The organism is Rhizobium sp. SG570 (assembly GCF_012275345.1).
Classification (GTDB): domain Bacteria; phylum Pseudomonadota; class Alphaproteobacteria; order Rhizobiales; family Rhizobiaceae; genus Rhizobium; species Rhizobium lusitanum.
On the sequence record NZ_JAAZQI010000006.1, the window covers coordinates 166,558 to 222,684 of the forward strand.

Annotated in this window: 56 protein-coding genes (2 of these 56 cut by a window edge); 30 read left to right on the forward strand and 26 right to left on the reverse strand. The window is 61.8% G+C overall.

Annotated features, from left to right (window positions below):
- The 4 genes from FHT28_RS14610 to FHT28_RS14625 all read left to right on the forward strand — a co-directional run.
- Positions 1-349 carry the 3' portion of a PaaI family thioesterase gene (locus tag FHT28_RS14610; RefSeq protein ID WP_037197294.1) on the forward strand. The gene continues 101 nt to the left of window position 1, outside the view, so only the last 349 of its 450 coding nucleotides appear in the window; its start codon lies off the left edge, out of view; its stop codon occupies positions 347-349.
- Positions 346-987, forward strand: coding sequence for a 5'-methylthioadenosine/S-adenosylhomocysteine nucleosidase (locus FHT28_RS14615; protein ID WP_037197293.1), 642 nt, complete (start codon positions 346-348; stop codon positions 985-987). Before FHT28_RS14610 ends, FHT28_RS14615 begins: the two co-directional genes overlap by 4 nt.
- Positions 988-1,089: 102 nt before the next feature.
- Positions 1,090-2,652: a glutamine-hydrolyzing GMP synthase gene (guaA, locus tag FHT28_RS14620; protein WP_037197292.1), complete on the forward strand. Its 1,563-nt coding sequence runs from the start codon at positions 1,090-1,092 to the stop codon at positions 2,650-2,652.
- A 174-nt stretch (positions 2,653-2,826) separates the two neighbouring features.
- Positions 2,827-3,957, forward strand: a complete 1,131-nt coding sequence (locus FHT28_RS14625) for a nitroreductase family protein (RefSeq protein WP_168596586.1) — start codon at positions 2,827-2,829, stop codon at positions 3,955-3,957.
- Positions 3,958-4,292: 335 nt separating this feature from the next.
- Here FHT28_RS14625 and FHT28_RS14630 read toward each other — a convergent pair whose 3' ends face one another.
- The 3 genes from FHT28_RS14630 to FHT28_RS14640 form a co-directional block, all read right to left on the reverse strand.
- On the reverse strand, positions 4,293-4,733 hold the full coding sequence (locus FHT28_RS14630) for a hypothetical protein (RefSeq protein ID WP_047556314.1): 441 nt from the start codon (positions 4,731-4,733) through the stop codon (positions 4,293-4,295).
- A gap of 376 nt (positions 4,734-5,109) precedes the next feature.
- Positions 5,110-5,673, reverse strand: a complete 564-nt coding sequence (locus FHT28_RS14635) for a methylated-DNA--[protein]-cysteine S-methyltransferase (protein ID WP_047556315.1) — start codon at positions 5,671-5,673, stop codon at positions 5,110-5,112.
- 161 nt (positions 5,674-5,834) lie between these two features.
- A complete protein-coding gene (locus FHT28_RS14640) occupies positions 5,835-5,972 on the reverse strand; it encodes a hypothetical protein (RefSeq protein ID WP_156143646.1) in 138 nt (45 codons plus the stop codon).
- Between the two features lie 243 nt (positions 5,973-6,215).
- Here FHT28_RS14640 and FHT28_RS14645 point away from each other — a divergent pair, with 243 nt between their 5' ends.
- The gene (locus tag FHT28_RS14645) at positions 6,216-6,833 is read left to right on the forward strand and encodes a 2'-5' RNA ligase family protein (protein WP_092574479.1); all 618 of its coding nucleotides are present in this window, start codon (positions 6,216-6,218) and stop codon (positions 6,831-6,833) included.
- 9 nt (positions 6,834-6,842) lie between these two features.
- On the opposite strand, the gene FHT28_RS14650 is transcribed toward FHT28_RS14645, so the two are convergent.
- Both FHT28_RS14650 and FHT28_RS14655 read right to left on the reverse strand, forming a co-directional pair.
- Positions 6,843-8,483, reverse strand: a complete 1,641-nt coding sequence (locus tag FHT28_RS14650; protein ID WP_168596587.1) for a SulP family inorganic anion transporter — start codon at positions 8,481-8,483, stop codon at positions 6,843-6,845.
- Between the two features lie 90 nt (positions 8,484-8,573).
- The gene (locus tag FHT28_RS14655) at positions 8,574-9,488 is read right to left on the reverse strand and encodes a LysR family transcriptional regulator (protein ID WP_246704863.1); all 915 of its coding nucleotides are present in this window, start codon (positions 9,486-9,488) and stop codon (positions 8,574-8,576) included.
- A gap of 58 nt (positions 9,489-9,546) precedes the next feature.
- On the opposite strand from FHT28_RS14655, the gene FHT28_RS14660 reads away from it, so the two are divergent.
- The 3 genes from FHT28_RS14660 (at position 9,547) to FHT28_RS14670 (ending at position 13,137) form a co-directional block, all read left to right on the forward strand.
- Positions 9,547-10,521: a quinone oxidoreductase gene (locus tag FHT28_RS14660; RefSeq protein ID WP_047556319.1), complete on the forward strand. Its 975-nt coding sequence runs from the start codon at positions 9,547-9,549 to the stop codon at positions 10,519-10,521.
- 264 nt (positions 10,522-10,785) lie between these two features.
- Positions 10,786-11,967: an MFS transporter gene (locus FHT28_RS14665; RefSeq protein ID WP_168596588.1), complete on the forward strand. Its 1,182-nt coding sequence runs from the start codon at positions 10,786-10,788 to the stop codon at positions 11,965-11,967.
- Between the two features lie 108 nt (positions 11,968-12,075).
- Positions 12,076-13,137, forward strand: a complete 1,062-nt coding sequence (locus FHT28_RS14670) for a succinylglutamate desuccinylase/aspartoacylase family protein (protein WP_168596589.1) — start codon at positions 12,076-12,078, stop codon at positions 13,135-13,137.
- Here the strand turns inward: FHT28_RS14670 and FHT28_RS14675 are convergent.
- Positions 13,134-13,289 (reverse strand): hypothetical protein, encoded by a 156-nt coding sequence (locus tag FHT28_RS14675; RefSeq protein ID WP_162693711.1) that lies wholly within the window; start codon positions 13,287-13,289, stop codon positions 13,134-13,136. The two genes, FHT28_RS14670 and FHT28_RS14675, sit on opposite strands and share 4 nt — an antisense overlap.
- Before the next feature lie 132 nt (positions 13,290-13,421).
- Positions 13,422-13,943, reverse strand: a complete 522-nt coding sequence (locus FHT28_RS14680; protein WP_168596590.1) for a MarR family transcriptional regulator — start codon at positions 13,941-13,943, stop codon at positions 13,422-13,424.
- Between the two features lie 155 nt (positions 13,944-14,098).
- On the opposite strand from FHT28_RS14680, the gene FHT28_RS14685 reads away from it, so the two are divergent.
- From FHT28_RS14685 to FHT28_RS14695, 3 genes are all read left to right on the forward strand, one after another.
- Positions 14,099-14,455 carry an ArsC family reductase gene (locus tag FHT28_RS14685; RefSeq protein ID WP_168596591.1) on the forward strand — a complete coding sequence of 119 codons (357 nt, stop codon included), beginning with the start codon at positions 14,099-14,101 and terminating at the stop codon, positions 14,453-14,455.
- Between the two features lie 10 nt (positions 14,456-14,465).
- The gene (gene ybaK, locus FHT28_RS14690; protein ID WP_168596592.1) at positions 14,466-14,939 is read left to right on the forward strand and encodes a Cys-tRNA(Pro) deacylase; all 474 of its coding nucleotides are present in this window, start codon (positions 14,466-14,468) and stop codon (positions 14,937-14,939) included.
- A 93-nt stretch (positions 14,940-15,032) separates the two neighbouring features.
- Positions 15,033-16,286 carry an aminopeptidase gene (locus FHT28_RS14695; RefSeq protein WP_037197211.1) on the forward strand — a complete coding sequence of 418 codons (1,254 nt, stop codon included), beginning with the start codon at positions 15,033-15,035 and terminating at the stop codon, positions 16,284-16,286.
- Positions 16,287-16,298: 12 nt separating this feature from the next.
- Here FHT28_RS14695 and FHT28_RS14700 read toward each other — a convergent pair whose 3' ends face one another.
- Positions 16,299-16,889: an NAD(P)H-dependent oxidoreductase gene (locus FHT28_RS14700; RefSeq protein ID WP_168596593.1), complete on the reverse strand. Its 591-nt coding sequence runs from the start codon at positions 16,887-16,889 to the stop codon at positions 16,299-16,301.
- On the reverse strand, positions 16,889-18,505 hold the full coding sequence (xseA, locus tag FHT28_RS14705) for an exodeoxyribonuclease VII large subunit (RefSeq protein WP_168596594.1): 1,617 nt from the start codon (positions 18,503-18,505) through the stop codon (positions 16,889-16,891). Before xseA ends, FHT28_RS14700 begins: the two co-directional genes overlap by 1 nt.
- 239 nt (positions 18,506-18,744) lie before the next feature.
- Here xseA and FHT28_RS14710 point away from each other — a divergent pair, with 239 nt between their 5' ends.
- Positions 18,745-18,975 (forward strand): homogentisate export protein, encoded by a 231-nt coding sequence (locus FHT28_RS14710; RefSeq protein ID WP_168596595.1) that lies wholly within the window; start codon positions 18,745-18,747, stop codon positions 18,973-18,975.
- A gap of 2 nt (positions 18,976-18,977) precedes the next feature.
- Here the strand turns inward: FHT28_RS14710 and FHT28_RS14715 are convergent, their stop codons facing one another.
- Positions 18,978-20,816 (reverse strand): hypothetical protein, encoded by a 1,839-nt coding sequence (locus FHT28_RS14715; RefSeq protein WP_168596596.1) that lies wholly within the window; start codon positions 20,814-20,816, stop codon positions 18,978-18,980.
- A gap of 240 nt (positions 20,817-21,056) precedes the next feature.
- Here FHT28_RS14715 and FHT28_RS14720 point away from each other — a divergent pair, with 240 nt between their 5' ends.
- Together FHT28_RS14720 and FHT28_RS14725 are read left to right on the forward strand one after the other, a co-directional pair.
- Complete coding sequence (locus tag FHT28_RS14720; RefSeq protein ID WP_168596597.1) at positions 21,057-22,070, forward strand: glycosyltransferase; 1,014 nt, start codon at positions 21,057-21,059, stop codon at positions 22,068-22,070.
- On the forward strand, positions 22,067-22,453 hold the full coding sequence (locus tag FHT28_RS14725) for a GtrA family protein (RefSeq protein WP_037197204.1): 387 nt from the start codon (positions 22,067-22,069) through the stop codon (positions 22,451-22,453). Before FHT28_RS14720 ends, FHT28_RS14725 begins: the two co-directional genes overlap by 4 nt.
- Before the next feature lie 9 nt (positions 22,454-22,462).
- On the opposite strand, the gene FHT28_RS14730 is transcribed toward FHT28_RS14725, so the two are convergent.
- Positions 22,463-23,449 (reverse strand): Gfo/Idh/MocA family oxidoreductase, encoded by a 987-nt coding sequence (locus tag FHT28_RS14730; protein ID WP_168596598.1) that lies wholly within the window; start codon positions 23,447-23,449, stop codon positions 22,463-22,465.
- 317 nt (positions 23,450-23,766) lie between these two features.
- On the opposite strand from FHT28_RS14730, the gene FHT28_RS14735 reads away from it, so the two are divergent.
- The 4 genes from FHT28_RS14735 (at position 23,767) to FHT28_RS14750 (ending at position 26,843) form a co-directional block, all read left to right on the forward strand.
- A complete protein-coding gene (locus tag FHT28_RS14735) occupies positions 23,767-24,333 on the forward strand; it encodes an isochorismatase family protein (protein ID WP_037197201.1) in 567 nt (188 codons plus the stop codon).
- On the forward strand, positions 24,330-25,328 hold the full coding sequence (locus FHT28_RS14740; RefSeq protein ID WP_037197200.1) for a helix-turn-helix domain-containing protein: 999 nt from the start codon (positions 24,330-24,332) through the stop codon (positions 25,326-25,328). The genes FHT28_RS14735 and FHT28_RS14740 overlap by 4 nt, the downstream gene beginning before the upstream one ends.
- A gap of 106 nt (positions 25,329-25,434) precedes the next feature.
- Positions 25,435-26,385: an aldo/keto reductase gene (locus tag FHT28_RS14745; protein WP_168596599.1), complete on the forward strand. Its 951-nt coding sequence runs from the start codon at positions 25,435-25,437 to the stop codon at positions 26,383-26,385.
- A gap of 14 nt (positions 26,386-26,399) precedes the next feature.
- Positions 26,400-26,843 carry a GNAT family N-acetyltransferase gene (locus tag FHT28_RS14750; protein ID WP_037197197.1) on the forward strand — a complete coding sequence of 148 codons (444 nt, stop codon included), beginning with the start codon at positions 26,400-26,402 and terminating at the stop codon, positions 26,841-26,843.
- Here FHT28_RS14750 and FHT28_RS14755 read toward each other — a convergent pair.
- Complete coding sequence (locus FHT28_RS14755) at positions 26,833-27,450, reverse strand: hypothetical protein (RefSeq protein WP_168596600.1); 618 nt, start codon at positions 27,448-27,450, stop codon at positions 26,833-26,835. The two genes, FHT28_RS14750 and FHT28_RS14755, sit on opposite strands and share 11 nt — an antisense overlap.
- A 150-nt stretch (positions 27,451-27,600) precedes the next feature.
- Here FHT28_RS14755 and FHT28_RS14760 point away from each other — a divergent pair, with 150 nt between their 5' ends.
- On the forward strand, positions 27,601-28,095 hold the full coding sequence (locus tag FHT28_RS14760) for a ferritin-like domain-containing protein (protein WP_037197192.1): 495 nt from the start codon (positions 27,601-27,603) through the stop codon (positions 28,093-28,095).
- A gap of 49 nt (positions 28,096-28,144) precedes the next feature.
- On the opposite strand, the gene FHT28_RS14765 is transcribed toward FHT28_RS14760, so the two are convergent.
- Complete coding sequence (locus FHT28_RS14765) at positions 28,145-29,035, reverse strand: LysR family transcriptional regulator (RefSeq protein ID WP_168596601.1); 891 nt, start codon at positions 29,033-29,035, stop codon at positions 28,145-28,147.
- 131 nt (positions 29,036-29,166) lie between these two features.
- Here FHT28_RS14765 and FHT28_RS14770 point away from each other — a divergent pair, with 131 nt between their 5' ends.
- The 4 genes from FHT28_RS14770 to FHT28_RS14785 all read left to right on the forward strand — a co-directional run bounded on the left by FHT28_RS14770 (position 29,167) and on the right by FHT28_RS14785 (position 38,476).
- Positions 29,167-30,162 (forward strand): aldo/keto reductase, encoded by a 996-nt coding sequence (locus FHT28_RS14770; protein ID WP_047641232.1) that lies wholly within the window; start codon positions 29,167-29,169, stop codon positions 30,160-30,162.
- Between the two features lie 252 nt (positions 30,163-30,414).
- On the forward strand, positions 30,415-35,928 hold the full coding sequence (locus FHT28_RS14775; protein WP_168596602.1) for an alpha-2-macroglobulin family protein: 5,514 nt from the start codon (positions 30,415-30,417) through the stop codon (positions 35,926-35,928).
- A gap of 7 nt (positions 35,929-35,935) precedes the next feature.
- Positions 35,936-38,023: a penicillin-binding protein 1C gene (gene pbpC / locus FHT28_RS14780; protein ID WP_168596603.1), complete on the forward strand. Its 2,088-nt coding sequence runs from the start codon at positions 35,936-35,938 to the stop codon at positions 38,021-38,023.
- A 93-nt stretch (positions 38,024-38,116) separates the two neighbouring features.
- Entirely contained in the window at positions 38,117-38,476 is a 360-nt protein-coding gene (locus tag FHT28_RS14785) for a nuclear transport factor 2 family protein (RefSeq protein WP_034514153.1), read from the forward strand.
- 250 nt (positions 38,477-38,726) lie between these two features.
- On the opposite strand, the gene pheT is transcribed toward FHT28_RS14785, so the two are convergent.
- From pheT to infC, 5 genes are all read right to left on the reverse strand, one after another.
- Positions 38,727-41,150 carry a phenylalanine--tRNA ligase subunit beta gene (gene pheT / locus FHT28_RS14790; protein WP_168596604.1) on the reverse strand — a complete coding sequence of 808 codons (2,424 nt, stop codon included), beginning with the start codon at positions 41,148-41,150 and terminating at the stop codon, positions 38,727-38,729.
- 15 nt (positions 41,151-41,165) lie between these two features.
- Positions 41,166-42,248, reverse strand: a complete 1,083-nt coding sequence (gene pheS, locus FHT28_RS14795; RefSeq protein WP_037197183.1) for a phenylalanine--tRNA ligase subunit alpha — start codon at positions 42,246-42,248, stop codon at positions 41,166-41,168.
- Between the two features lie 329 nt (positions 42,249-42,577).
- Positions 42,578-42,982 (reverse strand): 50S ribosomal protein L20, encoded by a 405-nt coding sequence (gene rplT, locus FHT28_RS14800; RefSeq protein ID WP_037197182.1) that lies wholly within the window; start codon positions 42,980-42,982, stop codon positions 42,578-42,580.
- Between the two features lie 37 nt (positions 42,983-43,019).
- Positions 43,020-43,223 carry a 50S ribosomal protein L35 gene (rpmI, locus tag FHT28_RS14805; protein ID WP_003544621.1) on the reverse strand — a complete coding sequence of 68 codons (204 nt, stop codon included), beginning with the start codon at positions 43,221-43,223 and terminating at the stop codon, positions 43,020-43,022.
- Between the two features lie 321 nt (positions 43,224-43,544).
- The gene (gene infC, locus FHT28_RS14810) at positions 43,545-44,081 is read right to left on the reverse strand and encodes a translation initiation factor IF-3 (protein ID WP_173411338.1); all 537 of its coding nucleotides are present in this window, start codon (positions 44,079-44,081) and stop codon (positions 43,545-43,547) included.
- A 279-nt stretch (positions 44,082-44,360) separates the two neighbouring features.
- Here infC and FHT28_RS14815 point away from each other — a divergent pair, with 279 nt between their 5' ends.
- Together FHT28_RS14815 and FHT28_RS14820 are read left to right on the forward strand one after the other, a co-directional pair.
- Positions 44,361-45,173 carry an alpha/beta hydrolase gene (locus FHT28_RS14815; RefSeq protein ID WP_168596605.1) on the forward strand — a complete coding sequence of 271 codons (813 nt, stop codon included), beginning with the start codon at positions 44,361-44,363 and terminating at the stop codon, positions 45,171-45,173.
- Positions 45,174-45,410: 237 nt separating this feature from the next.
- Complete coding sequence (locus FHT28_RS14820) at positions 45,411-46,010, forward strand: transglutaminase-like cysteine peptidase (protein WP_037197180.1); 600 nt, start codon at positions 45,411-45,413, stop codon at positions 46,008-46,010.
- Between the two features lie 90 nt (positions 46,011-46,100).
- Here FHT28_RS14820 and mbfA read toward each other — a convergent pair whose 3' ends face one another.
- A complete protein-coding gene (mbfA, locus tag FHT28_RS14825; RefSeq protein ID WP_037197179.1) occupies positions 46,101-47,084 on the reverse strand; it encodes an iron exporter MbfA in 984 nt (327 codons plus the stop codon).
- Between the two features lie 265 nt (positions 47,085-47,349).
- Between mbfA and FHT28_RS14830 the strand changes: the two genes are divergently transcribed.
- Entirely contained in the window at positions 47,350-47,817 is a 468-nt protein-coding gene (locus FHT28_RS14830) for a truncated hemoglobin (protein WP_092574502.1), read from the forward strand.
- Positions 47,818-47,879: 62 nt separating this feature from the next.
- Here FHT28_RS14830 and FHT28_RS14835 read toward each other — a convergent pair whose 3' ends face one another.
- Entirely contained in the window at positions 47,880-48,791 is a 912-nt protein-coding gene (locus FHT28_RS14835; protein WP_208865014.1) for an EamA family transporter, read from the reverse strand.
- Positions 48,792-48,888: 97 nt separating this feature from the next.
- Positions 48,889-49,914, reverse strand: coding sequence for a histone deacetylase family protein (locus tag FHT28_RS14840; RefSeq protein ID WP_168596606.1), 1,026 nt, complete (start codon positions 49,912-49,914; stop codon positions 48,889-48,891).
- Between the two features lie 149 nt (positions 49,915-50,063).
- Between FHT28_RS14840 and FHT28_RS14845 the strand changes: the two genes are divergently transcribed.
- Entirely contained in the window at positions 50,064-50,669 is a 606-nt protein-coding gene (locus FHT28_RS14845) for an HAD-IA family hydrolase (RefSeq protein WP_168596607.1), read from the forward strand.
- Between the two features lie 10 nt (positions 50,670-50,679).
- On the opposite strand, the gene FHT28_RS14850 is transcribed toward FHT28_RS14845, so the two are convergent.
- Together FHT28_RS14850 and FHT28_RS14855 are read right to left on the reverse strand one after the other, a co-directional pair.
- Complete coding sequence (locus FHT28_RS14850; RefSeq protein WP_168596608.1) at positions 50,680-51,201, reverse strand: GNAT family N-acetyltransferase; 522 nt, start codon at positions 51,199-51,201, stop codon at positions 50,680-50,682.
- Between the two features lie 20 nt (positions 51,202-51,221).
- On the reverse strand, positions 51,222-51,794 hold the full coding sequence (locus FHT28_RS14855) for a helix-turn-helix domain-containing protein (RefSeq protein WP_037197169.1): 573 nt from the start codon (positions 51,792-51,794) through the stop codon (positions 51,222-51,224).
- Between the two features lie 172 nt (positions 51,795-51,966).
- On the opposite strand from FHT28_RS14855, the gene lepA reads away from it, so the two are divergent.
- Both lepA and FHT28_RS14865 read left to right on the forward strand, forming a co-directional pair.
- Positions 51,967-53,799 (forward strand): translation elongation factor 4, encoded by a 1,833-nt coding sequence (lepA, locus tag FHT28_RS14860; RefSeq protein WP_037197167.1) that lies wholly within the window; start codon positions 51,967-51,969, stop codon positions 53,797-53,799.
- Positions 53,796-53,966 carry a type II toxin-antitoxin system CcdA family antitoxin gene (locus tag FHT28_RS14865; protein ID WP_081938731.1) on the forward strand — a complete coding sequence of 57 codons (171 nt, stop codon included), beginning with the start codon at positions 53,796-53,798 and terminating at the stop codon, positions 53,964-53,966. The genes lepA and FHT28_RS14865 overlap by 4 nt, the downstream gene beginning before the upstream one ends.
- 21 nt (positions 53,967-53,987) lie before the next feature.
- On the opposite strand, the gene FHT28_RS14870 is transcribed toward FHT28_RS14865, so the two are convergent.
- Complete coding sequence (locus FHT28_RS14870) at positions 53,988-54,443, reverse strand: GFA family protein (protein ID WP_047556425.1); 456 nt, start codon at positions 54,441-54,443, stop codon at positions 53,988-53,990.
- A gap of 102 nt (positions 54,444-54,545) precedes the next feature.
- Complete coding sequence (locus tag FHT28_RS14875) at positions 54,546-55,280, reverse strand: type 1 glutamine amidotransferase (protein ID WP_168596609.1); 735 nt, start codon at positions 55,278-55,280, stop codon at positions 54,546-54,548.
- Between the two features lie 227 nt (positions 55,281-55,507).
- Here FHT28_RS14875 and FHT28_RS14880 point away from each other — a divergent pair, with 227 nt between their 5' ends.
- Complete coding sequence (locus FHT28_RS14880; protein WP_004108029.1) at positions 55,508-55,801, forward strand: SelT/SelW/SelH family protein; 294 nt, start codon at positions 55,508-55,510, stop codon at positions 55,799-55,801.
- Between the two features lie 24 nt (positions 55,802-55,825).
- On the opposite strand, the gene FHT28_RS14885 is transcribed toward FHT28_RS14880, so the two are convergent.
- Positions 55,826-56,127: the 3' portion of a BA14K family protein gene (locus FHT28_RS14885; protein ID WP_037197164.1), read on the reverse strand. 127 nt of this gene lie beyond the right edge of the window; 302 of the gene's 429 nt are visible here — the last part of the coding sequence; its start codon lies off the right edge, out of view; its stop codon occupies positions 55,826-55,828.

Consider the following 56,127-nt stretch of genomic DNA (forward strand, 5'->3'; position numbering starts at 1 on the left):
ACATGGCGCGGTCGAGATCGAGCTGCCGTTCGACGTCAAGCTGACGCAACAGCACGGCATCCTCCATGCAGGCATCATCGCCGCCGCGCTGGATTCCGCCTGCGGATTTGCGGCCTATAGCGTCATCGATCCCTCTGCATCTATTTTGACAATCGAATTCAAGATCAACCTGATGTCGCCGGGACGCGGCGAGCGTTTCCTGTTTCGCGGCGATGTCACCAAGCCGGGCACGACGATCATCGTGGCCGATGGACGCGGCTATGCGATTGGCGACGGGCCGGCCAAGCTGATTGCCTCGATGACCGGAACGATGATGGTCATCCGTGGCAGAGAGGGAATTAGCGGATGAAATTCGAATTGAAGCGCGTTTCGGGCAAATCGATCCTGTTCGTCATGGCGGCCGAGGCGGAATATGGGCCCTTTCTGCGCTCGCGCATCGATCCGCTGATGACCGGCGTCGGCCCCGTCGAGGCAGGGATCGCGCTCACCCGCGCATTTGCCCAGCTCGAAGCCCAGGACGACCTGCCCGATCTCGTGGTTTCGCTCGGCTCGGCCGGCTCCGCCAGGCTGGAGCAGACCGAAGTCTATCAGGTCAGCTCCGTCTCCTACCGCGACATGGATGCCTCGCCGCTCGGCTTCGAGAAGGGTCGCACGCCGTTCCTCGACCTGCCTGCCACGCTCGAACTGCCGTTGCGCATTCCCGCTATTGCCGAAGCGAGCCTTTCCACCGGCGGCAACATCGTGTCCGGCACGGATGCCTACGAGCGCATCGGCACCGACATGGTGGACATGGAAACCTTCGCTGTGCTGCGCGCCTGCCAGATCTACGGCCGTCCGCTGATCGGGCTGCGCGGCATTTCCGATGGGCAAATCGAATTGCAGCGCATTTCCGACTGGACGGAATATCTGCACGTCATCGACCGCAAACTGTCCTATGCCGTCGACGGCCTGTTTACCGCATTGGAAGACGGCGTATTCTGGTTTTAACGGATCAAAACCGCCCTATGTGAGGACAATCGGGACAATAAAATCGGCTCCGGCATGATTTGCCCGATTGCCAGCGAAAGCGCTTTTCATTAAAGGCTCGCCATGACCCAGACAGCACATCCAGACACCGTTCTCATCGTCGATTTTGGCAGCCAGGTGACGCAACTCATCGCACGGCGCGTGCGCGAAGCGGGCGTCTACTGCGAAATCGTCCCCTTCCAATCCGCCGAAGCCGGGTTCAAGCGGCTGCAGCCGAAGGCCGTGATCCTGTCCGGCAGCCCGGCCTCGACCGTGGACGAGGGCTCACCGAGGGCGCCGCAGATCATCTTCGACAGCGGCATTCCGGTCTTCGGCATCTGCTACGGCCAGCAGACCATGTGCATGCAGCTCGGCGGCAAGGTCGAGAGCGGCCATCACCGCGAATTCGGCCGCGCCTTCCTCGACGTCAACGAGGATTGCGCGCTGTTCGAGGGCCTCTGGTCCTCCGGCTCGCGTCATCAGGTCTGGATGAGCCATGGCGACCGCGTCACCGCGTTGCCAGAAGGCTTCGAAGTGGTCGCCACCTCCTCGAACGCACCCTATGCCTTCATCGCCGACGAGAAGCGCAAATATTATGGCGTGCAGTTCCATCCGGAAGTCGTTCATACGCCCGACGGCGCCAAGCTGATCGGCAATTTCATTCACAACATCGCCGGCCTCAAGGGCGACTGGTCGATGTCGGCCTATCGCGCCAAGGCCGTGCAGGCAATCCGCGATCAGGTCGGCGACAAGCGCGTCATCTGCGCCCTGTCAGGCGGCGTCGATTCTTCCGTCGCAGCACTGCTGATTCATGAAGCAGTCGGCGACCAGCTCACCTGTATCCTTGTCGACCACGGCCTGATGCGCAAGGACGAGGCCGCCGGCGTCGTCGCCATGTTCCGCGAGCACTACAATCTGCATCTGCTCCATGTCGATGCCTCCGACCGCTTCATCGGCGAACTGGAGGGCGTCAGCGACCCCGAGACCAAGCGCAAGATCATCGGCCGGCTCTTCATCGAGACCTTCGAAGAAGAGGCCAAGAAGCTCGGCGGCGCCGATTTCCTCGGCCAGGGCACGCTCTATCCGGACGTGATCGAAAGCGTTTCCTTCACCGGCGGCCCCTCGGTCACCATCAAGTCGCACCACAATGTCGGCGGCCTGCCGGAGCGCATGAAGATGCAGCTCGTCGAGCCGCTGCGCGAACTCTTCAAGGACGAGGTGCGTGCGCTCGGTAAGGAACTCGGCCTGCCCGATAGCTTCATCGGCCGTCACCCCTTCCCCGGCCCGGGCCTTGCCATCCGCTGCCCCGGCGGCATCACCCGCGAGAAGCTGGAGATCCTGCGCGAAGCCGACGCCATCTATCTCGACGAAATCCGCAAGGCCGGCCTCTATGACGCCATCTGGCAGGCTTTCGCCGTGCTGCTGCCGGTCCAGACCGTCGGCGTCATGGGCGACGGCCGCACCTACGAGTTCGTCTGCGCGCTGCGCGCCGTCACCTCCGTCGACGGCATGACCGCGGATTTCTATCACTACGACATGGAATTCCTCGGCCGCGCCGCGACCCGCATCATCAACGAAGTCCGCGGCATCAACCGCGTCGTTTATGACGTAACATCGAAGCCGCCGGGCACGATCGAGTGGGAATGAGGGGAGTGCTGCGGCGTAAACCGGGATAAAGCAGTGCGCTAATGGCTATGTTGTCGCTGCAATAGCAGTCGGTAGTCCTCGCGCAGCTCTGGCCCTCCGGCAGCGAATGGCGTCAATGCTAAAGACCTGATTCAGATCAAAGTCTGCCGAGCCCCTCCGTGATACCCAACTATCATGTCTGAGATTTATCAAGGCCGTCGGGCCTTCTTGACCGCGCTTGCCGCCGGAGGGGGACTTATCGCAATTGGTGGGGCAACGGCGTTTGTGATGAATGCCCGTGACCTTTCCGGCTATCAGGAAGCTGTCAACGCCACGTGGCGGCACAGCGACAGTACCGATCTGCCGCCGTCATCGGCCCAACGAGAGCTTGTCCGTTATGCCACCTTGGCGGCAAACAGCCATAACACGCAGCCTTGGCAATTTCGGCTCTCGGATCGCTCGATCCTCGTGCTGCCCGATTCCCGGCGTCGCTTGCCCGCTGTCGATCCCGACGATCATCATGTGTTCGCCAGCCTCGGCTGCGCCGTCGAGAACATGGTCCAAGCTGCCCGCGCCTTCGGACTTCGGGCAGTTCCGCGCTACGATCCCGAAGGGCGCGGAATTCGGGTCGACTTGGAGGCTGCGCCGCCCGAACGGACAGACCTGTTCGACGCTATTCCGCATCGTCAATCGACGCGCACTGTCTATGATCGGCGCTCGGTCCCGCCCGAACATCTCCGGCTCTTGGAAGCCGCAGGAAACGGTCAAGGCGTGCGGATGCTGCTTTTCACGGAGCGGAAGCAGCGTGAGGAGATCCTCTCCTATCTGGTCGCGGGCAACAGTGCGCAGATGGACGATGTCGCGTTCGTAGAAGAATTGAAATCGTGGATTCGATTCAGCTATGGCTCAGCCCTTTCGACGCGAGACGGCTTGTTTTCGAAATCCTCCGGCAATCCAGTCCTGCCGGATTGGATCGGCCGCTTGATCCTCAATCTGGTGTTCACGAAGGAGGCTGAAAACCGGAAGTATGAGAGCCAGCTCAGAAGCTCGGCCGGTGTTGCCGTGTTCGTCTCTGACAAGAACGAACCCGCCTACTGGGCAGAATCCGGACGATGCAGTCAGCGTTTCGCCCTTCAGGCGACGGCTCTCCAACTCCGGCATGCCTTCATCAATCAACCGGTCGAGGTTCCCGCCGTGCGGGGGCAATTTGCCACCTATCTCGGCATCGGCGATCGTCGGCCGGATCTCGTGATGAGATTCGGGTACGGTCCGGAATTGCCCAGATCGCTCCGCCGTCCGGTCGAGCACGTCATTCTCCGGGCGTAGGGTCTTGATGTCCCTTGAGGCTGACGAGACCGCGCTTGCCGGAGATTTCGAAAAATCGACCGATCGATATCGATAGTCGCTGAAACCAAGCAGTTTCTGAATCGACTAAACTCTCTTTTGAATTCGAGAGCAGAAATTTCTGACGGATCGGAGAGACGGTTCTTCGTCGTATGCAGAAAACTTTGCGCTTGTAATTCAATGCGTAACGATCAGTAAGAACAATCGAGTGAGAATAGACGGCGAAGGGCACTCTCTGGCCACCTTTCCCGGAAGTGCCCAATCGCCAAATTCAGCAAATCGGGCCCATCCGAGGAATGATGAACGGAGTGGCGCCCTTACTTCACCGTGATGCTCAGACCGCTGATATCGGCATTGACCTGCAGGCCAACCTGCCTGCCTGTGAGTTCGAGTTGGGCGCCCTTGTCATTGGTCATGACGATCATCTGGGCGCCTTTGCCGACTGCGCCGCCGCCGCCCGCTGCACCGTAGATCCCCGACACATCCTGGGCGCGACGAATATGGGTAACGGTGCCTTGGAAATAGGTCTTGGAGGCCCCGAAGGCGAGGCCGCCCGAGATACCGCCAATCGAGACGGGATAGCGGCGACCATGGAAGGTCAGCGTGCCCTCGCCTCCGGAACCACCGACGAAGAAGGCAGCCTTATAGACGGCAAAACGGATCGTACCGCTGTCGGCATGCGCGGCGCTGGCAAAGCTAATTCCCGCGGCGGCAATGGTGGCAACTGCGACTGAACGAAATGCGGACGAAATCTTCATCATGGGCTATTCCTCAAGAGCGCCGCTTACCCAGCCGGCCGGGACGACGTCAGCGTCGCGTCAAAGTTATATATGAACAGTTTCGCGCGTCATTGGTTCCAAAGCACGATAATAACAAAGCGTTAGAGCACATATTCGATCGCGCGCTGCTCGAAGAAATTAGCGCGCGACCAGTTCTCGGCATCGGTCACATGGTCGCAACCAGGTGATTGAAACCTTTCGCGAACCTTCGGCAGGGCCTTTGCGACCTCGCGAGGCGGGATATAGCGATCCGACGCCTGTGCGCTTCAACGACAAGGAGACGCTGCTGTTTTCCCGCGCCCGCCAGGTATCGAAAGCCTGGTGAGGAAGCCTCCCCTCCTCCCAGTGCCGCTGCCTAGAACCCCAGTGATTGCTGCACAGGTTTCGGCGGCGCGAGCTGGACGCCTTCCAGCTCCAGCATCCGGGCCTTGGCGTTGGAACCGCCGGGCGCCGAAAAGCCGCCGATCTTGCCGCCTGCCGCCAGAACGCGATGGCAGGGGATGATCAGCGCGACCGGATTCTTTGCCATCGCCTGGCCGACGTCGCGGGCGGCTTCCGGCCCGACGCCAAGCTGTTTCGCAAGCGTCCCATAGGTGGTGGTATGGCCCCAGGTGACCTGCCGGGCGGCATCGTAGATCTGCTTGAAAAAGGCATCCTGTTCGCCGAGATCGAGGGCGACGCCGGAAAAATCGATCTCTTCGCCCGCAAAATACCGTTTCACCTTGGCGACGACCTCCGCGACTTCAGGCGTCGGCGTGCCGGGATGCGCATTCGGCAGGCGACGCCGAAGCAGGCGTTCGGTCGCCCCGGCATCCTTCGTCGGCAATTGGAAGCGTATGACGCCGATATCGCTCCAGGCGATACCGCAGAAACCGCCGGCGGTTTCGAAGATCAGATAGTCTTGCCTTGTCTCGTTCATGACGGACGCTCCGTGTTTCCACTTGTCATGAAAATCGTGCCACGAGCCGTGAAATTCAACCCGATTCTTGTGCAGGGCCGATATTGCCGACATTTTGCCCGTTGAGGAAAACGGCGCCGCCGCGATGACGGCGCCCCAATCCTACCTCGCATCCTGGCGTATCAGTATCCGCCGCCGGCCGGAGGAGGATTCATCGTCATGTTGCCACCGGAGCCATGCTGGTCCGAGGTGGAACAAGAGGAAACACCGAGACCGACGAGAGCGAGCAAGGCGATCGAGAAGATGGCTTTCGTCAACATGTGAGATCGTTCCTTTTGAAGACGGCACAAATACCCCTGGCGGAGAGTGAACAAATCAGGCGGGCATTTTATTCGATGGCATTTCTAAAATTGAGATTCGGCGGATCGCCTTCAGCCAGTTTACTCGCCCCGATTCATCAAGTATGTTCTCTTTTTGTTCTTGATATAGCTGCCATGCGTCCCTATGATGTGCGGATCACCAGAATAGGAGGAGGCAAAGCCGCGTGGCTTTGACGCAATCCCATGAAGAACAAAGACCAGCTCTCGCTCTATCTCAGCGGCGGTTCGTCCAGCCGGACACTACCGCCAATCGATCAAAGGCCAATCAGCGAACTCTATTTTGCAATCCTTCCCGATCCGGAGATCGCCGCAAAGAGTCACAAGCTTGCAGGCAATTTCCATCGACGGTACCGGTTTTTCGCGAAGCCGCGAAAAGCCAATCTCCTCCATGTGACGCTCTATACTATCGGCTCGTTTCGCTACTTGCCCGAAGAGACGGTGTTTGCGGCGATGGAAGCCGCCTCCAGAGTTAGAAAGCCGTCCTGTTCGGTAGTCTTCGACCGGGCCGTCAGTTTCGGCAATGGCGATAATCGCCCGCTTGTTCTATGGAACGAGAATGGAAACACCGAACTCAAGGCGATCTATCAGGAACTGGTCGATGCCATGCGGCTTACCGGCATTGCGCCCATCAAGGAAAAGCCCATCGAGCCGCATATGACGCTGCTCTATCAGGGACATCCAGTTCCCGACACCGTGCTCGAAGAACCTGTGAGCTGGACAGCTAAAGACTTCGTCCTCATCAACAGCCTACAGGGTGAATCAATCCACGAGCATCTTTGCTATTGGACTTTGCGCGACTGAACAGCCCGTTCAAACCTTCGGCTGATTGTCATCCGCCATCACCGCCGCCACCGCATCCTCGACGCTGAAGCTGCAGCGGCTCTCAAGATCGGCTATGCCGGCTGCCGCCATGAGATCGCGCACCCGATCATGCGCACGAGCGAATTGCACGCGGATGCCGGCGCGGCGCATGGCGCCATCGAACTCCATCAAGGCATCCATCCCCGTGCTGTCCAGATCGAAGCTCTCTTCAAGGCTGAGAACGACGGCCCGCAATCCCGCCTCGCTGCGGCTGCGCGACAGGATCTCGCCGAAGATCGTGTCGGCATTGCCGAAAAACAGCGTCTCGCCTGGTCGCCAGATGACAATGCCCGGCATCTCGGACGCATCGCCGTGCCGGCTGATATCGACGAAGTTGTGACTGCTGCCGAGGCGCCCCAGTCGGGCGACATAGGGCGAGGCCAGTCGATGCATCATCGCGGCAAGCGAGAGTGCGATTGCCAGCAGCATGCCGTTGAGGACACCAAAAATCAGCACACCCGCAGCAGCGCCGATCGCGACGTAGAAATCGCGATGCAGCCGCCGCAGATGCAGGATCGGGCTGGGATCGAGCGCATGCGTGAGGGCTGCAATCACCACTGCCGCCAGCACCGGCTCGGGCAGAAGCGCCACCAGCGGCCCGGCGCAGGCAATCAGAATGGCAAGGCCGATGGCGGCGAAAACAGTGGTTGCGCGTGTCTTCGCGCCGGCCGCCTCGCTGGCGAAACCGGCGGAAAAACCGGCGCCGACGGGCATGCCCTGGACGAGGGCGCTGGCGATATTGGCGGCGCCGAGCGCGCCGAGTTCGCGATTGACCTCCAGCGTCTCGCCATAGCGCAGCGCCAGCGCCCGCATGGTGCCCCAGGATTCGGCAAAGAGGATGAGCACGAGGGGCACTGTAAACTGCACCAGCCGCGAATAGGCCATCCAGCCGGCATCCGGCAGCGACGGCCATTGCGGCAGGATCTCGATTGCACCGACCAGCTTGACGCCACGCGCCTCCAGACCGAACAGGTATGAAGCGAGAATGCCGGCGCCGAGCACAAGGAAGGCGCCGGGAACACCCGGCAATCGCTTGAGCAGCAGCAATGCCGCAAGCGCCACGACGCCGACGGCGACGCTGATCGGATTCCACTGCAGAACAGCGCCGAACAGGGCTGCCGCGTAGATAAAGATGTTCGAGCCCTGCACGGGCACGCCCACGAGGATGGGCAGCTGGTGCAGGATGATGGTGATCGCGAGACCCAGCGCGAAGCCGCGCAGCACCGGTCGGGAAATGAAGCCGGTGATGCCGCCGAGGCGCAAGACCGAAGCGACGACAAACAGAGCGCCGGCGAGCGCGACGGCGACCGTGGCCAAACCGGCCTTGACCGTGGCGTCACCGGGCATGACCGCCAGCGTCGCGGCAAGAATGGCGGCGGAGGAGGATGTCGGAGAGACGATGGCGAAGCGGCTCCGGCCGAACACGGCATAGACGAGACATCCGGCGATGCCGGCAAGAATGGCCCGATGCGGCGGCAGGCCGGCGATGCCGGCGTAGGCAACGGCTTCCGGCAACATCAGGCCGGCAACCGATATGCCCGCAACCAGATCCGCCCTGTCCACCACGAACCAGCTGCTCAGCTTCGTCATCGATCACCGACCATAGGGATGGCTCATCTGTTTATGGATAGAGATTCGCCGCCAAGCTGCAACAGGAAAATAAGCTGGCAAACCTTCGGCTTACACCGCCGCTTCGGCGCCATCGCGCAAGGGACAGCTTCTGCCGATCACTTCGGTGACAAAATCCATGACGGCGCGAATGGCCAGCGAGCGACGCAGATCCGGATAGGTCACGAGCCAGAGATCCCGCGTCGGTGAAGGAGTGGCCACAGGCAAGCGCATCAGCCCCGCTTCGGCATCCCCCAGAAATGCAGGGAGCGCCACGACACCTAGACCGGCACGGGCAGCCTCGAGCTGACCGAAAACATCTGTGGCACGAAACACGATCGGGCGGCCGGCCAGCAGGCTGCGCAGCCAGGTCTGCTGCGTCAGGTGCTCCATCGCCGCGTCGTAGCCGATGAAAGACCAATCCTCCTCAGGCATTTGCGCCACAGCCGGGATGGCATAGAGGCCGAAGCGCATCACGCCGATACGCCGGACAGGCAGATCGCTCTCCTCCGGCCGCGTCATGCGCACGGCGATATCGGCCTCGCCGTAATTGAGGGCGGCGCGGCGTGTAACGCCGGCAATGGTCAATGTAATATCCGGATGCTCGGCGCGAAAGACGGCTGCTTTCGGGGCCAGAAGATGAGCGGCGATCGATGGCGGCGCGCTGATCTTGACCGCTGCGGAAAGCCCGGCGACAGCGCTTTTCGAATAGCGCCTGATCGCCTCGACATTGTCCTCCATGCCGGCCACCAGTTCGGCGATAGCGCGGCCATCGGCCGTCAGCGGCGACGTGCGCGGCCGCCGGTCGATCAGGCGCAGATCCAGCGAGCGCTCCAGTGCGGCAATGCGCCGGCCGACAGTTGCGTGATCCACGCCCAACTCGCGCGCCGCCGCCGAGAGCGAGCCCGTTCGCGCCAGGGCGGCGAAATGAAGAAGGTCCTGCCAGTCGATCATCGGTGCATTATTGCACAGATATGGTGAACTCATACCGAATTCATTCAGGCTGATGTTTGTGGTCAAAGATTTCCTGAAAGGAGACTTCCCAATGCCCCTAGCGATTGTCATCACCGGCCCCGGCGGCCCCGAGACCATGAAAGCCGTTGATCTTCCCATTACAGAGCCAGGCTCCGGCCAGGCCCGGATCCGTCAAAGCATCTCAGGCGTCAATTTCGTCGACATCTACATCCGTTCCGGGCTCTATCCGCTGCCGCCCGGCCAGAGCGCCCTCGGCTTCGAGGGCGCGGGCGTCGTCGACGCGATCGGCCCCGGTGTCGAAGAGCTGAAAGTTGGGGATCGCGTCGCCTATATCGGCCATCCGCTCGGGAGCTATGCCGAGATGCGCACGCTATCGGCATCGCGGCTGGTGAAACTGCCGGATGGCGTCAGCGAGCGGGTTGCCGGCAGCACGATGCTGCGCGGGCTCACCGCCCACATGTTGCTGCAGAAGGTCTATCCGCTGAAAGCGGGCGAATGGGTTCTCGTGCATGCGGGGGCCGGTGGCGTCGGCCAGCTGGTTACGCGTCTCGCCAAGCGGCTTGGCGCCAACGTCATCGCGACGGTCGGTTCCGAAGCCAAGGCCGGTTTTGCCTATGAGGCCGGCGCGGACACCGTTCTCCTGCACACCGCCGAAGACTGGGTGGAGGAGACCCGCCGCATCGCCGATCGTCGTGGCGTGCATCTTGCTATCGACGGTATAGGCGGTGCCATGCTGTCGCAGACGCTTGCCGCCGTGCGCCCCTTCGGGATGGTTGCGAGCCTCGGCCAGGCTGCCGGACCCATCCCGCCGATCGAGATAGAGGAATTGACCGCGCCGCGCGCCATCGGCCTGTCGCGTCCGAGTGTGCTGACCTATGCCAACGATCCCGAGCTCTACCGACAGGGCACCAAGGCCCTGATGGAATACCTGCAGGCCGGGCTGATCAATCCGATCGGCGCCGAGTACGAACTGAAGGACGCAGCCCGGGCGCATGCGGACCTTGAGGCCGGACGGACGACGGCGAGCGTCGTATTGACGATGTGAGCCCTTTCGAGCGGGGCTGACCACCGGCCCCGCTTCCATGGCGAAGAACCTTCAAAGCCCCACGCACAATCGCATCATCCCGTCAATGGCTTTTGCTGCAAAGCAGCAATTCCATTGACCGGGGCGGCCCTTGCCTGCTACCGATTGTTCGTGGCGCCGCATGGCCGGTCGGCTATCGCCGCCATGTCTATCCGATACGAATCCCGATTTTTCGTGGCAAACAGCATGGACACCGCGCTTGCCGGTGCCCGCAGGCGATATCCCGTGAACACTGCCTCCCAGACCATCCGGTTCAACTCGACCCTGGCTCTCGTTTCCATCGTCGCGCTGACATTCTTCGGCTACCTGGCCATTGGCCTGCCGCTTGCGGTACTCCCGACCTATGTCGATAGCGGCCTCGATTTCGGCGTCGTCTGGGCCGGCATCGCCATCAGCACGCAATATGTGGCAACCATCGTCAGCCGCGCGCAGGTGGGGCGGTTGTGCGATCAGTACGGGCCGCGCCGTTCGGTCCTGCTCGGTTTTCTCGCCTATGGGCTTTCCGGTATCCTGACGCTCGCCTCCGCATTGACCGTCCATGTTCCGGCGGCGAGCCTGGCATTGCTGCTCGCGGGACGCCTGGCGCTCGGCATCGGCGAAAGTTGGGTCAGCACGGCGGCGATCACCTGGGCGATCGGTCTGATGGGATCGCGCGAAACCGTGCGCATCATCTCCTGGAACGGCATCGCCACCTATGGCGGCATTGCGCTGGCAGCACCCTTCGGCGCCTGGCTGCAGGGGCAATATGGCTTCTTCGCCATAGGCATCGTGACGATCGTTCTCGCCGTTGCCGGGTTCATGCTGGCACAAACACGACCGCCCGTACCCGGCGTCAAGGAAAAGGGCATCGGCACCGGCCAGGTGCTGAGCCGCATCGCGCCCTTCGGCGTGGCGCTGGCGCTGGCCTCCAGCGGCTTCGGCGTGGTCATGGCCTTCGTCGCGCTGTTCTTCCACAGTCGCGGCTGGGAAGGCGCCTCCTTTGCGCTCAGCGCCTTCGGCCTCGCTTTCATGGGCGTCCGGCTTGGCCTGGCGCAAGCCGTTGCCCGGTTTGGCGGCCTGCCGCTTACGCGTATCTCGCTCATCGTTGAGATGATCGGCCTCGCAGCACTCGCCATTGCGCCCTCGCCTACCATCGCCATCATCGGCGCAGCCCTTGCCGGCGCCGGCTTCGCACCGGTCTTTCCGGCACTCGGCAACGAGGCGATGGAGCGGATTCCACCACAAAACCGTGGTGTCGCGCTTGGTCTTTATTCCATCTTCCTCGACGTCTCACTCGGCACGACGGGCCCGATCGCAGGCCTGCTCGCCGACCATCTCGGCTATGCCGCGCCTTTTTCCTTCGGTGTCGGCGCCGTGCTGCTCAGCCTTCTTCTAAGCCTCGGCCTGCGCCGGAATCACCGTTCCTGACAGGCATCGGGGCAATCCGCCTCAATGACGCTCCGAAGCAACAACGGTTGCAGGACGGGGCAACGGCTTGGTATGGGTCTGAGATCATAACCAGCAGGAGGCCCGCCCATGAACGTCACCGAAATTGTCATCGAGGGCGATACTCCGGGGATTGCCTGGCGGCTGCCAGTCCTGCATTTCGCCGGCAGCAAAGCCGACGCGCCGAGGATCTACATCCAGGCCGCGCTCCACGCCGGAGAACTGCCTGGGACGGCGCTCCTGCATTTCCTCTGTGAACGGCTGCGACGAGCAGGGTTGGAAGGGGCGATACTTAGCGACATCGTCGTGGTGCCGCACGCCAATCCGATCGGTGCTGCGCAATCGCATTTCGGCGAGATGCAGGGACGCTTCGACCTCGGATCGCGCACCAACTTCAATCGCGATTTCCCGCTGATTTCGTCGCGCGACCGCGATCTGCTGATCGACAATCTGGACCGTTACCCGGCAGTCGACCGGCTGAAGCGCCAGCTGATCCATATGGCGCTCGGGGCCGATCTGGTGATCGATCTGCATTGCGACGACGAATCGCTGCAATATGCCTATATCGACGAGGCCTTCTGGCCCGAGGCGGCCGATCTCGCCGCCGCCTTGAATATGGATGCCGTGCTGCTATCGGACGGCGAAAGCTCGGCCTTCGAAGAGGCCGTCAGCTTCGCCTGGAAATATGAAGTGCCGGGAGAGAAGAAAGTACCGTTGCCGGGCAAGCTTTCGGTCACAGTCGAATTGCGCGGGACGCGCGATGTCTATCCGGACATGGCAAAGCAGGATGCCGAAGGGTTATGGCGCTTCCTGGCCGCCCGAGGGGCCGTGCGCGACGATAGCGTTGACCTCGCCGCCTTTACCGGGCCGGCGGTGCCGCTCGACAATATCGAGATGATCCGCGCGCCGCAGGCAGGCACGGTGCTCTTCCATCGCAACATCGGCGAACGCGTCGAAGAAGGCGATTTGCTGGCGACGATCATCACCGCGCCCGGCATGCCGGATGGGACCATCGACGTCCGTGCGCCACAAGCCGGCCTCATCGTCACCCGCGTCTCGGACCGGCTGGTGCGCCGGCGCGGCGACCTGATGAAGATCGGCTGCGACAGGCCGAGCGCGGTCGCCCGCAAGCCGGGCACGCTCGAAGACTAGCGGCCGTCGATCACCTTGCACCGTATGGCGAAGGCGATGGCAGCCGCCTCCCTGAGAAGCGCGCCGAAGCGACGAACTTGATCCAGAGTGATGGCCATGGCAGCGCGGCCGGCGCGGACCGCTATGCCGAAGATTGTGCGATTTCCTGTCACGATCATGCCTCCGATCGAATTGATGCGGGCGACGTTCAGAGCATCGAAGGCAGCGTCGAAAACGACGCCGCCTCATATATATGTATGCATACTGCATATAAATTAGCTGAATGTCAAGGTCGCCGTTCGACGTTACGTCATGACGGTGATAGGGCACCTGTCCTGGTCGCAGACTCCCTGGTCGCAGACGCGGCAGACCACATCCTGATCGTCCCCGAGATCGACCAAAGCCGGCAGCAGCTTTTCCGCCAGGCGACCGAATTGTTCGGTCTCCTCAGGCCCCAGCGCTTTGAACGCCCGGCGAATGACGGCGCGGCGGGCGGCGAGGCTCTTGTCAAACAGCGTCCGCCCGCTCTCCGTCAGTTGCAATGATCGGGCGCGCTTGTCGCCTTCGACGCCGCCGGCCCTGAGCACGAGATCCGATGTCACGAGTTGATCGACAAGGCGAACGGTCGCGGAATGGGAGAGCGCAATCAGTCTGCGCAGGGTCTCGATCGTCAGGCCCGGCTCGGTGCCGATCTGGACGATGGCCGCGATGGCGCTCGGCCCAAGGCCGGTTTCGTCGGCGAAGGCCTTTTCCATCTTGTCCACCAGAGCCAGGCTCATGGCGCCGAAGATGTTTTCCAGCCGCGATATTTCCCTATCCGTCGCCATACCCTATTCCACCGCCATAAATATGCATGATGCATATTTACAGGAAAATCAGCTGTGATCGCAACGGCTAGGCGAACCGCTGCTCCATCTGGCCGGCTTTTCCCCGCCTTCGCTTGCGTGCTATGCGCTATCCGACAGCAAGAGACGGATTCGCCATGACGATCACCATTTACGGCATCAAGAACTGCGACACGATGAAGAAGGCGCGGACATGGCTCGAGAGCCACGGCATCGTCTATGATTTCCACGACTACAAGGCCATCGGCATAGACAGGGATCATCTGGAGCGCTGGACGAGCGAAGCCGGGTGGGAAGTCGTCCTCAATCGCGCCGGCACGACCTTCAAGGCTCTGCCGGACGCAGACCGCGCGGACCTGACGAAGGACAAGGCCATTTCGCTGATGCTGGCGCAACCTTCGATGATCAAGCGCCCGGTGCTGGACGCGGACGGAAAACTGCTTGTTGGATTCAAGCCAGAGATTTATGCGGCTGTCTTCGGCGAGACCGCCTAGAGGCAAGGCCATGTCAAAGACCACCCGCGCGACGCAAGTGCTGACCCAGGCGAAGGTCGCCTTCACCGTGCATACCTACGACTACGATCCGAATGCCGAACGCGTCGGCATGCAGGCGGCGGAAGCGCTTGGCGAGGAGCCGCATCGCGTGCTGAAGACCTTGATGGCCGAGGTGGACGGCAAGCCGGTCTGTGCCGTCGTGCCCTCAGACCACGAAGTCAGCATGAAGAAGCTCGCCGCTGTCTTCGGTGGCAAATCGGCGAGCATGATGAAGCCTGCGGATGCCGAGCGTCTGACGGGTTACCACGTCGGCGGCATCAGCCCCTTTGGCCAGAAAAAGCTCGTGCCGACCGCCATCGAGGCCCAGGCGATGACGGAGGCCCATGTCTATGTCAACGGCGGCCAACGCGGCCTGCAAGTGCGGCTCAGCCCGCAGGATGCATTGGCCGTTTTGAAGGCCAAGGCGGCATCGCTGATTGCCTGATCGGCACCGCGGACTGACAAACCGCCTTCATTTTCGCCGCAAAGCGGTCTAAGTCTGGGGACCATCCTTCCGATCAAACACGCAGGTTTTACCATGACGCCCGACTCCCCCAACAACCATCCCGTCGATCACGCCAAGCTGGAGAAGCTTGCGGAAGTGGCCGTAAAGGTCGGGTTGCAGCTGCAGTCTGGCCAGGATCTGCTGATCACCGCGCCAGTCGCCGCGATGCCGCTGGTGCGGCTGATCACGCGCGAGGCCTACAAGGCCGGCGCGGGACTCGTCTCCACCTTCTATTCGGATGAGGAAACCACGCTTGCCCGCTACGAATACGGCCAGGATGCAAGCTTCGACCGTGCGGCGAACTGGCTTTACGAAGGCATGGCCAAGGCCTTTTCCAATAACACCGCGCGCCTTGCCATTGCCGGCGACAATCCGATGCTGCTCTCCAACCAGGATCCGGCGAAGGTGGCACGCGCCAGCCGTGCCAATTCGGCTGCCTATAAGCCGGCGCTGGAGAAGATCTCGAATTTCGATACCAACTGGAACATCGTCGCCTACCCGAACTCCTCATGGGCAAAGCTGGTATTCCCCAACGACCCGGAAGCGATCGCCGTCGCCAAGCTCGCCAAGGCGATCTTCGCCGCCTCGCGCGTCGACGTCGCCGACCCGATCGCGGCCTGGGCAGAGCACAATGCCAATCTGCGCAAGCGCTCCGAATGGATGAACGGCCAGCGCTTCGCCGCCCTGCATTTCCAGGGTCCCGGCACCGACCTGACGGTCGGTCTCGCCGACGGCCATGAATGGCATGGCGGCGCCTCGACTGCCAAGAACGGCATCACATGCAACCCGAACATTCCGACGGAAGAGGTCTTCACCACGCCACATGCGCTGCGCGTCGAGGGTCATGTCTCGTCGACCAAGCCGCTGTCGCACCAGGGCACACTGATCGACAATATCCAGGTCCGTTTCGAAGAAGGTCGCATCGTCGAGGCCAAGGCGACGCGTGGGGAAGAGGTGCTGAACAAGGTGCTCGACACCGACGAGGGTGCCCGCCGGCTCGGTGAAGTGGCGCTGGTGCCGCATTCCTCGCCGATCTCGGCCAGCGGCATCCTGTTCTACAACACGCTCTTCGATGAAAACGCATCGTGCCACATCGCACTCGGCCAATGCTATTCGAAGTGCTTCGTTGACGGAGCGTCGCTGAGCCAGGAGCAGATCAAGGCGCAGGGCGGCAATTCCAGCCTGATCCACATCGACTGGATGATCGGCTCCGACAAGGTCGACATCGACGGTATCAAGCCGGACGGTTCGCGCATGCCGGTCATGCGCAAGGGCGAGTGGGCGTAGGCAGGGACAGAGCTAAAGGGCGGCAAGAGCCGCCCTGACGCGGGCAAGATGAGCCTTGCGTCCGGCTTCGCTGACACGGTCCATGTCGTGCAGCGCCAGCATGCGGAAATTCAGCCGCTTGGCACAGAAGGCGGCAATGCCGCGCTTCAGCAGACGCCGCACCGGATTGCCCATGTAGACGTGGACGATCCACCAGGGGGAACCGGTCGTCGTCAGCGCCCAGAACAGGCGGATATTGGTGAGCTTCGGCACGATGCGGCCGCCGGCGGGATCGTGCGTGAAAGCGATGCCGGGCGCAAAAGCGCGATCGAAGAAGCCCTTGAGAATGGCCGGAAAATTGAACCACCATTGCGGGAAGACCAGTATGAGGCCCTCGGCCGCGCGCAGCCGCGCGACGATGGTGTCGACGCCCGATGCATCATAGGGCTGGTCGAAATAGCCGCGCCGCTCGGCTTCGGACAGGCGCGGGTCGAAGCCCTCACGATAGAGATCGAGCAGATCGACCTGATGCCCTCCGGCGGCAAGCGTCTCCTCCGCAACCCTTGCCACCGCAGCGGCAAAACTATCCTCCAGCGGATGGGCCAAGACCAGCAGGATACGCATCAAAAAAGACTTCCCTGCTTCGGCGGAGCGGCGGGATCGGCTGCCTTTGTGCTTCGCTTCTTCGATGGCGGCGTACCGGCCGGCGGGGTGGTCGGTGACGGTGTTGTCTCATCATCGCTCGTGACCGCGCCGACGCGGCCATCGGCGAATTCGATCGAGATGGCGGCACCAGCCGTAAGCGCGGCGGCAAGAGAAACCGGCCGGTCGTCTTCGTCGCGCACCACGGCATAGCCGCGTTTCAGGACGTTCTTGTAGGACAGCGACTGCAGAATCCGCTCCTGCGCGACGAGTTCGCTGCGCGCGCGCGTCAACTGATGCCGTATCGCCGTGTCGGCGTGGCGGACGAGATTGCCGAGGCGATCGCGGGCCCGGCCGGTTTGCGCTTCCAGGCGCGACGGCAACGTGGCGAAGATGGCATCGGCCCTGTCTATACGAGCGCGAGAACGGTCGATCATTCGCTCGATGGTGCGTTCGGCGCGGGTCATGCGCTCGTTGAGCTGCTGGCGGCGCTCGGCAATCCGGTTCGACAGGATATCCGGCCGCAGCTGCGAGGCCATGCGCTCGAAGGAACGGCGCTTATTCAAAGTATTCAGCTCCAGCCCACGGCCCAGGCCGGCGGCCGCCTCATCGAAGCGGCGACGCGGCAAGGCGAGAAGCTGGTCGAGCGAAGGCAAAGCGCGCAGGAGCGCACGCACCGCCTGCCGCCGCTGGTCCATCTGCCTGGTGACACCGCCCTGCAGACGGGCGGAAAGACTTGCGAGCTGCGCCTCCAGTTCGGCCTTGACCGGCACGGCCATTTCCGCCGCTCCCGTCGGCGTCGGCGCACGCACGTCGGCGGCATAATCGATCAGCGTCCAGTCGGTCTCGTGACCGACGGCGGAGATCAGCGGGATCTCGCTGGCGGCGGCGGCGCGAACGACAACCTCGTCGTTGAAACTCCAGAGATCCTCCAGACTGCCGCCGCCGCGCGCGACGATCAGCACGTCGGGCCGCGGGATCGGGCCATCGGGGGCGAATTCATTGAAGCCGCGAATGGCGTTTGCCACCTCGTCGCCGGACCCCTCGCCCTGCACCTTCACCGGCCAGACCAGCACATGCACGGGAAAGCGATCGGAAATGCGATGCAGGATGTCGCGGATGACGGCGCCGGTCGGCGAGGTGACGACACCGATCACGCGGGGCATGAAGGGAAGGCGGCGCTTGCGCTCGGGATCGAAAAGGCCTTCGGCGCCAAGCTTGCGCTTGCGCTCCTCCAGCAGCGCCATCAGCGCACCAGCGCCGGCCGGCTCCAGCGTCTCGATAACGATCTGATATTTCGACGAACCGGGAAAAGTCGTCACCTTGCCCGTCGCGATGACCTCCATCCCCTCTTCAGGACGGAATTTCAGCTTCGAGAATGTGCCTTTCCAGATTACCGCGTCGATGCGGGACCTGTCATCCTTCAGCGAGAAATAGGCATGGCCCGAGGAATGCGGCCCGCGATAGCCGGAGATTTCCCCGCGCACGCGCACCTGGTCGAACGCATTCTCGACCGTGCGCTTGATCGACCCGGACAATTCCGAGACGGAATATTCCGTCAGGTTCGACGGCGAATCACTCTCAAAAAAGCTGCTCATGGGCTTTTTCTAACCGATGTCGCGAAAAATGCGGAGCCTTGTGCGTAACGCCTTCAATCGGAATCGATTGAAGGAAAGGATTATGCGCAGATTTAAAGTGCTCCTGCGTCCTTTGTGCGTCCCACAGGACACGCGGAGCTTATTGCTTCATCAAACGTTAACCCTGTCGACAAAGCCTTTCTTAGCCATCCGTGCGTAATTCTGTGCAAAGTGATTTCTGGTAAAGAGGATATGGAGCGATGATATTCGTGACCGCCACGATCATCGGAATTGCCGCCGGCCTGCAGCGCTCAACGATCGCTGCGATGCTGGGTGTGGCGCTGGTGAGTATCGCCTTCATGGCAGCCGTCGCCATCTCCATCGTTGTGCCGCCGCTGACGACGCTGTTCGTCGCGCTGGGCGGCTACAATCTCGGCTTCATCGGCTATCTCATTACCACCGATATGATGGAGCACGGCCGCCGCGCCTAGGATCACTCCTGCGGCTTGAACCGGAAGAACTGCACATCCGATTTGGTCGGTGTGGGAATGGGCTCGAGATAAGCGGGCACATGGCCCGCGCCCAGCTGAGCATAGAGTCCCCGAGGTTTCAGTTCAGACAGCGTCTGCACCTGCGGATCGCCCTTGCAGAATGCGACCAGCGTCACATGCGCGTCGCGCAGAAGCGCTTCCGCCTGCTGCGGCTCCGCAAGGCCGATATGCAGTTCGGCCAGCATCCCATCCGGATCACGATGATAGGGGCCGGACAACGTGCGATGCGGCGTGAAGCGCAGCAGCGGTGCACCCATGTTGGATGCCGCAGCTATGACCCCCGGCGGAAGGTTGGCAATCGGCGCCAGAGCTTCCTTTGACGCGCAGTTCGACGTCTCTTCGGCCTTGGCGGGTGGGGCGACGGTAAAGCTGTTGACGATGCCTTTATCTGCAAGCGCGCCGCCGACGGCCCAGACAGCCGGCGCAGAAATCAAGGCCGTGACCACGTAGAAGAAGGCAGCGCCGACGTCCTCGGTATCGGCCGCCGAGATACGGCGCAGATCGGCAAGCAGCAATGCCAGCGGTGGAATGGCGAGCAGATTGGAAAATTCCGCGCCACGAACCTGCACGAGCGTGATCGCCCAATTGACGGCGACCAAGGCCATCAGGATCGCATGCAAACGGGCGCGTTCACCACGCATCATGCGGAACGCGCAGACAAGCATCGCCAGGAAGCCCGTCGCGTAGAACGCACCGAGCCCGTCCGGTGTTGTGCGAGCGATCGAGAAGATCGACTGCGCCTCGGTCACCTTGCTCAGCCAGAGTTCCACCAGCATCGGGTCCAGATCGGCAAGCGGATTGCGCAGGCATTGCGGAGCGATCGCGACGGTCGTGGCTAAGACCGCTGCACCATTGGCCGCCAGCACGACCATGCGCCACGACCGGGACAGACGGCTGGCGAAGAGCGCGGACAAGAGGAGCCCGACGCAGCCGACGCTGATGATGCCATAAAAGCCGAGCGAGAGATTGTCGCAGGTGACCATCGAATAGAGGCGCGGCGGCACCAGCGAGAAGAATGCGCCGCTGACGGCAATCGTCAGCGTCAGGGCAAAGGCCCGCGCGGCAGGCGCAAAGACCGCGCCGTCCCAGGCCCACAAACAGGCAACCGCCACGCAGGCGACCGCCACGAAGGGCGTCGTCTCCGCACCGATACCGAGCTGGACGGCAAGGGCGACGGCAGCGATGGCGAAATTGCGGGGCTTGTAGCTTTCGTCGGCCAGCATGGCGACCGCAAGGGCGACGAGGCCGAGCTGAACATTGTCGTGATCGATGGATCCCGGCACGAAACGGCCTGAGGTCAGAACAAACAACGATGTCAGGATCAGCGAAAAATGCATGCCTTCGACGCCGCCGATGCGGCGGCCCGCGAGGCCCATGAAGGCCATCAGCGGCAGCACGAGCATGAGCGGCCAGACGGTCAGCGCCGCCGCCTCCGCGCCTTCCGGCGAGAAGAACAGCCGGAAGAAGAGGATGAGGCTGGCGATCGGCAGATCGATGAAGCGCGACCAATGCATCAACGTTCCGCCGTCGAGACCGAGGCGGTATTGCATCATGTCGAACCAGCCCTGACCACCCAGGAAATCTCGCACTTCGACAAGACGCATGACATCGTCATTGTCGGGGCCGACATAGTCCGTGAGGTGGCGATGAATGACCAGCTGGGCGAGGATGATGACGATGGCGTAGATCAGTGGCACAAGGACAGGATGCGACTTGCGCAGCAATGCTTTCCTTTCTGCCACCGCGGCTGCTTCGGGCGGCATTGCCAGCGTCTGTGCCATGTCGATGAACCCTGTATTTGAAGGATATTCGAGGCTGCACGCTAATCGCTGTGGATCAAGAAAAAGTAAAGCGCGTGCACGCGGCGGCATCCATCACGACAATGTTCCCGGCAAGGGCGGCATTCCCGCCATTTTTCCTTCGCAACCATAGGGTCTTATTAACAGCCAACGGGATAAGCTCTCGTCCGGATCGTCCATCGGGCCTCAACTTGAAATCACGCGTAGGAACCGGCCAAGACCATGTGGAATGAGAAGCTGAACATCGCCGTTCTTCTGCCCTGCTACAACGAAGCCGCCACGATCGGCGATGTCGTTCGCGGTTTTCGCAGGGCGTTGCCGGACGCCGGCATCTATGTCTACGACAATAACTCGACCGATAGCACGGCGCTGCATGCCATGCTCGCGGGCGCGGCCGTGGTGCGCGAACGGCGGCAAGGCAAAGGGCACGTCGTGCGGCGCATGTTCGCCGACATCGACGCCGATATCTATGTCATGGCCGACGGCGACGGCACCTATGCGCCCGAAGACGCCGAAGAGCTCATCCGCACGCTGCTGACGGAAGGCGCCGACATGGTCGTCGGTACTCGCCGCAACGTTCACAACGACGCCGGTCGCCAGGGCCACGCCTTCGGCAACCGCATCTTCAACTGGCTGTACCGTACGATTTTCGGCGCGGATTTCACCGACATCTTCTCCGGCTATCGCGCCTTCTCCCGCCGTTTCGTGAAGAGCTTCCCCGCCGTGTCGGGCGGTTTCGAGATCGAGACGGAGATGTCGGTTCATGCCTCGCGGCTGAAGCTGCCCGTCAGCGAGCTGGAACTCGATTACGGTCGGCGGCCGGAAGGCTCGCACTCGAAACTCTCCACCTTCCGCGACGGCTGGAAGATCCTCTGGATGTTCGCGATGCTGATGAAGGAAACGCGGCCTTTCGTCTTCTTCGGCATTCTCGGCGTCATTTCCATGGAACTGAGCATCGGCTTCTCGATCCCGGTCCTCGTCGAGTATTTCGAGACCGGCTTCGTGACGCGCATGCCGACCTGGGTGCTCTCCGTGGCGCTGATGATGATTTCCTTCATGCTGTTCACGGCCGGACTGATACTCGATTCCGTCGCCCGTGCCCGCGCAGAACAGCTGCGCATCCACTATATGAGCTTGGCCAAGCCATCATCCCGCCAGATCGGCGACGACAGGCCGGTCTACATGGCGGAACTCGAAAAGCCGGTGAGCCGGAAGAAAAGGGCAAAGGCCGCATGAAGAAGCTTTTTCGCTTCCTGATCGCTGGCAGCGTCGGCTTTGTGGTCGATGCGGGCGTGCTTCACCTGCTGCTCTGGTTCACGCCCTTCGGCCCTTTCATCGGCCGGGCGATATCGATACCGAGCGCGCTGCTTGCCACGTGGTTTCTCAACCGCAATTTCACCTTCGGCCGCTCCGACCGTTCGCTTGCGGCCGAAGGCTTCCGCTATGGCTCGGTCGGCCTGACCTCGGCATTGCTGAACTATACTCTATTCAGCTCGCTGCTGGTGGCCGAGCCGAGCTTGCGCCCGATCATCGCGTTGACGCTGGCATCGGCGGCGGCGACCGCGTTCAGCTTCTTCGGCTATTCACGCTTCGTCTTCCGCCACCGGCAAAATCCCTGAGAAGCCGGTTCAGACCGGCTCCCAGCCGTCCTTCTCGCTGGCGCGGTAGATGGCATCGATGACCTTCTGATTGAGCTTCGAGCTTTCCAGCGATACGACCTCCGCCCCCTCACCGAGTGCCGCCGAAGCGAAGGCTTCCGCCTCGCGCTTGTATTGGCGGCTGTCGGGGAAGCGGAAGATCTGCGATTCCGAGTGGCTGCGATTGGTCAGCTCTAGCTCTTCGGCGCCGTAGCGATCGGCGTTGAAGGGCGATTTCACCTCGATGAAGCCTTCCGTGCCGTGGAAGACCATGACCTGGCGATTGGCCATCTGCGTCGAGATGTAGAAGCTCATTTCGAAATCGCCGAAATCGGCTTTGACGCTGGAATAGATGTCGGTGCCGAATTCCGGGTCGCGCTCGGTCACTGCCTGGATGCGCAGGGGTTCGCGGCCGGTGACGAAACGGGTGCTGATGGTCGGGTAGACGCCGATATCGGGCAGGCCGCCGCCGCCGAGCGACGGAATATTGCGCATGTTGCCGGCATCACGATTGAAATAGGTGAAGGCGCCCTGGATATGGCGCAGGCGGCCGATGGCGCCATCGGCCAGCAGCGAGCGGACCTTCCGCCATACCGGTGCATAGGTGACCATATAGGCCTCTGTCACCAGCACCTTGTTGCGGTCGCGGGCCACGATGAGGCTGTCGATTTCATCCGCCTTGAGCGCGATCGGCTTTTCACAAAGTACATGCTTGCCGGCATCGGCGGCCTTGATCGTCCATTCGACGTGCTGCGACGTCGGCAAGGGAATATAGACGGCATCGATGGTGTCGGAGGCGAGCATTTCCTCATAGGAACCGAAGGCGTGCGGCACGGAGAAGCGGTCGGCCATCTGCCGGGCGCGCGCCAGGTCGCGGCTGGCGATGGCGGTGACAACGCAATTTTCCGCATCCTGAATGGCCGGCACCACCAGTTCGCGGCCGATTTTTGCCGTCGATAGAATTCCGAAACGCAACATGATCTTCCTCCTGAAGCATCATCCCGAAGCGAACGGCCGCAGCGATGGTCGCGACACGGCCTTCCGGCGGGATCCCTTGTCAATACGGCGGGTGGAGAGCGAAACGAGACCATTCCGCTCTGGGCAAAACCAAGAGCAACCTTATTCGGCCGTTTCAGATGGCGCAACGGCTTGGGGACGATCATTGCTCGCAGACATCTCGCCGAACTGTATGAAGACATGTCCGAATTTGTCCTCTTTCTGTCAGATAGGTGGCTTTCGGACCTTTTGACTGGCGCCTAGTTTCGGCTATCCTTTCAACCATAGGAGATACGAAAATGTCCCATCCCGGCACCGCATTGCTGGTTATCGATGTTCAGGAATCGTTTCGCCAGCGTCCCTACTGGCAAACAGACGACCTGCCCACCTTCACCAGCCGCCTGCAGGCGCTGATCGATGGGGCCAAGGCCAGGGGCATTCCCGTCGTCCAAATCTTCCATGTCGACGACGATCCGCATTTCAGCCTGAAAAGCGGCTATGTGCGCACGCTCGATGAGGTCTCGCTGGAAGCCGATGCAATATTTCACAAAGCTCGCCACTCGGCACTCGTCGGCTCCGGCCTGGATGTCTGGCTGGTGGAAAACGGTATCCGCAAGGTCATCGTCTCGGGCATCCGCACCGAACAGTGCTGCGAGACGACGACCCGGCATGCATCCGATCTCGGCTACGAAGTCGACTACGTGACTGCGGCGACGCTGACCTTCCCGATGACGCATGCTTCGGGCACGGTCTTCAGTGTCAACGATATCAAGAAGCGCAGCGAACTGGTGCTGTCAGGCCGCTTCGCCCGCATCGCAACGGTCGAAGAAGCACTTGTCGATGCCCCGATCCGGAGCGCTGCATGAGCCATAGCGACGGACGCCTCCATCGCCGGAACATTCCCGTCTACGTCCTTCTGCCGCCCTATACGCTGCTGATGGATGTGGCCGGGCCGATGGAGGTGCTGCGCCGCGCCAACATCGAACAGGACGATATCCGGTTCGACTATCGTTTCATCGCCGCCCGCCCCTCGCAAACGACCTCGGTCGGGTTGACGCTTGCCGATCTCGAACTCCTGCCAGATCACATTCCCGACGACGCCTATGTCATCATATCCGGCAGCGTCACGCCGCCTGATGATGCCGAAGACATCGAGCGGGAAATCGACACGCTTGCCGCATGGCTGAAAGCTGCAATCCGCCCCGGCATTGTCCTCGTCACCATCTGCTCGGGCGCCGTCATTGCGGCCCGTGCCGGCCTGATGGACGGCTACGCATGCACGACGCATGCCGGCTGTATCGATGAAGTCCGACAATATGCCCCGACCGCTAGGGTTCTCGACAACCGGCTCTATGTCGAAGACCGGGAACGTTATTCCAGCGCTGGCATCACGACAGGCACAGACCTGATGCTGCACCTCACCTCCAAGCTGACCTCGCCGATGACCGCTTTGACGATCGCCCGTCATATGGTCGTCTACATGCGAAGAACCGGTGCCGAACCGCAGCTTTCGCCTTGGCTCAGCGGCAGAAACCATGTGCATCCCGCCATCCACCGCGTTCAGGATGCAATCATGGCCGATCCCGCCCATAGCTGGTCGCTCTCAGAACTCGCCGGCATCGGCGCGATGAGCGCACGGCATATTTCCCGGCTGTTCCAAGAGCATGCCGGCCTGTCGGTCACCGGCTATGTCAACCTGATGCGCGTCACGCTGGCGCGCGACGTGCTCGCCAATTCACGGCTCGACATGGAGCGCGTGGCGGAGAAGTCCGGCTTCGCCTCACCAAGACACATGCGGCGTGTCTGGTCGAAATACAACACGCTGCCGCCCAGCCACTATCGACGCTCAACGCCAGAATAAAGAAATCGTTAGTGGAATTTCACGGCTTGCGGCGGTAGCCTTCCTTGTCCTTCCCCTCCGGCGCCTCTGACGCCGGCTTCCCGCTCAAGTGATTTGGAGAGATATCATGGACCTGCGCAAGCTTGGACGAACCGATCTTTTTGTTGCCCCCATCGCTTTCGGCGGCAATGTCTTTGGCTGGACAGCCGATGAGAAGACCTCCTACGCACTGCTCGACGCCTTCTTCGACGCCGGCTTCAACACGATCGACACGGCTGATGTCTATTCGCGCTGGGTTCCCGGCAACAAGGGCGGCGATTCCGAGGAGATCATCGGCAAATGGCTGAAGCAGGGTCGCGTCGCCCGCGACAAGGCCATCATCATCACCAAGGTGGGCTCGGACATGGGTCCGGGCAAGAAGGGTCTCAAGGGCGACTATATCGTCGAAGCCGTCGATGCCTCGCTGAAGCGGCTGCAGACCGACTATATCGACCTCTACCTGTCGCACTGGCCGGATCCGGAAACGCCGCACGAGGAATCGCTTGCCGCCTATGCGAAGCTAAAGGAGCAGGGCAAGATCCGCCATGTCGGCTGCTCCAACCTCGATGCGAAGCAATTGCAGGCATCGCTCGATGCCGCCGCCAAGGCCGGCCTGCCGCGCTATGACGTGCTGCAGCCGGAATATAACCTCTATGCACGCGACAGCTTCGAGGGGGCGCTGGCGGATCTTTGCGTGAAGGAAGAGATCGGCGTCATCACCTATTTCAGCCTCGCAGCCGGCTTCCTGACCGGCAAATACCGCACCAAGGCGGATACGGAGGGACGGGCGCGCGAAAATCGCGTGGCAGCCTATCTCGACGACAAGGGTTTTCGCATTCTCGCGGCGCTCGACAAGGTTTCCGCCGAAACCGGCTCGAAGCCGGCCGAGGTCGCGCTTGCCTGGCTCTTGCGCAAGCGCGGCGTGACCGCTCCGATCGCCAGCGCCACTAGCCTCGGGCAGCTCGACGCGCTAATCAATTCGGCGAAACTCTCCCTTTCCGATGAAGCCATGCGCCTGCTCGACGAAGCCGGCGCCTAAGCAAGGGCCAACAGATGACCGTGACGATCCGTGACGCCAGACCCGAGGACGAAGCGCGCTGGCGGGCGCTCTGGGATGGCTATCTCGCCTTCTACGGCGTCACCATTGCTGCTGATATCACCGATGCGACATGGCGCCGGGTCTTCGATCCGGCGTCGGCAATCTTCATGCGCGTGGCCGAGGTTGACGGCGAGGTAAAGGGTTTCACGCTCTGCATCACGCATGAGGGCACATGGGTGCGCGCACCGGACTGCTACCTCGAAGATCTGTTCGTCGATGAAAGCGCCAGGGGTCGCGGTGTCGGCCGGGCACTGCTGGACGACCTCGTCGCGCTCTGCAAGAAAAACGGCTGGGTGCGCCTCTACTGGCACACGGACGAAACCAACGCGACCGCCCGCAAACTTTACGACACCTATGTCGAGAGCGACGGGCATATCCGGTACCGCATCAACATCTGAGCTTCGGAAAGCCCTCGTAAAGGGCGGAATGATCACCCTCCCAGTTCGCCATGCCCGGCTTGGTGAGCATGCCGCGCGGGCTGACATAGCTCTGGATGGTCCGCATCGGCCGCTCATGCCACTGGATGTTGAAGGCCCAAAGCTTCGGGAAGAAGCACAGCGAAGCGTAAGGCAGGTGGTCGTGGATCCACCAGGCAAGTTTCTGCCAATCGCCCTCGTGACTGTGATGGTCGATCAGCCAGGGCACGACAATGCAGACGGCCGCACCCATGCAGCCATCGAGATCGCGCATGTCCCAGATATGATGTGCGGCGGTATGGGCATTGGTGGAGCAATTGAACCCATTCCTGTTGCCGAAGGCATTGACATCAGGCGAACGATAGCCGGAACGGATATGCAGACGGCCGAAGGTCGTCTCCAGCGGCTCCAGCAATTCCTCGCACAGCCTTCGACCCGCCTCGATCGCCAGATTCGGATCCTCGGGGATGTTGGGGATGCGATAGAAATCCGCGATCTCCGAATGCAGGAAATCGCGGAAGAAGAAGTTCTTTGACAGTCTGACGCGGCCAAGCTCTTCCAAACCCTTCATCGACCCCGGCTTTTTCATCGGCAACACCCCCTATTCCCTGTCGTCGATTCAACATTCCGTCTTTTTTAAAACTTCGCCACCCGAATTTCTTCGGAACATTAGCGCTGCCGCTCCCTTGTAAGAGGGTCACCGTCAGTGACTCCCGCCCCAAAAACAAGGATGGAAACCATGTCCAAGGACAAGACGCTGGAAGACCTTTTTTACGACACACTGCAGGACATCTATTATGCCGAACGGAAGATCCTGAAGGCGCTGCCAAAGATGGCACGCGCGGCTCAATCCCCCGAATTGAAGGCAGGCTTCGAAAAGCACCTTGAGGAAACTGAAGGGCAGGTCGAGCGCCTGGAGCAGATTTTCGAGCTGATGGGCAAACGCGCCAAAGGCAAGACCTGCGACGCAATCGAGGGCATACTTGCCGAAGGCGAAGAGATCATCGAGGAATTCAAGGGAACACACGCCCTCGATGCCGGCCTCATCTCCTCTGCACAAGCCGTAGAGCATTATGAAATGGCCCGCTACGGCTCACTGAAGACCTGGGCGCAAACGCTCGGTCTCAAGGAAGCTGTCGGCCTGCTCGACCAGACGCTGCAGCAGGAAACCAACACCGACAAGACCCTGACCAAGCTTGCAAACAGCAGCGTCAATCAGAAGGCAGCCGCCTGAATTGCGACACCCGAAAAGCGGCCGGACCATCCGGCCGCTTCCTTCTGCGTCATCCGGTGTATTTGAAGAAATCGATGAAGGCTCTCAGCGCCGGGCGCATCTGGCGGCGGCTCGGATAGTAGATGCAGAAGCCGGGATAGGGCGGGCACCAATCCTCGAGCACGCGGATAAGGCTGCCGTCCGCCAGTTCCTGCTTCACGCGTATATCGAAAAGATAGGAGAGACCCGCTCCATTCACCGCCGCCAGAACCGCGAGCCGGTCCTCGATCACGATCAAGGGACCGTCGACGGCAACGGTCAGCTCTCGCCCGTCCTTCTCGAATTCCCAACGGTAGATCGAGCCGTCGGTGAAACGCCGCTTGATGCAGCGGTGATGGACGAGATCGCGGGGATGCAGCGGCTTCGGGTTCTTCTCGAAATAGGCCGGCGAGCCGGCGATGACGGTCCGGATATCAGGCGAGACCTTGACCGCGATCATGTCCCCCTCGATGCTCTCCTCCAGCCGAATGCCGGCATCGAAGCCCTCCTTGACGATGTCGCTGAAGCCGTCCTCGTTGGCGATCTCCAGGGTAATATCCGGATAGGTATTGAGGAAATCGCCGAGCCGCGGCGCCATCAGCAGGTCAGAGGCAAAGCGCGGCGCGGTGATGCGGAGAGTGCCGGCGGGCCGACCACGGGTGGCCAGCGTATCCTCCAGCGCGATATCGATTTCCTCCAGCGCCGGCGCCAGCCGTTGCAGCAGCGCCTCGCCCTCCTCGGTCGGCAACACGCTGCGGGTGGTGCGCGCCAGCAGCCGCACGCCGAGGCTTTCCTCGAGGCTTGAGACGGCATGGCTGACCGCAGACGGCGCGATCGACAATTCCTTGCCGGCGGCGCGGAAGCTGCGATGGGCGGCGACGGCGGCAAAAACCGCCAGTTGGGAGAGTTGGGTCCTGTTCATTGATCTAAATAATAGAACAGCCTATGAGAATTTGCATGGATTTTCATTCACTATGCCGGGACATAGTTTGAACCCGTCGGCCGGCCTTGATGGCCGCCGCCGATCCAACAAGGTTCAAAAGGAACGCAATTATGAAAACCCGCAGGCTTGGCAAGGATCTCACCGTTTCCGCCGTCGGGCTCGGCTGCATGGGCATGAGCTTCGCCTATGGCGCGACTGATGACAACGAATCCGTCAAAACGCTGCATCGCGCCGTCGATCTCGGCGTGACCTTTTTCGATACCGCCGAAACCTATGGCCCCTTCACCAATGAAGAGCTGCTCGGCCGTGCCTTGAAACCCGTTCGCGACCGCGTGGTCATCGCCACAAAATTCGGCTTCAAGCTCGACCCTCAGAAATCCGGCCTCGCCGCCATAGTCGGCGTCGACAGCCGTCCCGAGCATATTAAGGAGGTTGCCGAAGCCTCCCTGAAGCGGCTCGGCACCGATGTCATTGATCTCTTCTACCAGCATCGCGTCGATCCGAACGTTCCGATCGAAGACACGGTCGGCGCCATGGCGGAGTTGGTGAGAGCAGGCAAGGTGCGGGCGCTCGGCCTTTCCGAGGCCAGTGCCGCCACCATCCGCCGCGCCCATGCGGTGCATCCGATCGCCGCCGTGCAGAGTGAATATTCGCTCTGGAGCCGCGATCCCGAAGAGGATGTGCTTGCCACCTGCCGCGAACTCGGCATCGGCTTCGTCCCCTACAGCCCACTCGGCCGCGGCTTCCTGACCGGCGCGATCCGCAAGACGGACGACCTCGCCGATGACGACTTCCGGCGCTCGCTGCCGCGCTTCCAAGCCGAGAATTTCGATGCCAACGCCGCCCTCGTGGCCAAGCTCGAATCCCTTGCGGAGGAAAAAGCAGTCACGGCGGCACAACTGGCGCTCGCATGGGTGCTGCATCAGGGCGATACCATCGTCCCGATCCCCGGCGCCCGCAAACTGCATCATCTCGAGCAGAATGCGGCGGCCGCCGATATCGTACTTTCGCCACGGGAAGTGGAGGAACTCGGGGCGATCATCCCGCTCGAAAGCGTCGCCGGCAAGCGCTATACCGATGCCTCGCTGGCCATGACAAATATATGACGCGCAAGCTCTCATTTCTTTACGCAAAGGCATCGGCCCGGCGGCCGGTGCCATTTTAGGGCTGAAAAGAAAAGTGAAGTGACGCGACAGGACCACGAAGTCCCCAAAAGCCGCGGAATTGCCGCCTGTTTGACGCCACGGGGGCGCATCGGCATGGTCGCAAACCCCGCGCTTCCACTCGACGCTCGGTTGACAAACCAACCCGAAATTTTAAGGTGCGGCCAATCAAAACGGGCAGCGTTGGGAGGACTTATGTCTAAGCGCGCGTTTATCGGCTTCTCCGCTTTTCTACTCGCCATCTTCACATCTCTGAGCCCCTCGGCGGCAGCTGATGTCAAACGACAGGTGGTCACCACCAAGGACGGCGATTACTTCGGCTTCGATCTGCGAACGGAGCAGAACGTGACGCTGGATCAATGCTCCGCGTCCTGCATCGGCGACAAGTCCTGCAAGGCCTTCACCTACAATCCCAAGGTGAAGTGGTGCTTCATGAAGTCCGACTTCAATCAGCTCAACAGTTTCCCAGGCGCCGTCGCCGGCAAGATCGTCGAAACCGCCGCAGCCAACGAACCGGATATCGGAGCCGCACCCGCCCTTTCCTTCCTGTCAGACAATTTCGTTCAAAGCGCACGCGATGCAAAGAGCACGCTGACGCTCGGCAGCGAACTGAAGGGGCAAGGCGTCGAAAGCCTGATCGCGCTTGGCCGCATCGAATTGACCTCCGGCAACGTCAACAATGCCCTGAACGCATTCCAGGGCGCGCTCTCGCTCAACCCCGACAATGGCGACCTGTGGATCGAGATGGCGCGGGCCGCCAACACAATCACGAACGATACGTCCGTTGCCACCAAGGCGGCCTATGCGGCGCTCAACGGCTATCAGCTGACCCGCACGACGAACAGCCGCGCCGATGCGCTGGCTGTTCTCGCCGAGTCGCTGAAGAACGCGCAGAACTATCGCCCGGCGCTCAGCGCCTACAAGGCAAGCCTCGATCTCGCCAGCTCCGCCGCGGTCCAGGCGGCCTATGACGATCTGCGCGCTCGCCAGGGTTTCCGCGTCACCGGCAACACGCTCGATAATGACAATGCATCGCCGCGCGCCTGCGTGCAGTTCTCCGAAAAGCTGGTGAAGAGCGGCGTCGATTATACGCCGTTCGTCACCGTCAATGGTGCTGCGCCGAAGGGCGTCGACGCCAAGGACAATCAAATCTGCGTCGAAGGCCTGGAATTTGGCCAGCATTACCGTATTTCGGTGCGCGCCGGCCTGCCCTCCTCCGTGGATGAAAACCTTGCCGCACAGGTCAATGTCGACGTTTACGTCAAGGACCGCACGGCCTCGCTGCGCTTTACCGGCGACAATTTCGTGCTGCCGTCCACCGCGCGGCGCGGCATCCCGATCGTCTCGGTCAACGCCACCACGGCCAATCTCAAGCTCTACCGCATCGGCGACCGCAACATTGCGCAGATCCTCAACAACTCGCAGTTCCTGACGCAGATGGACAGTTACAGCGCCCAGACCATCCAGGATACCAATGGCGAGCTGGTCTGGCAGGGCTCGATCGAGATCAAGCAGGAACTCAACAAGGATGTCGCGACCAGCTTCCCGGTCGATGAGGCTCTGCCCAAGCGCAAGCCAGGCGTCTATGTGCTGACGGCCGTGGCGCCCAACAGCGGCGGTCAGGAATGGGATCCGCAGGCGACGCAGTGGTTCGTGGTGTCCGATATCGGCGTCACCACCTATGCCGGCACGGACGGCCTGAACGTGTTTGCCCGCTCCCTCGGCAGCGCCAAGCCGCTCGCCGGCGTCCAGCTGCAGCTGCTCGCCAAGAACAATGAAATCCTCGGTACCGCAAAGACTGACGATAACGGCCGCGCCACCTTCAGCGCCGGCCTGATGCGCGGCACGGCGGGCATGACGCCGGCCGTCATCACCGCACAGAACGGCGATCAGGACTATGTCTTCCTCGACATGACGCGCGCCGGCTTCGATCTTTCCGACCGTGGCGTTGCCGGCAGAACCGCGCCCGGCGCGATCGACCTGCTGACATGGACGGAGCGCGGCATCTACCGCGCCGGCGAGACGGTGCATGCCTCGGCGCTTGCCCGCGACGTCAGCTCGACGGCGGTGGAAAACCTGCCGCTCACCTTCGTCTTCCTGCGCCCCGATGGCGTCGAGGACCGCCGCATCGTCACCGATGGCGGCAAGCTCGGCGGCTACAATGTCGACCTGCCGCTGCAGCAGACCTCCATGCGCGGCACCTGGACGATGAATATCTATACCGACCCGAAGGGCGCCTCCATCGGCTCGCAGACGTTCCTCGTCGACGACTTCGTGCCGGATCGTATCGAGTTCGACATGACCAGCGACGCCAAGGAGATCGAAGTCGGCCAACCGACGCCTGTTAATGTCGACGGACGCTACCTCTATGGCGCGCCGGCCGCCGGCCTCAACCTCGAAGGCGAAGTGACGCTGAAGCCGACGCGCGAAAGCGCCGACTACGTGGGCTATCAGTTCGGCCTTGCCGACGAGGGCGCCGGCAAGGAAAACAATGACGGCGACAGCAGCAGCGGCGACAGCAAGGCCGAAAGCACACAGGTGCCGCTCGAAGATCTGCAGGCGCTGGACGAGAACGGCAAGACCACCTTCGACGTCACCATCAACGACACGCCTTCGACCACGCAGCTTTTGAACGCCAACATCACCGTGCGCATGCAGGAGGCCGGCGGCCGCGCCGTCGAGCGCTCCCTCACGCTGCCGGTCAAGGCCGATGGCTCGCGCATCGGCATCAAGCCGGAATTCGACGGCGATCTCGGCGAAAATTCCGTCGGCAACTTCCACGTCATCGCCATCGACGCGAATGGCCAGAAACAGGCCATGCAGGGCCTGACATGGAAGCTGCTGAGCATCGAGCGCGACTATCAATGGTATCGCGACGGCAACAGCTGGAAATACGAGCCGATCATGTCCACCAAGCAGGTGGCTGTCGGCACGGTGAACGCCACCACCGACGGCGCGGCAATTTCCGTGCCCGTCACCTGGGGCCGCTATCGGCTTGAGGTCTCCACCGCCGATGCGAACGGCCCTGAATCCAGCGTCGAATTCAACGCCGGCTGGTATGTCGCCTCCACCTCGACGGAAACGCCGGATGCACTGGAGATCGCGCTCGACAAGCAGAGCTATAAGGTCGGTGATACCGCCAAGCTCAAGGTAACCTCGCGCTATGCCGGCCAGCTGATGGTGACGGCCGGTGCCGAGACGCTGATTTCGGTCACCAATGCCGATATCGGCGCCACTGGCGGCGAGGTCGACATTCCCGTAACCGCCGATTGGGGCGCCGGCACCTATCTGACCGCCACCCTGTTCCGGCCCGGCGATGCCCAGGAAAGCCGAATGCCGATGCGCGCCATCGGCATCAAATGGGCGCCGGTCGATCCCGGCGAGCGCAAGCTGCAGATCAAGCTCGATGCACCGTCGAAGACCCTGCCGCGCCAGCCGTTGACCATCGGCGTGCAGGTCTCGGGCGCAGGCGCCAATGAAGACGCCTATGTCACGGTTGCTGCCGTCGATGTCGGCATCCTCAACCTGACGCGCTATCAGCCGCCGGCGCCGGACGACTGGTATTATGGTCAGCGTCAGCTCGGCCTCGAAATCCGCGACATCTATGGACGCCTCATCGACGGCTCGCTCGGCGCGACCGGCAAGCTGCGCACCGGCGGCGACGGCGGACAGGCGGCCCTGCAGGCGAGCCCACCGACGGAAAAGCTGGTCGCCTTCTTCTCAGGCGCGGTCAAGCTGGATGCCGGCGGCAAGGCCAATATCAGCTTCGATATCCCTCAGTTCAACGGCACGGCACGGCTGATGGCTGTGGCATGGTCGAAATCAGGCGTCGGACATGCGACGCAGGATGTGATCATCCGCGACCCAGTCGTCGTCACCGCGAGCCTGCCGAAGTTCCTGGCTCCCGGGGATAAGGCCAATCTGCGGCTCGACGTCGCCAACACCGATGCGCCTGCCGGCGACTACACGCTTGCGGTCACGGGCAATAGCGCCGTGAGCGTGGATGCGAATGCCGCACAGCAGAAGATCAACCTGCAGGCCGGCGGAAAATACAATATCACGCTGCCTCTGACAGGCGGACAGCCCGGTGCCGGCACTATCGCGATCAAACTGTCGAATGCTTCGGGACTATCGCTCGATCAGTCGGTCGATATTCCCGTTCGGCCGGCGCAGCTGCCGGTCACCGAACGGCGCGTCATCGCGCTTGCGCCCGGCAAAAGCCTGACCGTCAATGCCGATCTTCTCGCCGACAGCGTGCTGCCCGGCGCCTCGGTCAGCGTCAATGTCAGCCGCTCCAGCGCCTTCGACGTGCCGGCGCTGCTGATGAGCCTCAGCCGTTATCCCTATGGCTGCGCCGAACAGACGGCGAGCAGCGCGCTGCCGCTGCTCTATTTCAGCGATATGGCGATCAAGAACGGCCTTGCCGACGACACGGAGATCCACAAGCGCGTCCAGGACGCCATCTATCGCGAAATGTCCTACCAGTCGTCGACCGGCAGCTTCGGCCTCTGGGGTCCTGGATCCGGCGATCTCTGGCTTGATGCCTACGTGACTGACTTCCTGACCCGCGCCCGCGAGCAGAAGTATATCGTGCCGGATCAGGCCATGGTGCAGGCACTGGAAAACCTCCAGAACTCGCTGAGCGCCAACACCAACGTCAAGGATAACGGCAACGAGATCGCCTATGCGCTCTATGTGCTGGCGCGCAACAAGAAGGCCTCGATCAGCGATCTGCGCTACTACGCCGATACGATGCTGAACGACTTCCCGACGCCGCTGTCCAAGGCGCATCTGGCTGCGGCATTGGCCCTCTATGGGGATGCCCAGCGCTCGCGGAACATCTTCGTGGATTCCCTGCAGATGTCGCAGAAGGCGGCGATCACCAAGGTCAGCTTTGCCCGCTCCGACTACGGCTCGTCGCTGCGTGACGGCGCCGCGGTGCTGGCGCTCGCCGCCGAGAGCCGCCCGGTACCGCCGATCATTCCGGATCTGGCAAGCGTCGTTGGCAAGGAATGGCAGAGCCGGGGCTACACCAGCACCCAGGAACAGACCTGGATGCTGCTCGCCGCCCGGGCGCTGCAGAACGGCGACGACGGGTTGACGCTTGATGTCAACGGCGCTGCACACTCCGGCACCTATATGGCGCAGATGTCAGGCGATGCCCTGATGGGCCATCCGCTGACCGTCACCAACACGACGCGCCAGCCGCTGTCTGCGGCCGTCACCACCGTCGCCGCTCCCGTCACGCCGCTGCCGGCCGGCGGCAACGGCTTCAAGATCGAGCGCAAGTACTACACGCTCGACGGCGAAGAGGCGAACGTCAGCCAAGCACAGCAGAACGAGCGCTACGTCGTCGTGCTGCACGTGATAGGAGACAATGACTGGCCGCAGCGCCTGCTCGTCACCGACCTCCTGCCCGCGGGCTTCGAGATCGACAATCCGAGCATCGTCAGCAGCGCCCAGTTGTCGAACTTCGACTGGCTGAGCGATGTGCAGCCCGCCCATGTCGAATTCCGCAACGACCGCTTCGTCGCCGCCTTCGACCAGACCTACGGCGCCAACCGTGACCTGAGCTTCGCCTATGTCGTGCGCGCCGTCACACCCGGCGTCTACGATCATCCTGCGGCGAGCGTCGAGGACATGTACCGTCCGCAGTTCTCGGCCCGCACGGCGATGGGCCGCATGGAGGTGCTGGCCGCCCAGCAGTAAGAGAGCCATGAAGGCGCGATGGAAGATTGCGATTGGCCTTGGAGCCACTGCCCTGACGGCGATGGCGTTGGTCTTCGGCCTTAAAGCCGCGGACCGCGCCTTTCCGCCGCCGCTGGACACTGCCCGCGTGGTCTCGGCGGAAGTACTCGACGCCAACGGCGACCTGCTGCGTGCTTTCGCCACGCCCGAGGGGCGCTGGCGGCTGAAGACCGGCGTTGCCGACGTCGATCCGCAATTTCTGCGCATGCTGGTCGCCTATGAAGACAGGCGCTTCTACAATCACCACGGCGTCGATCCCATGGCGATTGGCCGCGCGTTCCTGCAGCTCGTCACCCACGGCCGCATCGTCTCCGGCGGCTCGACGCTATCAATGCAGGTGGCGCGCCTGATCGAGCCGCGCAGCGAGCGGTCTGTCACGGCGAAGCTTCTGCAGATCGTCCGCGCCATCCAGATCGAGCGGCGGCTGAGCAAAGAGCAAATCCTCGACCTCTATCTGACGCACGCGCCCTATGGCGGCAATCTCGAGGGTGTCCGAGCCGCGAGCCTTGCCTATTTCGGCAAGGAGCCGCGCCATCTCAGCGTCGCTCAAGCCGCCCTGTTGGTCGCCCTGCCGCAGCTGCCGGAAAAGCGCCGGCCGGACCGCAATCTCGCCACCGCCCAGGCCGCCCGCCACCGCGTGCTCGAGCGCGCTGCGGTCGCCGCCATCATCGGCGAAGGGGAAGCCGAACGCGCTGCTCTTTCACCCATACCGGCCAACCGACGGCAGCTGCCAGCCTATGCGGCCCATCTCGCCGAACTGGCGCTGAAGAAGCAGCCCGGCATCATCCAGCATCGAACCACCCTGCGGCGCGATGTCCAGCAGGGGCTGGAAGCAGTTGCCGATGCGGCGGCAAAGCGGCTTGGGCCGAAGGTGTCGGTTGCGATGGTGATGGCCGACGCCAAGAGCGGCGAGATCATCGGCGAGGTCGGCTCGGCCAATTACTTCGATTCCGGCCGCTCGGGCTGGATCGACATGACCCGCGTGCTGCGCTCCCCCGGCTCGACGCTCAAACCCTTCATCTATGGCCTGGCTTTCGAGCAGGGCTATGTGGCGCAGGAGACGATCATCGAGGATCGTCCGGCCGATTTCTACGGCTACCGTCCCCGCAATTTCGACATGACCTACCAGGGCGATGTGAGCGTGCGCCAGGCGCTGCAGCTGTCGCTCAACGTGCCGGCCGTGCGCCTGCTCGACGCCGTCGGACCGACCCGGCTGCTGGTGCGCTTCCGCCGCGCCGAGGTGAAGCCGAAGCTTCCGCCGAACGAAGCTCCGGGTCTTGCCATCGGCCTCGGCGGCGTCGGCATCACCCTCAAGGACCTCGTGCAGCTCTATGCCGGGCTTGCCAATCGCGGCAAGCCGATGCGGATCGGCGACGGCATTCAGGACCAGCCGGGACCGATCGACAGCGAACCGCTGATGGAACCGATCGCCGCCTGGAACATCACCGACATTCTCTCCGACATCATCGCGCCCCGCGGCAGCAAGCAGCTCGGCATCGCCTACAAGACCGGCACCAGCTACGGCAACCGCGATGCATGGTCGATCGGCTATGACGGCGCGCATGTGCTCGGCGTCTGGGTCGGTCGTCCCGACAACGGCGCGGTGCCGGGGCTGGCGGGCTATGTTTCGGCGGCACCCATCCTATTCGAAGCCTTCGCCAAATCGGGCGTGGCGATCACGCCTTTCCCGTCGCCTCCCATGGGCGCGGTGCGCATCTCCGCGACCGAGCTGCCGATCAGCCAGCGGCGCTTTTCCGTGACCGCTGCCGGGCTGCTGTCGGCTTCGAACCGCGAGCCGGCGCCACAGATCGTCTATCCCCCGGAAGGGGCGCGCGTCGATCTCGGTGCCAGCGGCGGTGCTGACCAGATCACGCCGCTGGCGCTGAAGCTGCAGGGTGGCCGCGCACCATTCCGATGGCTCGCCAACGGCAAGCCGCTGCCGGATCTTTCGCGCCGCCGCACGAATCAATGGACGCCTGACGGCGCTGGATATTCGACCCTCACCGTCATAGACGCCGCCGGACGTGCGGCAAGCGTGCGGGTTTTCGTCGAATAAGAGCTGTCAAATCATCGCGAGGACGCCGTCGCATTTTTGCCAGCCGGCACCGCCTATGTTATGTTAGATATAACTCAAACGAGGAATGGCGAGATGTCGGAAGAGCAGGCAATCCGTGCGGTTGTTCACCTCTATGTCGATGGCATGGCATTCGCGAATGAGCCCGCGCTGCGAAAGGCGTTCCATCCGCGAGCTGATATCATCGGCAATTATCAAGGCGCAGTCGAATGGATGACGCGGGATGAATTCATCTCGGCGATCGTCGAGGAAGGCAGCGCCCCGCCCGGCACCATACCGTTTATGGAAATCGAACTGATCGACATCGAGGGCGATGCGGCAAGCGTCAAGGTCGTCGACGAATTCGCCGGCATGCGCTTTTCGGACTACCTGTCATTGCTGAAGATCGATGGGCGGTGGAGCGTGGTGAATAAGGTTTATCATTTGCATCGGTAGATGAGCGGCATTTGAGTATGCGGCGACCATACCCCCTCTGTCAGCTTCGCTGACATCTCCCCCACAAGGGGGAGATCGTTGGGAGCTTGCGGCTCTTTATCCGTAAAACAATAAGCTGCAGTTTCTGCGGACTCGTGTTGCTTGAGGCGGGCGAGTTCAGCGAGCTACCAATCTCCCCCTTGTGGGGGAGATGTCGCGACAGAGACAGAGGGGGGGTGGCCGCCCCCTCCGCAAACTCGATAGCAGCAGATTAACCCCGCAAAACTCCACCCGTCGCCTTCGTCACATTGGCGACGATCTTCTGCGTGAGCACCTCGAAATCCTCGTCGGTCAGCGTGCGCTCGGCCGGCTGGATCTGCACCTCGATGGCGATCGACTTCTTGCCTTCGCCGAGCGATGCGCCCTCGAAAATGTCGAAGACGTTGACGCCGGTCACCAGCTTGCGGTCGGCGCCGACAGCGGCGCGGACGATGGCGCCGGCTTCCACCGTCTTGTCGACCACGAAGGCGAAGTCGCGCTTGACGGCCTGGAACGGCGAAAGCTCCAGTGCCGGCTTGGTGCGCGTCGCCTTCTTCTTCGGCTCGGGCATGGCATCGATATAGACTTCGAAGCCGGCGAGCGCGCCTGACACGTCGAGCGCTTCCAGCGTCTTCGGGTGGAATTCGCCGAAGTAGCCAAGCACGACCTTCGGGCCCATCTTGATGGTGCCGGAACGGCCGGGATGATACCAGGCGGGACCACCATGCTCGATCTGGATATTGCTCATGGGCAGGCCGCAGGCTTCGATGACCGCCAGCGCGTCAGCCTTGGCATCGAAGACATCAACCGGCTTGCCGCCGCCCTTGGCGGCGTTCGACCACATGCGCCCGGCGCCGGCGAGCGTCGCCGTGCCACGGCGAATGCCGCCGGCAACGCGGCGCTGACCCTCGGGCGTGTCGTTCTCATAGGTGCCGGAAACTTCGAAGATCGCGACGTCGCCATAGCCCTTGTCGGCGTTGCGCTGCGCCGCCGAGAGCAGACCCGGCAGCAGCGAAGGGCGCATGTCGGACATGTCTGACGCGATCGGGTTGGCGAGCTTCAGCGCGTTGGAGCCGCCGCCGAAGAGCTTCGCCTGGTCTTCAGCGATGAACGACCAGGTGACGGCTTCCAGCATGCCGCGGGCAGCAAGCGCCCGCTTTGCCGAGCGGGTGCGGATCTGCAGCACCGTCAGGATCTTGCCGTTGACCGCGGCATGGCTGCTAAGCGGCTGCGGCTTGATGTTGTCGACGCCGTGGATGCGCATGATTTCTTCGACGAGGTCGGCCTTGCCGTCGACATCCGGACGCCAGGAGGGAACGGCGACGGAGACACGTTCGCCGGAGCCGGACACCGAGAAGCCGAGCTTCGTCAGAATGGACTTGCTTTCCTCGGCAGAGACCTCAAGGCCGGTCAGGCGCTTGACTTCCGACAGCGGGAAATCGACGATCTTGGGCTCATAACCCTTGTAACCTTCGACCTTGGCCATGGCGGCCGTGCCGCCACAGCAGGCAAGCACCAGCTCGGTCGTGCGCTCGAGGCCTGGAACCATATATTCCGGATCGACGCCGCGCTCGAAGCGATAGCGCGCATCGGTGATGATGCCGAGGCTGCGGCCGCTCTTGGCGATGTTCATCGGGTCCCAGAGCGCCGACTCGATCAGCACATCGGTTGTGTTCTCGTCGCAGCCGGAATGCTCGCCGCCCATGATGCCGCCGATCGACTCGACGCCGTTGTCATCGGCGATCACGACATTGCTCGGGTTCAGCTTGTATTCGCGCTGGTCGAGCGCCAACACGGTCTCGCCGTCCCTGGCGCGGCGCACCACCAGATTGCCCTTGACCTTGGCCGCGTCGAAGACGTGCATCGGCCGGCCCTGGTCGAAGGTCATGTAGTTGGTGATATCGACCAGCGCGCTGATGGGGCGAAGGCCGATGGCGAGCAGCCGCTGCTGCATCCACTTCGGGCTCGGGCCGTTCTTGACGCCGCGCACGAGGCGAAGGGCGAAGCCGGGGCAAAGCCTGGTATCGTCGAGCACGATCTTCAGCGCGACGGGCGTTTCGCCTTCGACGGCGAAGGCCGGCATCGCGAGCGGCTTCAGCGTACCGAGGCCGGAGGCGGCGAGATCGCGGGCAATGCCGTAGACGCTGGTGCAATCCGGGCGGTTCGGCGTCAGGTTGATCTCGATGATCGGATCGTCGAGGCCGGCATAGGCAGCAAAGCTGGTGCCGACAGGCGCATCCTCGGGCAAGTCGATGATGCCGTCATGGCTGTCGGAGATTTCCAGTTCCTTTTCCGAGCACATCATGCCGCGGCTCTCGACGCCACGGATGTTGCCGACGGCAAGCGTCACATCGATGCCGGGAACGTAAGTGCCCGGCGCAGCAAAGGCGCCGACGAGGCCGGCGCGCGCATTCGGCGCACCGCAGACGACCTGAACCGGGGCGCCACTGCCCGTATCGACCATCAGCACCTTCAGACGATCGGCCTGGGGGTGCTTTTCGGCTGACAGAACCTTGGCGATGACGAAAGGCTTGAAAGCGGCCTTGTCGTCGACATTCTCGACCTCAAGCCCGATCATCGTCAGGCGGGCGCAGATTTCGTCGAGCGTGGCATCCGTTTGCAGGTGCTCTTTCAGCCAGGAGAGTGTGAATTTCATCTGATCAATCCTTGCTTACGCGCTCAGGCCGCCGAACAAAGTCGGCATGTCGAGGGGGCGGAAGCCGTAATGGTTCATCCAGCGGACGTCGGCATTGAAGAAATCGCGCAGGTCCGGCATGCCATATTTCAGCATGGCGATGCGGTCGAGGCCCATGCCCCAGGCAAAGCCCTGATACTCATCCGGATCGAGGCCGCCATAGCGCAGCACGTTCGGATGCACCATGCCGCAGCCGAGGATTTCCATCCAGTCGGTGCCCTCGCCGAACTTGACGATCGGGCCGGAGCGGTCGCACTGGATATCGACCTCGAAGGACGGCTCCGTGAACGGGAAGAAGGACGGACGGAAACGCATCGTCACATTGTCGACCTCGAAGAAGGTCTTGCAGAATTCTTCCAGCACCCAACGGATATTGGCGACATTCGCCGTCTTGTCGATGACCAGGCCCTCGACCTGATGGAACATCGGCGAATGCGTGGCGTCGCTATCCTGGCGGTAGGTCTTGCCGGGAATGATGATGCGGATTGGCGGCTTTTGCGCTTCCATAGTGCGGATCTGCACCGGCGAGGTGTGCGTGCGCAGCACCTTGCGCTCACCCTTCTCGTCCGGCTGGAAGAAGAAGGTATCGTGCATCTCGCGGGCCGGATGTCCTTCAGGGAAGTTCAGCGCCGTGAAGTTATAGTAATCGGTCTCGACATCCGGGCCTTCGGCGATCGAGAAGCCCATGTCGCCGAAGATCGCGGTGATCTCGTCGACGATCTGGCTGATCGGATGAATGCGGCCGCGTTCAGCCGGAGAAGAGCGCACCGGCAGGCTGACATCGACGGTCTCGGCCTTCAGCTTCGCGTCGATGGCGGCATCCTTCAACGCGCCCTTGCGGGCATTGATGGCCTCGGTGACGGAGTTCTTCAGCGCGTTGATCGCAGCACCCCGTGTCTGCCGCTCTTCCGGCGACATCGAGCCCAGCGTCTTCAGCAGTTCCGAAACCGAGCCCTTCTTGCCGAGCGCGGCCACCCTGATCGCCTCGATCGACTGCTCGTCGGTCGCCGCGGCCACATCGGCCATGAGTTGGGTTTCAAGTGTTACGAGTTCCGTCATCTGATCCTGCCTTGCGGGCGGCGGGCTTGGAACGCCGCTCAGTCCGCGGAATAATGGATGAACGCCCACATCAGACAGCTTGTGGCAACGATGAGGCGCTGCAGATCACTATCCATGTGCAAGCGGCCAATCAACCGGGCAAATGACAAAAACCCGCCGAGAAAGCGGTCCTTGGCACTTGCCGCCCGATACGCGATCCATTTCCCGGGGTTCCGCCCGACAGGACCGCCTGACACGATGGAAAAGCGTAGGCTGCAAAACACAAAACCCGCGCCGGTTTTGCCAGCGCGGGTTTCATAATGAATTTACGAAAGACGTGCGAAGCGGCGTTAGCTAACGGCTGCTTCAAACTCGTTCTTCGTGCCGGCATCCTTCAGGTACTCGAGCGCCTTCTTGGAGGCAGCAACGAGCGCACCGAAAGCTTCCGGCTCATGGATCGCCATATCGGAGAGAACCTTGCGGTCGACTTCGATGCCAGCCTTGGTCAGGCCGTCGATGAAGCGGCCGTAGGTCAGGCCGGATTCGCGGACGGCAGCATTGATGCGCTGGATCCAGAGGGCGCGGAAATTGCGCTTGTTGACCTTGCGGTCGCGGTAAGCGTACTGCTTGGAACGATCGACAGCGGCCTTGGCGGTACGGATGGTGTTCTTGCGGCGGCCGTAGAAGCCACGAGCCTGCTTCAGAACCTTCTTATGCTTGGCGTGGGCGGTAACGCCTCTTTTTACACGTGCCATTTCATGATCTCCTTAGTCTATAGCGTTACGAATAGTCTTAGAGACCGTTCGGCAAGTAGTTCTTGATTACCTTACGGCCATCCGGTTCTGCGAGAACCATGGTGCCGCGGGCATCGCGAATGAACTTGTTGCTACGCTTGATCATGCCGTGGCGCTTGCCAGCAGCGGCTGCCTTGACCTTGCCGGTCGCGGTGATCTTGAACCGCTTCTTGGCAGAGGACTTCGTCTTCATCTTGGGCATTTTGCTACTCCTTTGGTGCTTCCGTGCGCGCTTTGCTAAAAAGCCCTTCCCACAGATCCGGCTAGGCCGGGCTGCGACAAGGTGCCGGAGCGTTTGTTGTTGAACGGCGGATACGGTGATGAACCGCCCCGCCAGCATTCTGAACTGCCACGGCATGCCCTGCCGGTCAGTTCGGACGCGCGCTTATAACCGCAGTTGCCTCAGAGTGCAACGGGCCAGACGCGTGAATCTTTGCAGATCGATGACAGGCATCGACATTGCTGCAAAAAAGGAAAAAGCCGCCCAATGGGACGGCTCCGACCTCTTACTCCAACTTGCGCCTCACTTCGGCGCAAGCACCATCATCATCTGACGGCCTTCGAGCTTGGGCTCGGCTTCCACCTTGGCGATCTCAATCGTGTCTTCCTTGACCTGCTGAAGAAGCTTCATGCCGAGTTCCTGGTGAGCCATTTCGCGGCCACGGAACTTCAAGGTCACCTTCACCTTGTCGCCTTCCTCGAAGAAACGGCCGATCGCCTTCATCTTCACCTCATAGTCATGGGTGTCGATGTTCGGACGCATCTTGATTTCTTTGACTTCGACGATCTTCTGCTTCTTGCGCGCCTCGGCGGCCTTCTTCTGGTTAGCGTATTTCAGCTTGCCCAGATCGAGAATCTTGCACACAGGCGGTTCAGCATTGGGGGAAATCTCCACCAGATCGAGGCCGGCCTCCTCTGCCATTCTCAACGCCTGGTCCGTCGCGACGATACCCATATTAGCGCCGTCAGCTCCAATGAGCTGAACTTTGGGAATGCGAATTTCCCTGTTGGAACGTGGCCCGTCCTTTACGGGCGCATCGGTTTTAAAGGGTCTGCGAATGGTCGTATTCTCCACGAATTGTTTCGGATTAGCTGCAGCCTCTCGCTCCCATCAGCGCAACTGACGGAAATGTCGTAAAAGCTGTGTTGAAGTCAATAGCATGACATCAGGAAAAAATCACCTCTTGCGTGTCAATACAGTATCACGGCAGCGCAAGATGCGCGAAGGACACAGTATTATTCCAAAAAGAAGTGGAAACCCGCGTGAAAAGCCCGACGATTTTTCGGGTCATGCGCGCGCGAATCTGCTCTATAGGGCAAAAATTCCGGGAGTTTCTTGATGTCCGAAGCAGCCGCAGGCACTCAGCCGACCTTCCTTTCCGTTGGCACGGGCGACGGCCAGCGTCAAATCGCCGTCTGCCAGCGTGCCGCCGGCAAGGGCTCGAAGGACATAAGCTTCGTGTGGCTATCCGGCTATCGATCCGACATGAGCGGCGCCAAGGCGCTGGAACTGGATGCGCTGGCCGAGCGGCTCGGTCTCGGCTGCATCCGCTTCGATTATTCCGGCCACGGCCAATCCGGCGGCAAGTTCACCGACGGCACGATCTCGCGCTGGCTGGAAGAGGCGCTTGATGTCATAGAGCATGCCAAGCCGACCCGGATCGTCCTCGTCGGCTCCTCCATGGGCGGCTGGATCGCGCTCAGGGCCATCCAGGAATTGCGCAAGCGCAAAAAGGCGCCTGCCATCGCAGGTCTCCTGCTGATTGCGCCGGCCCCGGATTTCACCGTGGATCTCATCGAGCCCAATCTCTCCGATGTCGAGCGGCGCTCGCTGGCAGAGCGCGGCTATTTCGAAGAACCGTCGGACTATAGTCCCGAGCCGAACATCTTCACCCGCGCCCTCATCGAGGACGGCCGCGCCAATCGCGTGCTGACCGGCATCATCGAGACCGGCTGCCCGGTCCATATCCTGCAGGGGATGCAGGACGCCGACGTGCCCTTTGCCCATTCGTTAAAGCTGGTCGAGCACCTGCCTGCCGACGACGTGGTGTTAACACTTGTGCGCGACGGCGATCACCGCCTGTCACGACCGCAGGATCTGGAGCGCATGCTGGCGGCGGCGGAGACGCTGGCAACGCATAATATTGCATAAAATCAAATAGCTATCATGTCGCCAGATTGATAAGCGGCTCCCTCGTCGTGGCGGGTTGGCTTGGCACCTCCGTAATCGCAGGAGGCATGAGATTATGGCAACTATCTCCTTGATTGTGCCGAAATTAACCATATAGGCCGGTTCCGACGTTAACACTTAAGTAACGATTGACTTCGCACGCCCCCCTACATTAACAATTTGTTAACAAATGCAGGGACGATACAAGGAATAGTGGGCGTGCGTATTAAGGGCCTTTTGGTTGCTTTCGCTGCTATAGTTGCGATGTCGTCGTCGGCGATGCCGGCGTCTCAGCAGACCGCGTCGATGACCGTCGGCAACGTCACTTCCCAGCCTATCGGGCACTATGATTTCTGCCAGAGGCACACCGACGAGTGCGGCCCGACCCGCAATGTCGGCCCGGTCGACTTGAATGCCGCCTCCTGGGCGCTGGTCAACCAGATCAACCTGCGCGTCAACAAGACCATCCGGCCCGCGACGGACATGGAAGTCTACGGCCAGGAAGAATATTGGGAATATCCGAAGACCGCCGGCGACTGTGAGGATTTTGCCCTATTGAAGCGCAGGCTGCTGATGCAGAGCGGCATCTCCGCCTCCGACCTGTTGATGACGGTCGTGCGCAAGCCCGACGGCGAGGGCCATGCCGTGCTGACGCTGCGCACGAAGCAGGGCGACTATATCCTCGATAATCTCGAGGACGAGATAAAGATCTGGTCCAAGACCCCCTATTCCTACCTGAAGCGTCAGGCGAGCTTCAACGCCGGTCGCTGGGTCACCATCGAGAACGGCAACGACGTTCTGGTCGGCGCCGTCAAGTAAGCACCGAAATCATCGACCTCGCAAAGAAGGCCGGCAGATTTGCCGGCCTTCTTTGTTCATTGGTTCAGGAAAGCAGGGCGGCAACACGCCCTAAGCGTTTCCGATCAATATGCCCGCCGCGAGCACGAGGGAGCCGCCGACCACCACCTGGAAGGCGGCACGCAGAAACGGTGTCTCCATATATTTGTTCTGGATGAAGGCAATGGCCCAGAGCTCGAAGAAGACGACGATGGCCGCGATGATCGTCGCCGTCCAGAACTGCGGAATGAGATAGGGCAGCGCATGACCAAGGCCGCCGAGCGTAGTCATGATCCCGCAGGCAAGACCGCGCTTGATCGGCGAGCCACGACCGGAAATCTTACCGTCATCATGGGCGGCTTCAGTGAAACCCATGGAAATGCCGGCACCGACCGAGGCCGAGAGGCCGACCAGGAAGGTCTGCGAGGTCTGCTGCGTGGCGAAGGCGGCGGCGAAGATCGGCGCGAGCGTCGAGACGGAACCATCCATGAGGCCAGCGAGACCCGGCTGCACATAGGTCAACACGAACTGGCGACGCGCATGCGCATCCTCCTCGTGCTTGACGGTTTCCGGCGTGTGCTTGTCGCCGAGCATGCGGGCGACGTCCTCGTGGCCCTGCTCGGCCAGCGCCAGATCGCCGAGAAGCCGGCGTGTCGAGGCATCCGAGACCTGCTTGGCGGCCTCGACGTAGAAATTATAGGCCTGCTGCTCCATCGCCTCCGCTTCCTCGCGCATGGCGTCGAGCGAGAGGTTCTTGCGCAGCCAGTCCGGCTTGCGTTCATAGAAACCACTCACATGCTCGCGCCGGATCAGCGGAATGCGCTCGCCGAACCGCTTGCGATGCATGTCGATCAGGGTCTTGCGATGAGTATCCTCGACCTCGGCCATATCCTCGAAGACTTTGGCGGACTCGGGAAAATTCGGGCGCAATATGTCGGCATAGGCGAGATAAATGCGTGAATCGTCCTCTTCGGCGGCGATGGCTATGGCCAGGATCTCCTGCTCGGACAGGGAGGTAAAGGAACGTTTCGGCGAACGGAAAAAACCCAACAACATGAGAGGCAGCCTCTTACTTTTAGAATTATTCTAAAAGTAAAGTGAGCCGTCGTGCCGGTCAAGCGCCGAGGCGATGTCTCCAACGGAAATCTCGCCTCAGAAAGGGGGTAATGCATAAATAAGGAGAGCGGAATATTGTAACGCCACTTTGACAGATTGCCGCAACGCCTGCATGACGTCTTGGCTTTGCCATGAAATAGCATAGACAGGCGGGGACGAAAGCCGGCCGCCGCGGCGTTCCGCGCAGGACCGGCGGGAGCATCATATGGAAAACCACATACAGGGACGAGCCGCCCATCTCGCCGGCATTCGCGAAAAAGCCGAAGCGGAGATGACGCGCATGGGCATCGATGCCGCCTTCATCGACAGGTTGGTCGAAACGTTTTACGCGCGCATCCAGACCCATCCGCGCCTCGGGCCGGTATTCGACGGCCGCCTTGCCGGGCGCTGGCCGGATCATATGGAAAAGATGAAACGCTTCTGGTCCTCGGTCGCCTTCAAGAACGGCGCCTATGGCGGCAAGCCGGTGCAGGCGCATCTCGGCGTCGAGGGTATCGCCGCCGATCTCTTTCCGGAGTGGCTGGCGCTGTTTTCGCAGACACTTGATGATATCGCGCCCACCGAGGAGGCGAAAAGCTGGTTCATGGCCACCGCCGAACGCATCGCCAAAAGCCTGGTATTGTCGTTGTTTTACAATCCAGCGGTGGATGATCCGGCGCGACAGGGTGGATGAGCGATCATCTTGCTTCGAGTTGGCGGAGGGGAGTGTGAGAGGCTCAGCATAGCGAAAGCTCATCAACTCCCAGCAAACACAGTCGCCCCGATACTGGCGGCAACGACAAGCCCCGTGCCGAACATCTGCGACGGGGTCATCGGCTGCGACAGGATGACGAAGCCCGCGAAGGCGCCGATGGCGGGCTCGAGGCTCATGAGAATACCGAAGGACGAGGTGGGCATGCGCCGCAGCGCCACCATTTCCAGCACATAGGGAAGCAACGGAACGAGCAGCGCCAAGCCGGCTATTTCGAGGAGGCCAAAGGCCGTCAGATGCGGGACCGCGGAGACGAAGCCGAAGGGCGTCGAAACGACTGCCGCAACCAGCAGCGACACGGAAAGCCCTTCAAGGCCCTGAAAAGCATTGCCGACCTTCTTCGTCAGCAGGATGTAGCAGGCCCATCCCGCGCCCGCGCCGATGGCAAAGAGGATACCAGGCAGGTTGCCCACCCATTCCTCGCCGTCATAGGCCAATAGCAGAACGCCGACAGCGGCAAAGACGGGCCAGAGAAGCTGACGGCTGAGGCCGAAGCCGAGGGTCGCGACAAGCAGAGGTCCGAGAAATTCGACGGCGACGGCAAGACCCAAGGGAATACGAGCAATCGCCGAGAAGAAGGACGTCGTCATCAGCGCCGATACGGTGCCGAGCGCCAGCACGCCGAGCCATTGCGTGCGGCTGTAGCTCATGATCTTCGGACGGACGATGAGCGCCAATGCGGCGGACGCGAAGACAAGCCGCAGCCATGTCGCGCCGGCCGGACCATAGGCGTTGATGATCGGAGACGACAGTGCCGAGCCGAATTGGATCGATGACATGGACAGCAGGCACATGAGCACACCGGCGGCGATGCCGCCCGAGGACGTCGCCACATCCGGATGCGGCATCAGCGCCGCGCCGCCATCCGAGCCGCCTTCGACAATCTTCTGATCCATGGCCTCTCCTCTTATGCGAGGCTTTTAGAGGCCGAGCCAGAGACTGGCAAATTCAAACTTTTCATCCTGCGATCAGACGCTTTGATACAAGAATCGGTCAGCCTTCGAGGCCCTTCAGCACGTTAGCGACATTCAGCCCGATCTCCGGCACGCCATAGCCGCCCTCCATGCAGACAAGAACAGGCAAGCCGGCAGCCGCGATACGCGCACCCATGCGAATGAAATCCTCCGACGCCAGTTTGAAGAAGGAGATCGGATCGCGCTCGAAGGTATCGACGCCGAGCGAAAGCACGATCGCCTCTGCACCGAATGCCTTGATCCGGGACAGCGCGTCGTCCAGCGCCGCCGACCAGACCTCCCAGGGCGTGCCGCGCGGCAGGGGATAGTTGCGGTTCGTGCCGAGCCCGTCACCTTCCCCTTCCTCGTCTGCATGACCGAGGAAATAGGGAAAGGCATGGATCGGATCGCCATGCAGCGAGGCGGTAAAGACGTCGCCGCGCTTGTAGAATATGTCCTGCGTTCCATTGCCGTGATGGAAATCGACGTCGAGCACCGCCACCTTGGCCGCACCATGATCGCACAGGCGCTGCGCCGCGACGCTGGCATTGTTGATGAAGCAATAGCCGCCGAAGAGATCGAAACCGGCGTGATGACCGGGCGGGCGGCAGAGCGCGAAGGCGAAACGATTGCCCGCATGGAGCCAGTCGGCCCCCGTCAGAGCGCAGCGCATCGAGGCGATGGCTGCCTCATAAGACCCTTTGGTGATCGAGGTATCGGCGGCGTTGGCATAGTGGCCGATCAAGCCCACGATGTTTTCCGGTATGCGCTGGCTGGTGCGCCTGACGGGAAAGGAATTGGAGATCGCCTCGCCCTTGTAGCCAGCCGCAACCCAGTGCTCCCAGACCACACCCAGGAAATCGAGATAGGCGGGATCATGCACCTTGCGCGCTGTCTCCAACCCATACGCCGCGGGGGCGACTACGTCGCGAAAGCCCGCCTCCTTGACGGCGGCGAGGATCCATTCGGCGCGGAACGGCGCTTCGAAGGGCGTGACGAGCTGACCGTCATGCAGCTCGGTCTTGGCGTCCCTGAGCTTATGATCCTCCGAGTAAATGACCCGCATTGTCGTCCCCTCCATGACAGGCTAAGTTATGTCGACGCAAAGGCTTACATGCATCGTCGCCAAGAAAAAAGAGCCGGGTGTGCGCCCTTGAACGCAATGGGAAACGACGGCATCTTCCGCCCACATTCTGCAAATTGGGGGCATTCAGCATGAAAATCCTGATGGTCGATGTCGATGGCGTATTGATCCACGGCCGGCCGAGCGACGGCCTGCCGCTTTTCACCTATCTGGAACGCGATCTGGGGCTGCAGCTGGATGTGCTGCAAGAGGCATTCTTCAAAACCTATTGGCGCGATATCGTCACCGGTCGCGACGCGCTGGAACCGAGGCTGGCCGAGGTTCTCGGCACAATTGCTCCCCACCTCAGCGCGAGAACGCTGATCGACTACTGGCTCGAAAACGATTCTCGCCTCGACCACACACTGCTGGACGACCTCGCAGCGCTGCGGGCGGAGGGGACGCAAATGTTCCTCGCGACCAATCAGGAGCATCTGCGCGCCGGCTATCTCATGGAGAAGCTCGGGCTTTCCGCGCGCTTTGACGGCATTTTCTATTCCGCTGCTCTCGGCTATCAAAAGCCGGCGGCCGAATTCTTTCAGCTGGCGACCGAGAAGGTCGGCATCCCCGCCGACGAGATCGGCTTCATTGACGATGTCGAGGCGAATATCGAGGCGGCGCGTCAGTTTGGCTGGAAGGCGAAGCAATGGACATCCGGCATGAGACTGAAGGACGCCATCGCCGCCTTTTCCACCTGAGACGACACTCTCACGCGGCGATGCGCTTGTAGAAAATGGTCGTGTCGCAGAGGCCGCCCTCCGGCCACATCGCATAATCCGGGATGACGCCGACGCGTTGCCAGCCGAGACGCGGATAGATCGCCTCGGCTTCGCTGCCGGTAGCCGTATCGAGCACCAGCAAGCCCTTGCCGACGCGGGCGGCTTCGCGCTCCGCCGCTTCCATCAAGAGACGGGCGAGACCCCTGCCGCGGGCGGCGCGATGCACCAGCAATTTCTTCAGATCGCCGCGATGCGGCTGGTTCGGCATCTGCGCCGCGCCCACTTGCACGGTGCCGACAACCTTGCCTTCGATCTCGGCGACAAGAAGCAATGTCGCGCCGCTCTCGACACTATCGGCAACGCCTTGCCAATAGGGCACGGCATCAGCAGATCCATAGGGCTGCATGAATCCGACGGAGGCGCCGCCATTGACGCAATCGGCAAGCACCTCACAAAGATCGGAGAGGACAGTACGGGCATCGGCAGCGGATAGAAGGCGAATGTCGGGCATGAAACGGTCCTTGGATGGTTTTATGAACGGCCGCGATCGAGGATGACGCAATAGCGCGCAGGGGCCTCACCGGGATTGTGGAAGGCATGGCCATCGCCGACGCCCATGTAGAGGCAATCGCCGGGCATCAGGCGATGCGTGATATCGCGGTGGGTCACCTCCATCTCGCCCTCGAACAGCCAGACATGCTGGGTCATGCCGAGACTCGCGCTATTCGGCGGAAAGCTGACGCGTGCGCCGACGGGAAAGACGACTTCGACGAGATCGACCTTCGAGCCCGTTCCAGGCGGCGAGACGGCACGCCTGACATAGCCGGTTTCCGGATCGCGCCAGACCGCCTGCTGGTCGCGGCGAGCCAGCGGCGACACATCATTATCGTCCTCGGCGAAGAAGGCCGAAAGCGACAGGCCGAGCGCCGCGCAGAGCCGCGACAGCAGGGACGCCGTCGGGCTTGCCTCTGCCCGCTCGATGCGCGAGATCATCGCGCGGCTGACGGCGGAGGCATTCGCCAACTCGTCCAGCGTCAGGCCGCGAGCGATACGCAGATGCTTGATCCGCGCGCCGATCGCTAGTTCCAGATCATCATCAGCCATTTGACTCCATCATCTGCGCTGAAATTCTACTATAAGAGAATTACACGATCCAATGATGGAATCAAGCATGATCATAATCTGCCGGCCGTGACGTCAGAAAACCCTGCCGCAGCGTGAATATAGCCGTCAAAACCCCGCTTTTCCGCTTTGCGGCGCGGGGCGGCGCTGCTATATGGCGCGCATGAGCACCAATTCCACCACACCGCTTTCGCACATCCGCAACTTCTCGATCGTGGCCCATATCGACCACGGCAAATCGACGCTGGCCGATCGTCTGATCCAGACGACGGGTGGCCTGGCCGAACGCGAGATGTCGGAGCAGGTGCTCGACAGCATGGATATCGAGCGCGAGCGTGGCATCACCATCAAGGCCCAGACGGTGCGCCTGCACTACAAGGCCAATAATGGCGAGACCTATATCCTCAACCTGATCGACACGCCCGGCCACGTCGACTTCGCCTATGAAGTCTCGCGCTCGCTGTCGGCCTGCGAAGGCTCGCTGCTGGTGGTCGATGCCAGCCAGGGCGTGGAAGCGCAGACGCTCGCCAACGTCTATCAGGCGATCGACAACAATCACGAGATCGTCACCGTTCTCAACAAGATCGACCTGCCGGCGGCCGAACCGGACCGCATCAAGGCGCAGATCGAGGAAGTCATCGGCATCGACGCCTCCGAGGCCGTGCTGATCTCGGCCAAGACCGGCCTTGGCATTCCCGACGTTCTCGAAGCCATCGTCCACAAGCTGCCGGCGCCAAAGAGCCCAGGTGGCGAGAAGGCGCCGTTGAAGGCGCTGCTGGTCGACAGCTGGTACGACACCTATCTCGGCGTCATGGTTCTCGTGCGCATCATCGACGGTGTTATGACCAAGGGCCAGACCATCCGCATGATGGGCACGGACGTGAAATACCAGATCGAGCGCGTCGGTGTTCTCACGCCGAAGATGCTGACCGTCGAAAGCCTCGGCCCCGGCGAGATCGGTTTCATCACCGCCTCGATCAAGGAAGTGGCCGATACCCGCGTCGGCGATACCATTACCGAGGACAAGCGCCCGACCGCCGCGGCCCTGCCCGGCTTCAAGCCGGCCCAGCCTGTGGTGTTCTGCGGCCTCTTCCCGGTCGATGCCGCCGATTTCGAAGATCTGCGCTCGGCCATGGGCAAGCTGCGCCTCAACGATGCCAGCTTCTCCTTCGAGATGGAATCGTCAGCTGCACTCGGCTTCGGCTTCCGCTGCGGCTTCCTCGGCCTGCTGCATCTGGAAATCATCCAGGAGCGCCTGGAGCGCGAATTCAATCTCGACCTGATCGCGACGGCCCCTTCCGTCGTCTATCAGCTCACCATGACCGACGGCACCGAGATCGAGCTGCACAATCCGGCCGACATGCCCGACGTGGTCAAGATCGCCGAATTCCGCGAACCGTGGATCAAGGCGACGATCCTGACACCGGACGACTATCTCGGCTCGATCCTGAAGCTCTGCCAGGACCGCCGCGGCGTCCAGACCGAGCTGACCTATGTCGGCAATCGCGCCATGATCACCTATGACCTGCCGCTCAACGAAGTCGTCTTCGATTTCTACGACCGCCTGAAGTCGATTTCCAAGGGCTATGCCTCCTTCGACTACAGCCTGACCGACTATCGCGAGAGCGACCTCGTCAAGATGTCGATCCTCGTCAATGCCGAGCCGGTCGACGCGCTGTCCATGCTGGTGCACCGCTCGGCCGCCGAAAAGCGCGGCCGCGTCATGTGCGAGAAGCTGAAGGACCTGATCCCGCAGCACATGTTCCAGATCCCGATCCAGGCTGCTATCGGCGGGCGCATCATCGCCCGCGAGACGGTGAAGGCGCTGCGCAAGGACGTGACCGCCAAGTGCTACGGCGGCGACGCCACCCGCAAGCGCAAGCTGCTGGACAAGCAGAAGGAGGGCAAGAAGCGCATGCGGCAGTTCGGCAAGGTCGAAATCCCGCAGGAAGCGTTTATCGCCGCGCTGAAGATGGGGGATGAGTGAGCGACTCGAAGATCGATACCTCACATCCTATTGAAGACAAATCCGCTCGCGCCAGCAAGATTGAGCGCGAACGTTTCTGGCTCGTCGAAAATGCAGAGGCGATTGCCGAAGCAAATGCCTATATCGAAAAGCACGGTCTGCCTTTTGCGAAATACCGGCAATTCTGACGGCGTGGGTTCGCTGCAGGTTTAGGCCTGCGCCATATATTCCTTCGTCAAACCTTCATACTCTTCCATCGCTGGCAGCGCGGCGTAGCTGTGCTTGGCCGGTGTCGTCACCCAGGGCAGTTTTTCGCTCGTCCAGGTTTCGATGAAGGGCGTGAACCAGCTGGGGTCATCGAGCATGGTGGCGCGCAGATTGACAAACCAATCCACGCCGTCGAGCTTTGTGAACATCCAGCTCATGCAATGCGGGCAGAAATAATGATGGATGGCGTCGCCATGCAGGCCGCCGATGACCGGTTCGCCCTGCGTCACCTCGAAACCATCGGAGGGGATAGCGGCGCTCAGCGAATAGGCGCTGCCGGTCATGCGCTGGCAGCCGGTGCAATGACAGGCCATGGTCAGCAAGGGCTTGGCGCTGATCTTCAACCGCACCTGTCCGCAACGGCAGCCGCCCTCGCAGGGTAGTTCCAGCGTCGTCATGATCTTATCTCCTCCCGTCTTCGATGATATATCGGCGCCGGCATTCATCTTCGGATGATGCCGACACCGGCTTCCCTCTGAATTGGAAGCCTATAGCAATCCTCATGCTTCCTCTGCCTGAAGAAGCGTCTGCCGCGTTCCGATCGTCTGGACCCAAGCGCGCGCAATCGCCAAGCCCGCAGTCTCCGCAGCTTCCGCATGTTGGGCAACAAGCTCCGGATAGCTTTCCAGCCAACCCGGTTCCTTGCTTTCGATCGTCGCCTTGAATTCGGTACGCCAGCGGTCGACCACGGCTGCATTGGCCTCGAAGTGGAACTGCGTGCCATAGGTGGCGCGGCCGATGCGATAGGCCTGGTTCTGCGCGACGCCGTTGGTCGCCAGGCGCACGGCGCCGGCCGGCAGGGTGAAGGTATCGGAGTGCCATTCGAAAATGGTGAACTGGTCGCCGACGCCGGCGAGCAGCGGATCCGTCTTGCCCTCCTCGGTCAGGCCCACCGTTTTCCAGCCGAATTCGTCGGCCGCGCCGATGAGATTTTCCGCCTCGTAGGCGCGCGCAAGGATCTGGCTGCCGAGGCAGATGCCGAGCACGGCCTTATCCTCACTCTCGAAGCGGCGCATGAGCCGCGCCAGTTCCGGCAGGTAGGGATGGGTTTCGTCGTCGCGGGCATTCTGTTCGCCGCCGAGCACGACGAGCGCGTCATAAGATGCCGTATCCTTGGGAAGCGCTTCGCCGTCCCATGCGCGGAACCATTCGGCCTCAGCTCCCGCCTCCTCCAGCGCGATGCCGAGGGCGCCGAGCGGGGTATTCTTCATATTCTCGATGATTGCGACGCGCATGCCGATGATTCCCGAGCAATGTTCTCGCCAGAGATGAGCACGAGGCGGGGTGATCAGGCAAGGGCCTAGCTTGCAGCCCGCCAAGGTTGAGCCTGGAGCGCTTCCGTTCCATACAAGGTCACGGCAGCGCTCTATCCTTTTGTTTTTGCGCATTTCCGCACGGAAAACCGCTTCACACTTTTCCTGGAAATGCTCTAGATGTCATCAAACGACGAAGGATGACAACGATGAGCGACAAGCCGCGGATCACCATTCTCTATTGCACGCAATGCAACTGGCTGCTGCGCTCCGGCTGGATGGCGCAAGAGCTGCTGCAGACTTTCACCGACAGTCTCGGCGAAGTGGCGCTGATACCCGGCACCGGCGGCGTCTTCGAAATCCGCATCGATGGCGAGCTCTTGTGGGAACGCAAGCGCGACGGCGGTTTCCCCGGGCCGAAGGAGCTGAAGCAGCGGGTGCGCGATATCATCGACCCCGAGCGCGATCTCGGCCATACGGACCGCGCATCGCTGGAAAGCTGAGCTGCCTATTGCCGGCCGCAGCCCTCAGTCAAAGGGCGAACGGCAGGTCTGGAAGCCGTGATGGATGGTGGAATAGAGGTTGGTGCCTGGGTTATAGGTCCGATAGCGTTCGGCGCACCACATCTGATGCCGCGCGCGCTGCTGCGCCGGCGACGGATAGACGACCCTCGGGGGCTTATAGTCTTCGCGCGGAGGGATCTGAATCCGCGGGCTGTCGTAACGGTTCGTGCCGCCGGTATAGGGCGGCGTGATGGGAAGGGGCTGGCCGGGACGGGTATAGAATTGCCGTGACCCGAAGCCGAAGCAGCCGCGAGAATCACAAATGA

Coding starts and splice junctions, on each gene's coding strand:
- ybaK (WP_168596592.1), top strand. CDS start 14,466: ATGTCAAAGACCACCCGCGCGACGCAAGTGCTGACCCAGGCGAAGGTC.
- FHT28_RS14710 (WP_168596595.1), top strand. CDS start 18,745: ATGATATTCGTGACCGCCACGATCATCGGAATTGCCGCCGGCCTGCAG.
- FHT28_RS14660 (WP_047556319.1), top strand. CDS start 9,547: ATGCCCCTAGCGATTGTCATCACCGGCCCCGGCGGCCCCGAGACCATG.
- FHT28_RS14715 (WP_168596596.1), bottom strand. CDS start 20,816: ATGGCACAGACGCTGGCAATGCCGCCCGAAGCAGCCGCGGTGGCAGAA.
- FHT28_RS14755 (WP_168596600.1), bottom strand. CDS start 27,450: ATGAAAAAGCCGGGGTCGATGAAGGGTTTGGAAGAGCTTGGCCGCGTC.
- FHT28_RS14650 (WP_168596587.1), bottom strand. CDS start 8,483: ATGACGAAGCTGAGCAGCTGGTTCGTGGTGGACAGGGCGGATCTGGTT.
- FHT28_RS14645 (WP_092574479.1), top strand. CDS start 6,216: ATGAAGAACAAAGACCAGCTCTCGCTCTATCTCAGCGGCGGTTCGTCC.
- FHT28_RS14745 (WP_168596599.1), top strand. CDS start 25,435: ATGGACCTGCGCAAGCTTGGACGAACCGATCTTTTTGTTGCCCCCATC.
- FHT28_RS14775 (WP_168596602.1), top strand. CDS start 30,415: ATGTCTAAGCGCGCGTTTATCGGCTTCTCCGCTTTTCTACTCGCCATC.
- FHT28_RS14840 (WP_168596606.1), bottom strand. CDS start 49,914: ATGCGGGTCATTTACTCGGAGGATCATAAGCTCAGGGACGCCAAGACC.
- FHT28_RS14835 (WP_208865014.1), bottom strand. CDS start 48,791: ATGGATCAGAAGATTGTCGAAGGCGGCTCGGATGGCGGCGCGGCGCTG.
- FHT28_RS14695 (WP_037197211.1), top strand. CDS start 15,033: ATGACGCCCGACTCCCCCAACAACCATCCCGTCGATCACGCCAAGCTG.
- FHT28_RS14700 (WP_168596593.1), bottom strand. CDS start 16,889: ATGCGTATCCTGCTGGTCTTGGCCCATCCGCTGGAGGATAGTTTTGCC.
- FHT28_RS14750 (WP_037197197.1), top strand. CDS start 26,400: ATGACCGTGACGATCCGTGACGCCAGACCCGAGGACGAAGCGCGCTGG.
- lepA (WP_037197167.1), top strand. CDS start 51,967: ATGGCGCGCATGAGCACCAATTCCACCACACCGCTTTCGCACATCCGC.
- rplT (WP_037197182.1), bottom strand. CDS start 42,982: ATGGCACGTGTAAAAAGAGGCGTTACCGCCCACGCCAAGCATAAGAAG.
- FHT28_RS14655 (WP_246704863.1), bottom strand. CDS start 9,488: ATGAGTTCACCATATCTGTGCAATAATGCACCGATGATCGACTGGCAG.
- rpmI (WP_003544621.1), bottom strand. CDS start 43,223: ATGCCCAAGATGAAGACGAAGTCCTCTGCCAAGAAGCGGTTCAAGATC.
- FHT28_RS14730 (WP_168596598.1), bottom strand. CDS start 23,449: ATGTTGCGTTTCGGAATTCTATCGACGGCAAAAATCGGCCGCGAACTG.
- FHT28_RS14875 (WP_168596609.1), bottom strand. CDS start 55,280: ATGCGCGTCGCAATCATCGAGAATATGAAGAATACCCCGCTCGGCGCC.
- FHT28_RS14685 (WP_168596591.1), top strand. CDS start 14,099: ATGACGATCACCATTTACGGCATCAAGAACTGCGACACGATGAAGAAG.
- FHT28_RS14845 (WP_168596607.1), top strand. CDS start 50,064: ATGAAAATCCTGATGGTCGATGTCGATGGCGTATTGATCCACGGCCGG.
- FHT28_RS14615 (WP_037197293.1), top strand. CDS start 346: ATGAAATTCGAATTGAAGCGCGTTTCGGGCAAATCGATCCTGTTCGTC.
- FHT28_RS14725 (WP_037197204.1), top strand. CDS start 22,067: ATGAAGAAGCTTTTTCGCTTCCTGATCGCTGGCAGCGTCGGCTTTGTG.
- mbfA (WP_037197179.1), bottom strand. CDS start 47,084: ATGTTGTTGGGTTTTTTCCGTTCGCCGAAACGTTCCTTTACCTCCCTG.
- FHT28_RS14880 (WP_004108029.1), top strand. CDS start 55,508: ATGAGCGACAAGCCGCGGATCACCATTCTCTATTGCACGCAATGCAAC.
- FHT28_RS14785 (WP_034514153.1), top strand. CDS start 38,117: ATGTCGGAAGAGCAGGCAATCCGTGCGGTTGTTCACCTCTATGTCGAT.
- pbpC (WP_168596603.1), top strand. CDS start 35,936: ATGAAGGCGCGATGGAAGATTGCGATTGGCCTTGGAGCCACTGCCCTG.
- xseA (WP_168596594.1), bottom strand. CDS start 18,505: ATGAGCAGCTTTTTTGAGAGTGATTCGCCGTCGAACCTGACGGAATAT.
- FHT28_RS14765 (WP_168596601.1), bottom strand. CDS start 29,035: ATGAACAGGACCCAACTCTCCCAACTGGCGGTTTTTGCCGCCGTCGCC.
- pheS (WP_037197183.1), bottom strand. CDS start 42,248: ATGACGGAACTCGTAACACTTGAAACCCAACTCATGGCCGATGTGGCC.
- FHT28_RS14815 (WP_168596605.1), top strand. CDS start 44,361: ATGTCCGAAGCAGCCGCAGGCACTCAGCCGACCTTCCTTTCCGTTGGC.
- FHT28_RS14760 (WP_037197192.1), top strand. CDS start 27,601: ATGTCCAAGGACAAGACGCTGGAAGACCTTTTTTACGACACACTGCAG.
- FHT28_RS14735 (WP_037197201.1), top strand. CDS start 23,767: ATGTCCCATCCCGGCACCGCATTGCTGGTTATCGATGTTCAGGAATCG.
- FHT28_RS14870 (WP_047556425.1), bottom strand. CDS start 54,443: ATGACGACGCTGGAACTACCCTGCGAGGGCGGCTGCCGTTGCGGACAG.
- FHT28_RS14625 (WP_168596586.1), top strand. CDS start 2,827: ATGTCTGAGATTTATCAAGGCCGTCGGGCCTTCTTGACCGCGCTTGCC.
- FHT28_RS14680 (WP_168596590.1), bottom strand. CDS start 13,943: ATGGCGACGGATAGGGAAATATCGCGGCTGGAAAACATCTTCGGCGCC.
- FHT28_RS14720 (WP_168596597.1), top strand. CDS start 21,057: ATGTGGAATGAGAAGCTGAACATCGCCGTTCTTCTGCCCTGCTACAAC.
- FHT28_RS14830 (WP_092574502.1), top strand. CDS start 47,350: ATGGAAAACCACATACAGGGACGAGCCGCCCATCTCGCCGGCATTCGC.
- FHT28_RS14770 (WP_047641232.1), top strand. CDS start 29,167: ATGAAAACCCGCAGGCTTGGCAAGGATCTCACCGTTTCCGCCGTCGGG.
- pheT (WP_168596604.1), bottom strand. CDS start 41,150: ATGAAATTCACACTCTCCTGGCTGAAAGAGCACCTGCAAACGGATGCC.
- FHT28_RS14850 (WP_168596608.1), bottom strand. CDS start 51,201: ATGCCCGACATTCGCCTTCTATCCGCTGCCGATGCCCGTACTGTCCTC.
- FHT28_RS14740 (WP_037197200.1), top strand. CDS start 24,330: ATGAGCCATAGCGACGGACGCCTCCATCGCCGGAACATTCCCGTCTAC.
- FHT28_RS14855 (WP_037197169.1), bottom strand. CDS start 51,794: ATGGCTGATGATGATCTGGAACTAGCGATCGGCGCGCGGATCAAGCAT.
- FHT28_RS14635 (WP_047556315.1), bottom strand. CDS start 5,673: ATGAACGAGACAAGGCAAGACTATCTGATCTTCGAAACCGCCGGCGGT.
- guaA (WP_037197292.1), top strand. CDS start 1,090: ATGACCCAGACAGCACATCCAGACACCGTTCTCATCGTCGATTTTGGC.
- FHT28_RS14640 (WP_156143646.1), bottom strand. CDS start 5,972: ATGTTGACGAAAGCCATCTTCTCGATCGCCTTGCTCGCTCTCGTCGGT.
- FHT28_RS14630 (WP_047556314.1), bottom strand. CDS start 4,733: ATGAAGATTTCGTCCGCATTTCGTTCAGTCGCAGTTGCCACCATTGCC.
- FHT28_RS14670 (WP_168596589.1), top strand. CDS start 12,076: ATGAACGTCACCGAAATTGTCATCGAGGGCGATACTCCGGGGATTGCC.